General features: G+C 69.6%; 61 protein-coding genes (1 of these 61 running past the window's edge). 36 read left to right on the forward strand and 25 right to left on the reverse strand.

Annotated elements, in window-relative coordinates:
- Positions 1 to 9 precede the first annotated feature (9 nt).
- Complete coding sequence (locus AU195_RS12105) at positions 10 to 657, reverse strand: hypothetical protein (RefSeq protein WP_059159316.1); 648 nt, start codon at positions 655 to 657, stop codon at positions 10 to 12.
- Positions 658 to 871: 214 nt separating this feature from the next.
- On the opposite strand from AU195_RS12105, the gene AU195_RS12110 reads away from it, so the two are divergent.
- The 6 genes from AU195_RS12110 (at position 872) to rraA (ending at position 4,789) form a co-directional block, all read left to right on the forward strand.
- On the forward strand, positions 872 to 1,528 hold the full coding sequence (locus AU195_RS12110) for a DUF6474 family protein (RefSeq protein WP_059159317.1): 657 nt from the start codon (positions 872 to 874) through the stop codon (positions 1,526 to 1,528).
- A gap of 6 nt (positions 1,529 to 1,534) precedes the next feature.
- Entirely contained in the window at positions 1,535 to 2,053 is a 519-nt protein-coding gene (locus AU195_RS12115; RefSeq protein WP_059159318.1) for a copper resistance CopC family protein, read from the forward strand.
- Positions 2,050 to 2,979 (forward strand): CopD family protein, encoded by a 930-nt coding sequence (locus tag AU195_RS12120; protein ID WP_059159319.1) that lies wholly within the window; start codon positions 2,050 to 2,052, stop codon positions 2,977 to 2,979. Before AU195_RS12115 ends, AU195_RS12120 begins: the two co-directional genes overlap by 4 nt.
- Before the next feature lie 68 nt (positions 2,980 to 3,047).
- Positions 3,048 to 3,503, forward strand: coding sequence for an Rv3852 family protein (locus tag AU195_RS12125; protein WP_059159320.1), 456 nt, complete (start codon positions 3,048 to 3,050; stop codon positions 3,501 to 3,503).
- 45 nt (positions 3,504 to 3,548) lie between these two features.
- Positions 3,549 to 4,313 (forward strand): MerR family transcriptional regulator, encoded by a 765-nt coding sequence (locus AU195_RS12130; protein WP_059159321.1) that lies wholly within the window; start codon positions 3,549 to 3,551, stop codon positions 4,311 to 4,313.
- Positions 4,310 to 4,789 carry a ribonuclease E activity regulator RraA gene (gene rraA, locus AU195_RS12135; RefSeq protein WP_059159322.1) on the forward strand — a complete coding sequence of 160 codons (480 nt, stop codon included), beginning with the start codon at positions 4,310 to 4,312 and terminating at the stop codon, positions 4,787 to 4,789. Before AU195_RS12130 ends, rraA begins: the two co-directional genes overlap by 4 nt.
- A 39-nt stretch (positions 4,790 to 4,828) precedes the next feature.
- Here rraA and AU195_RS12140 read toward each other — a convergent pair whose 3' ends face one another.
- Entirely contained in the window at positions 4,829 to 6,304 is a 1,476-nt protein-coding gene (locus AU195_RS12140) for a flavin-containing monooxygenase (RefSeq protein ID WP_059159323.1), read from the reverse strand.
- 75 nt (positions 6,305 to 6,379) lie between these two features.
- Between AU195_RS12140 and AU195_RS12145 the strand changes: the two genes are divergently transcribed.
- Together AU195_RS12145 and dinB are read left to right on the forward strand one after the other, a co-directional pair.
- Positions 6,380 to 7,009 carry a TetR/AcrR family transcriptional regulator gene (locus tag AU195_RS12145; RefSeq protein WP_059159324.1) on the forward strand — a complete coding sequence of 210 codons (630 nt, stop codon included), beginning with the start codon at positions 6,380 to 6,382 and terminating at the stop codon, positions 7,007 to 7,009.
- A 24-nt stretch (positions 7,010 to 7,033) separates the two neighbouring features.
- A complete protein-coding gene (gene dinB / locus AU195_RS12150; protein WP_059159325.1) occupies positions 7,034 to 8,269 on the forward strand; it encodes a DNA polymerase IV in 1,236 nt (411 codons plus the stop codon).
- Between the two features lie 6 nt (positions 8,270 to 8,275).
- Here the strand turns inward: dinB and AU195_RS12155 are convergent, their stop codons facing one another.
- The 3 genes from AU195_RS12155 to AU195_RS12165 form a co-directional block, all read right to left on the reverse strand.
- Entirely contained in the window at positions 8,276 to 10,426 is a 2,151-nt protein-coding gene (locus tag AU195_RS12155; RefSeq protein WP_172800556.1) for a catalase, read from the reverse strand.
- A 204-nt stretch (positions 10,427 to 10,630) separates the two neighbouring features.
- On the reverse strand, positions 10,631 to 11,635 hold the full coding sequence (locus AU195_RS12160; RefSeq protein WP_059159327.1) for a PHP domain-containing protein: 1,005 nt from the start codon (positions 11,633 to 11,635) through the stop codon (positions 10,631 to 10,633).
- Positions 11,636 to 11,650: 15 nt separating this feature from the next.
- Positions 11,651 to 12,217 (reverse strand): TIGR03086 family metal-binding protein, encoded by a 567-nt coding sequence (locus AU195_RS12165; protein ID WP_059159328.1) that lies wholly within the window; start codon positions 12,215 to 12,217, stop codon positions 11,651 to 11,653.
- 72 nt (positions 12,218 to 12,289) lie between these two features.
- On the opposite strand from AU195_RS12165, the gene AU195_RS12170 reads away from it, so the two are divergent.
- On the forward strand, positions 12,290 to 13,147 hold the full coding sequence (locus AU195_RS12170) for an LLM class F420-dependent oxidoreductase (protein ID WP_059159386.1): 858 nt from the start codon (positions 12,290 to 12,292) through the stop codon (positions 13,145 to 13,147).
- Between the two features lie 61 nt (positions 13,148 to 13,208).
- Here AU195_RS12170 and AU195_RS25930 read toward each other — a convergent pair whose 3' ends face one another.
- The 3 genes from AU195_RS25930 to gltB form a co-directional block, all read right to left on the reverse strand.
- A complete protein-coding gene (locus AU195_RS25930; RefSeq protein ID WP_172800552.1) occupies positions 13,209 to 13,358 on the reverse strand; it encodes a hypothetical protein in 150 nt (49 codons plus the stop codon).
- A 172-nt stretch (positions 13,359 to 13,530) separates the two neighbouring features.
- Positions 13,531 to 15,000 carry a glutamate synthase subunit beta gene (locus tag AU195_RS12175; RefSeq protein ID WP_059159329.1) on the reverse strand — a complete coding sequence of 490 codons (1,470 nt, stop codon included), beginning with the start codon at positions 14,998 to 15,000 and terminating at the stop codon, positions 13,531 to 13,533.
- Positions 14,993 to 19,603 (reverse strand): glutamate synthase large subunit, encoded by a 4,611-nt coding sequence (gene gltB / locus AU195_RS12180; RefSeq protein ID WP_059159330.1) that lies wholly within the window; start codon positions 19,601 to 19,603, stop codon positions 14,993 to 14,995. Before gltB ends, AU195_RS12175 begins: the two co-directional genes overlap by 8 nt.
- Before the next feature lie 618 nt (positions 19,604 to 20,221).
- Between gltB and AU195_RS12185 the strand changes: the two genes are divergently transcribed.
- From AU195_RS12185 to AU195_RS12205, 5 genes are all read left to right on the forward strand, one after another.
- On the forward strand, positions 20,222 to 21,007 hold the full coding sequence (locus AU195_RS12185) for a PaaI family thioesterase (protein ID WP_059159331.1): 786 nt from the start codon (positions 20,222 to 20,224) through the stop codon (positions 21,005 to 21,007).
- Positions 21,008 to 21,127: 120 nt separating this feature from the next.
- A complete protein-coding gene (aqpZ, locus tag AU195_RS12190; protein ID WP_059159387.1) occupies positions 21,128 to 21,952 on the forward strand; it encodes an aquaporin Z in 825 nt (274 codons plus the stop codon).
- Between the two features lie 72 nt (positions 21,953 to 22,024).
- A complete protein-coding gene (locus tag AU195_RS12195) occupies positions 22,025 to 22,360 on the forward strand; it encodes a DUF732 domain-containing protein (protein WP_059159332.1) in 336 nt (111 codons plus the stop codon).
- A gap of 23 nt (positions 22,361 to 22,383) precedes the next feature.
- Positions 22,384 to 22,854 (forward strand): DUF5078 domain-containing protein, encoded by a 471-nt coding sequence (locus tag AU195_RS12200; protein ID WP_059159333.1) that lies wholly within the window; start codon positions 22,384 to 22,386, stop codon positions 22,852 to 22,854.
- Positions 22,851 to 23,129, forward strand: a complete 279-nt coding sequence (locus tag AU195_RS12205) for a hypothetical protein (RefSeq protein WP_059159334.1) — start codon at positions 22,851 to 22,853, stop codon at positions 23,127 to 23,129. Before AU195_RS12200 ends, AU195_RS12205 begins: the two co-directional genes overlap by 4 nt.
- A gap of 60 nt (positions 23,130 to 23,189) precedes the next feature.
- Here the strand turns inward: AU195_RS12205 and dps are convergent, their stop codons facing one another.
- Positions 23,190 to 23,729: a DNA starvation/stationary phase protection protein Dps gene (dps, locus tag AU195_RS12210; RefSeq protein ID WP_059095236.1), complete on the reverse strand. Its 540-nt coding sequence runs from the start codon at positions 23,727 to 23,729 to the stop codon at positions 23,190 to 23,192.
- An 88-nt stretch (positions 23,730 to 23,817) separates the two neighbouring features.
- Positions 23,818 to 24,741: a DNA-3-methyladenine glycosylase family protein gene (locus AU195_RS12215; RefSeq protein ID WP_059159335.1), complete on the reverse strand. Its 924-nt coding sequence runs from the start codon at positions 24,739 to 24,741 to the stop codon at positions 23,818 to 23,820.
- A 134-nt stretch (positions 24,742 to 24,875) separates the two neighbouring features.
- Between AU195_RS12215 and AU195_RS12220 the strand changes: the two genes are divergently transcribed.
- Genes AU195_RS12220 through AU195_RS12255 form a run of 8 tightly spaced genes read left to right on the forward strand, consistent with a single transcriptional unit; the run spans position 24,876 to position 32,424 of the window.
- Positions 24,876 to 26,000 (forward strand): polyprenyl synthetase family protein, encoded by a 1,125-nt coding sequence (locus tag AU195_RS12220; protein WP_059159336.1) that lies wholly within the window; start codon positions 24,876 to 24,878, stop codon positions 25,998 to 26,000.
- Between the two features lie 28 nt (positions 26,001 to 26,028).
- Positions 26,029 to 27,558 carry a phytoene desaturase family protein gene (crtI, locus tag AU195_RS12225; protein ID WP_059159337.1) on the forward strand — a complete coding sequence of 510 codons (1,530 nt, stop codon included), beginning with the start codon at positions 26,029 to 26,031 and terminating at the stop codon, positions 27,556 to 27,558.
- Positions 27,555 to 28,505, forward strand: coding sequence for a phytoene/squalene synthase family protein (locus AU195_RS12230; RefSeq protein ID WP_059159338.1), 951 nt, complete (start codon positions 27,555 to 27,557; stop codon positions 28,503 to 28,505). The genes crtI and AU195_RS12230 overlap by 4 nt, the downstream gene beginning before the upstream one ends.
- A gap of 2 nt (positions 28,506 to 28,507) precedes the next feature.
- The gene (locus AU195_RS12235; protein WP_059159339.1) at positions 28,508 to 28,852 is read left to right on the forward strand and encodes a lycopene cyclase domain-containing protein; all 345 of its coding nucleotides are present in this window, start codon (positions 28,508 to 28,510) and stop codon (positions 28,850 to 28,852) included.
- Positions 28,849 to 29,190: a lycopene cyclase domain-containing protein gene (locus AU195_RS12240; protein ID WP_059159340.1), complete on the forward strand. Its 342-nt coding sequence runs from the start codon at positions 28,849 to 28,851 to the stop codon at positions 29,188 to 29,190. The genes AU195_RS12235 and AU195_RS12240 overlap by 4 nt, the downstream gene beginning before the upstream one ends.
- Positions 29,187 to 29,906: a class I SAM-dependent methyltransferase gene (locus AU195_RS12245; protein WP_059159341.1), complete on the forward strand. Its 720-nt coding sequence runs from the start codon at positions 29,187 to 29,189 to the stop codon at positions 29,904 to 29,906. The genes AU195_RS12240 and AU195_RS12245 overlap by 4 nt, the downstream gene beginning before the upstream one ends.
- Entirely contained in the window at positions 29,903 to 31,423 is a 1,521-nt protein-coding gene (locus AU195_RS12250; protein ID WP_059159342.1) for a hydroxysqualene dehydroxylase, read from the forward strand. Before AU195_RS12245 ends, AU195_RS12250 begins: the two co-directional genes overlap by 4 nt.
- Positions 31,420 to 32,424, forward strand: a complete 1,005-nt coding sequence (locus AU195_RS12255; protein WP_059159343.1) for a Rieske (2Fe-2S) protein — start codon at positions 31,420 to 31,422, stop codon at positions 32,422 to 32,424. Before AU195_RS12250 ends, AU195_RS12255 begins: the two co-directional genes overlap by 4 nt.
- Before the next feature lie 82 nt (positions 32,425 to 32,506).
- Here AU195_RS12255 and AU195_RS12260 read toward each other — a convergent pair whose 3' ends face one another.
- The 3 genes from AU195_RS12260 to AU195_RS12270 form a co-directional block, all read right to left on the reverse strand.
- Positions 32,507 to 33,898, reverse strand: coding sequence for a WS/DGAT/MGAT family O-acyltransferase (locus AU195_RS12260; protein WP_059159344.1), 1,392 nt, complete (start codon positions 33,896 to 33,898; stop codon positions 32,507 to 32,509).
- A complete protein-coding gene (locus tag AU195_RS12265) occupies positions 33,895 to 34,767 on the reverse strand; it encodes an alpha/beta fold hydrolase (RefSeq protein ID WP_059159345.1) in 873 nt (290 codons plus the stop codon). Before AU195_RS12265 ends, AU195_RS12260 begins: the two co-directional genes overlap by 4 nt.
- A gap of 94 nt (positions 34,768 to 34,861) precedes the next feature.
- A complete protein-coding gene (locus AU195_RS12270) occupies positions 34,862 to 35,233 on the reverse strand; it encodes a DUF427 domain-containing protein (protein ID WP_059159346.1) in 372 nt (123 codons plus the stop codon).
- Between the two features lie 83 nt (positions 35,234 to 35,316).
- Between AU195_RS12270 and AU195_RS12275 the strand changes: the two genes are divergently transcribed.
- Positions 35,317 to 35,781, forward strand: a complete 465-nt coding sequence (locus AU195_RS12275) for an SRPBCC family protein (RefSeq protein WP_059159347.1) — start codon at positions 35,317 to 35,319, stop codon at positions 35,779 to 35,781.
- On the opposite strand, the gene AU195_RS12280 is transcribed toward AU195_RS12275, so the two are convergent.
- The 5 genes from AU195_RS12280 to AU195_RS12295 all read right to left on the reverse strand — a co-directional run bounded on the left by AU195_RS12280 (position 35,778) and on the right by AU195_RS12295 (position 39,517).
- Entirely contained in the window at positions 35,778 to 37,148 is a 1,371-nt protein-coding gene (locus AU195_RS12280; protein ID WP_059159348.1) for an NAD(P)/FAD-dependent oxidoreductase, read from the reverse strand. The genes AU195_RS12275 and AU195_RS12280 overlap by 4 nt on opposite strands.
- A gap of 55 nt (positions 37,149 to 37,203) precedes the next feature.
- On the reverse strand, positions 37,204 to 37,353 hold the full coding sequence (locus AU195_RS26365) for a hypothetical protein (RefSeq protein ID WP_353612156.1): 150 nt from the start codon (positions 37,351 to 37,353) through the stop codon (positions 37,204 to 37,206).
- Positions 37,354 to 37,603: 250 nt separating this feature from the next.
- Positions 37,604 to 37,987: a PNPOx family protein gene (locus tag AU195_RS12285; protein ID WP_059159349.1), complete on the reverse strand. Its 384-nt coding sequence runs from the start codon at positions 37,985 to 37,987 to the stop codon at positions 37,604 to 37,606.
- A gap of 13 nt (positions 37,988 to 38,000) precedes the next feature.
- Entirely contained in the window at positions 38,001 to 39,011 is a 1,011-nt protein-coding gene (locus AU195_RS12290; protein WP_059159350.1) for an NAD-dependent epimerase/dehydratase family protein, read from the reverse strand.
- Entirely contained in the window at positions 39,008 to 39,517 is a 510-nt protein-coding gene (locus AU195_RS12295) for a nuclear transport factor 2 family protein (protein ID WP_059159351.1), read from the reverse strand. Before AU195_RS12295 ends, AU195_RS12290 begins: the two co-directional genes overlap by 4 nt.
- Positions 39,518 to 39,626: 109 nt before the next feature.
- Between AU195_RS12295 and msrB the strand changes: the two genes are divergently transcribed.
- Positions 39,627 to 40,106, forward strand: a complete 480-nt coding sequence (gene msrB / locus AU195_RS12300) for a peptide-methionine (R)-S-oxide reductase MsrB (protein ID WP_286149225.1) — start codon at positions 39,627 to 39,629, stop codon at positions 40,104 to 40,106.
- Positions 40,103 to 40,612 (forward strand): peptide-methionine (S)-S-oxide reductase MsrA, encoded by a 510-nt coding sequence (gene msrA, locus AU195_RS12305; RefSeq protein ID WP_059159352.1) that lies wholly within the window; start codon positions 40,103 to 40,105, stop codon positions 40,610 to 40,612. The genes msrB and msrA overlap by 4 nt, the downstream gene beginning before the upstream one ends.
- 1 nt (position 40,613) lies before the next feature.
- Here the strand turns inward: msrA and AU195_RS12310 are convergent, their stop codons facing one another.
- A complete protein-coding gene (locus tag AU195_RS12310) occupies positions 40,614 to 41,966 on the reverse strand; it encodes a cytochrome P450 (protein ID WP_059159353.1) in 1,353 nt (450 codons plus the stop codon).
- A 96-nt stretch (positions 41,967 to 42,062) separates the two neighbouring features.
- Here AU195_RS12310 and AU195_RS12315 point away from each other — a divergent pair, with 96 nt between their 5' ends.
- Complete coding sequence (locus AU195_RS12315; RefSeq protein WP_059159354.1) at positions 42,063 to 42,665, forward strand: TetR/AcrR family transcriptional regulator; 603 nt, start codon at positions 42,063 to 42,065, stop codon at positions 42,663 to 42,665.
- On the opposite strand, the gene AU195_RS12320 is transcribed toward AU195_RS12315, so the two are convergent.
- Positions 42,662 to 43,231: a TetR/AcrR family transcriptional regulator gene (locus AU195_RS12320; protein ID WP_059159355.1), complete on the reverse strand. Its 570-nt coding sequence runs from the start codon at positions 43,229 to 43,231 to the stop codon at positions 42,662 to 42,664. The genes AU195_RS12315 and AU195_RS12320 overlap by 4 nt on opposite strands.
- 55 nt (positions 43,232 to 43,286) lie before the next feature.
- Between AU195_RS12320 and AU195_RS12325 the strand changes: the two genes are divergently transcribed.
- From AU195_RS12325 to AU195_RS12340, 4 genes are all read left to right on the forward strand, one after another.
- Positions 43,287 to 43,958 (forward strand): class I SAM-dependent methyltransferase, encoded by a 672-nt coding sequence (locus AU195_RS12325; RefSeq protein WP_059159356.1) that lies wholly within the window; start codon positions 43,287 to 43,289, stop codon positions 43,956 to 43,958.
- 126 nt (positions 43,959 to 44,084) lie between these two features.
- Entirely contained in the window at positions 44,085 to 44,687 is a 603-nt protein-coding gene (locus AU195_RS12330) for a CBS domain-containing protein (RefSeq protein ID WP_059159357.1), read from the forward strand.
- Positions 44,684 to 45,649: a TerC family protein gene (locus AU195_RS12335; RefSeq protein ID WP_059159358.1), complete on the forward strand. Its 966-nt coding sequence runs from the start codon at positions 44,684 to 44,686 to the stop codon at positions 45,647 to 45,649. The genes AU195_RS12330 and AU195_RS12335 overlap by 4 nt, the downstream gene beginning before the upstream one ends.
- A gap of 37 nt (positions 45,650 to 45,686) precedes the next feature.
- Positions 45,687 to 46,010: a helix-turn-helix transcriptional regulator gene (locus AU195_RS12340; protein WP_059159359.1), complete on the forward strand. Its 324-nt coding sequence runs from the start codon at positions 45,687 to 45,689 to the stop codon at positions 46,008 to 46,010.
- Positions 46,011 to 46,025: 15 nt separating this feature from the next.
- Here the strand turns inward: AU195_RS12340 and mmpH are convergent, their stop codons facing one another.
- The 4 genes from mmpH to AU195_RS12360 all read right to left on the reverse strand — a co-directional run bounded on the left by mmpH (position 46,026) and on the right by AU195_RS12360 (position 49,668).
- On the reverse strand, positions 46,026 to 47,096 hold the full coding sequence (mmpH, locus tag AU195_RS12345) for an MMP endo-(1,4)-3-O-methyl-alpha-D-mannosidase (RefSeq protein ID WP_059159360.1): 1,071 nt from the start codon (positions 47,094 to 47,096) through the stop codon (positions 46,026 to 46,028).
- Positions 47,083 to 47,814 (reverse strand): class I SAM-dependent methyltransferase, encoded by a 732-nt coding sequence (locus AU195_RS12350; RefSeq protein WP_059159361.1) that lies wholly within the window; start codon positions 47,812 to 47,814, stop codon positions 47,083 to 47,085. The genes mmpH and AU195_RS12350 overlap by 14 nt, the downstream gene beginning before the upstream one ends.
- On the reverse strand, positions 47,808 to 49,034 hold the full coding sequence (gene manT / locus AU195_RS12355; RefSeq protein WP_059159362.1) for an MMP alpha-(1->4)-mannosyltransferase: 1,227 nt from the start codon (positions 49,032 to 49,034) through the stop codon (positions 47,808 to 47,810). Before manT ends, AU195_RS12350 begins: the two co-directional genes overlap by 7 nt.
- A gap of 169 nt (positions 49,035 to 49,203) precedes the next feature.
- Positions 49,204 to 49,668, reverse strand: coding sequence for a PPOX class F420-dependent oxidoreductase (locus AU195_RS12360; RefSeq protein ID WP_059159363.1), 465 nt, complete (start codon positions 49,666 to 49,668; stop codon positions 49,204 to 49,206).
- A 44-nt stretch (positions 49,669 to 49,712) separates the two neighbouring features.
- Here AU195_RS12360 and AU195_RS12365 point away from each other — a divergent pair, with 44 nt between their 5' ends.
- Complete coding sequence (locus AU195_RS12365) at positions 49,713 to 50,027, forward strand: DUF222 domain-containing protein (protein WP_059159364.1); 315 nt, start codon at positions 49,713 to 49,715, stop codon at positions 50,025 to 50,027.
- Here AU195_RS12365 and AU195_RS12370 read toward each other — a convergent pair.
- Entirely contained in the window at positions 50,002 to 50,316 is a 315-nt protein-coding gene (locus AU195_RS12370; protein WP_059159365.1) for a hypothetical protein, read from the reverse strand. The genes AU195_RS12365 and AU195_RS12370 overlap by 26 nt on opposite strands.
- A 296-nt stretch (positions 50,317 to 50,612) precedes the next feature.
- Here AU195_RS12370 and AU195_RS12375 point away from each other — a divergent pair, with 296 nt between their 5' ends.
- The 5 genes from AU195_RS12375 to AU195_RS12395 form a co-directional block, all read left to right on the forward strand.
- On the forward strand, positions 50,613 to 50,861 hold the full coding sequence (locus tag AU195_RS12375; RefSeq protein WP_059159389.1) for a hypothetical protein: 249 nt from the start codon (positions 50,613 to 50,615) through the stop codon (positions 50,859 to 50,861).
- A gap of 110 nt (positions 50,862 to 50,971) precedes the next feature.
- Positions 50,972 to 52,354: an acyl-CoA dehydrogenase family protein gene (locus AU195_RS12380; protein ID WP_059159366.1), complete on the forward strand. Its 1,383-nt coding sequence runs from the start codon at positions 50,972 to 50,974 to the stop codon at positions 52,352 to 52,354.
- A gap of 12 nt (positions 52,355 to 52,366) precedes the next feature.
- Complete coding sequence (locus tag AU195_RS12385; RefSeq protein ID WP_059159367.1) at positions 52,367 to 53,173, forward strand: DUF427 domain-containing protein; 807 nt, start codon at positions 52,367 to 52,369, stop codon at positions 53,171 to 53,173.
- A 50-nt stretch (positions 53,174 to 53,223) separates the two neighbouring features.
- Entirely contained in the window at positions 53,224 to 54,402 is a 1,179-nt protein-coding gene (locus AU195_RS12390; RefSeq protein WP_059159368.1) for a zinc-dependent alcohol dehydrogenase, read from the forward strand.
- Positions 54,403 to 54,574: 172 nt separating this feature from the next.
- Positions 54,575 to 55,133 carry the 5' portion of a hypothetical protein gene (locus AU195_RS12395; protein ID WP_172800553.1) on the forward strand. Its footprint extends 1,292 nt past the window's final position, so 559 of the gene's 1,851 nt are visible here — the first part of the coding sequence; it begins with the start codon at positions 54,575 to 54,577; its stop codon lies beyond the right edge, outside the window.

Raw genomic sequence — 55,133 nt, forward strand, 5'->3', positions numbered from 1 at the left:
GATTTGTGTTTATGACACAGGCGCCGGGGCGCGGGGTGCGGCCGCACCTGCTCCTGCTCCGGCTCCGGCGCCACCGCCGCCCCCCGGACCCGCGGCGCCCAGCCCCACCACCGGCGGCAGCCCGATGGGGGGGACGACGAGCACCGGGACCGCGATCGGCGCCATCGGCACCACCACCGGCAGACCGGGCGCCGCGTCGACGACGCTCGGCGCCACCGGACCGGGTTCGTCCATCTTCGGCGGCATCCCCTCGGGGCCGTCGTGGTCACTGCCGGTGTCCCCTGGCGCGGAGGCCGGCGAGGAGGACGACGTGGTCGTGGGCGTGGTCGACGACGGGGAGGTGCTTGTCGGGCTCGTCGTCGACTTGGTGGTCGGTGTGCCCGACTGCTCGGTGTCCGTCGGATCCGACGGGCTCTCCGACTGTCCGCCACTCGGCTCGGCGGTCGAACCCGGTTCGGACTCAGGGGCTTCGGTGCCGTCACCGGCGTCCGGTTCCGGATCACGGTCGACGGCCGGATCGGCCACGGTGCCCGCGCCCACCGACACGGGCCCGCCGTCTTCGGGCTCCGCCAGGGCCATCGCCCCGCCCAGGCCCGCGAAAGACAGGCCGGCCGCCACCAGGCAGGCCGACGCGGCGACGCGTACCCGCGATCCCACCTGGTCACCGCCCCTCGAACCCGGTCAGGCCGGAGTTTCCATACCGTTGTGACGATTCTCGCACAATTACGGTCTCGCGTTTGCTACTGAGATGAATCGGCTCACCGTGGCAGGGCGCGGCCGTGGCCGGGGCGCACCCGACCGCTAGGGTTGGACTGCACCGATGCGGCCGCATGTCGCGGCTGGGGTACCGAGGACCGGAGGGCTGCGGGGTATGGGTTTGTTCAAGCGACGCAAAAGCCGCGCTACCCGCCGAGCCGAGGCCCGCGCGATCAAGGCCAAGGCGAAGCTGGAGGCCAGGCTCTCGGCCAAGAACGAGGCCCGTCGCTACAAGTCCCAGGCGAAGGCCGAGACCCGGGCGCTCAAGGCCCAGCTGCGTGCCCAACGGGAAAGTGACCGGACCGCGCTCAAGGTTGCTGAGACGCAACTGCGGGCGGCCAGGGAGGGCAAGCTCCTCTCCCCCGGCCGGATCCGTCGCACGTTGACCGTCGCCCGGCTGCTCGCGCCCATCGCGGTGCCGGTGGTCTACCGGGCGTCGGTGGCGGCCCGCGGCTTCGCCGACGAACGCCGCGCCGAGCGGCTCGGGGTGCCGCTGAGCCAGCTCGGCCAGTTCTCCGGACACGGCGGTGAGCTGTCCGCGCGCATCGCCGGCGCGGAGCAGTCGGTGCGCCTGGTCGCCCAGAAGAAGCCGAAGGACGGCGAGACCAAGCAGTTCGTCACCGCGATCAACGAGCGTCTCGGCGACCTGTCCGCGGCCGTCGCCGCCGCCGAGAACATGCCGACCGCGCGCCGGCGGGCCGCCCACGCCGCGATCGCCGAACAGCTCGACGGGATCGACGCCGATCTGATGGCCCGTCTCGGCGTGGCCTGACGTCGTATGCGAGCCCTTGCGCGCCGGTCGGCCGCCGCGATGGTGGCGGTGGTCCTCGTCGCCCTCTCCCTCGCGGGCGTGGCCTCCGCCCATGCCACCGTCATCGCCACCGATCCCGCCGACGGCGCGGCGCCGGCCCAGGCGCCCGCACGGGTGAGCGCCACGTTCAACGAGCCCATGCAGCCGGCGTTCGCCGCGATGACCGTCGTCGGCCCGGACGGCAACCTCTGGTCGACGGGCGCACCGCAGGTGCAGGACACCGTCGTATCGGTGGACCTGCGGCCGCTTGGCCCCTCGGGCACCTACACCGTCAACTACCGCGCGACCTCCGCCGACGGTCACGTCGTCACGGGGTCGTGGACGTTCGAGCTCACCGTCAGCGGGACCGGGACGCCGGGGCCGTCGGCCGCGGCGCCCACGGCGCCCGCCGCGCCGGCGCAGGATCCGCCGGTGTGGCCCTTCATCGTGGGCGCCTGCGTGGCGGTGGGCGCGGCCGCCCTCTGGGCGGCGCGACGCCGTACGTGAATCCGCCGCACTGGCGCACGGTGGTCGGCGGCGTCGGGGTCGTCGCGGTGGCGTCGGTGGCGGCGTGGGCGCTGGGCCGGCCGCAGAACTCGCTGAGCCTGACCGCCGCCCGCGCCGCGGCGGACTGCGCCGCGACCGTCACGCTCGGACTCGCGGTGGTGCCACTGCTCGACACCGGCCGGTACCGCGACGAGCTGTCCCGGTGGGCGGCGGTACCGCTGGCGGCGAGCGCGGCGGTGTGGCTGTTCACCGAACTCGTGCGGTTGGTCGTGGCGAGCGCGCAGGCCGCGGCCCTGCCGGCCGGGACCGTCGGAGTGCAGACCTACCTCGAGTTCGTCACCCACACCGCGGCCGGACGGTCCGGGTTCATCAGCGCGGTCGCCGCCGCGGCCGTCTGCGCGGTGGCGGTGGCGGCGCCCCGCACGGGCGCCGTGGCCGTCGCGGCGACGGGGATCGCCGCAGCCGGGCTGGCGGCGCGGACCCTGGCCGGGCACCTCGCGGAGAATCCGCTGGGCGGATTGGCCGTCGCGGTGCACACGGTGGCGGCCGGCCTGTGGTGCGGCGCTCTGGTGGGCCTGCTGGTGACGGTGGCCCACCGCGGCCAGTGGGCGCGGGTGCTGCCGCGGTTCTCGGCGCTGGCGTTGGTGTGTGTCGGTGCGCTGGTGCTGGCCGGTGTGGCCGGGGCGCTGGCCGTCGTCGGCTCCCCCGCGGACCTCGTCGCCACCGGCTACGGCCGGATCCTGACGGCGAAGCTCCTGGTGACGGTGGGGCTGACGGCGTTGGCGTGGCGCAACCGGAGCCGCTGGCTCCCGGCCGCGCGGGCCCACCGCGCCAGTGCCGGTCTGTCGCGGACGAGGTCGCTGCTGGAACTGGGCGGCATGACGGTCGCGTTGACCCTGGCGGCCGCGCTGGCCGTCACCGGATGAGCCGGCCGCGCGCCTGGCATGATGGAGCCACTGTCGCCGAACCCGGATACCGCGAAGGAGCAGCGTCGATGGCAGACCGCCAGGATGGGTCCGACGAGCCGGCCGACACTCCCGCCGAGCCCACGCCGCCGGCCGCGGAGACCGCGCCTCCGGTGAAGAAGACACCGGCCAAGAAAGTCCCCGCCAAGAAGGCGGCGGCGAAGAAGGCACCCGCCAAGAAGGCACCCGCGAAGAAGGCGCCTGCCAAGGCGGTCAAGAAGGCTCCTGCCAAGAACACCGCACCTCCCAAGAAGCAGCCGCCCCCGTCGCCCGCGGACCTCGTCAGCACCGACGGCGATCTGACCGCCGCCGCCGAGGAGGCCGCGGCTCAGGCGAAGGCCGCGGTCGCGACCGCCGCCAACCCGGTGACCGGGCCCGCCCCCGTCGCCGTCACCGGACCTGACCAGTCCCGCCTCCCACTGGCCGCGGCGGTGGCCGCGGCCGTCCTCGCCCTGCTCGCCGTCCTCGTCTCCCGGCGCCGCTGATCTCCTCTTGACCCTGACGCCACGTCAGGGTCGATAGTCGTTGTCATGGACGACGCAGCAGCCAGCACGGTCGGTACGGTCGCCGCGCTCACCGGTGTCTCGGTGCGCACCCTGCACCACTACGACCACATCGGCCTCGTGGTCCCCAGCGTCCGCACCGCAGCCGGGTACCGCGGGTACACCGACGCCGACGTCGAGCGACTGCACCTGGTGCTGGTGTACCGGTCGGTGGGCCTGCCACTCGACGAGATCCGCACCCTGCTCGACGATCCGCGCGCCGACGTCCTCGCGCGTCTCGAACACCAACTCGAGCTGCTGCACGAGCACGCCGACCGCATCCGGCACACCATCAAGGCAGTGGAGGAACTGATGAACGCACACCGCGAGGGCGTACAGCTGACCGCGCAGGAACAGGTCGAGATCTTCGGCAGCGTCGTGCACACCGACGAACACGCCGCCGAGGCGCAGCAGCGCTGGGGCGACACCGAGGCCTGGCGCCAGTCGCAGCAGCGCACCGCCCGGATGAGCAGACAGGACTGGATCGAGGTCCGCGACGAGGGTGAGGCGCTGCTGACCGATCTGGTCGCGGCGAAACGCGACGGTGTCGCGCCGGGCAGCCCGGAGGCGGATCGGCTCGCCGCGCGCCACCGCGCCTCGATCGAGCGGTTCTACGACTGCGACGACGCGATGCAGCTGGGCCTGGTGCAGATGTACCTGGCCGACGAGCGCTTCACGCGCCACTACGACGACCGCGAGCCGGGACTGGCCCGGTATCTGCACGACGTGGTCGTCGCTAGCATCGACCGGTGATCATCGAACCGCGCGCCACCGCCGACCTCGTCGACGACATCGGACCCGACGTCCGCAGCTGCGATCTGCAACTGCGCCAGTTCGGCGGGCGGTCCGACTTCGCCGGACGGATCACCACCGTGCGGTGCTTCCAGGACAACGCGCTGCTCAAGTCGGTGCTGTCCGAGCCCGGTGACGGCGGGGTGCTGGTGATCGACGGCGACGGTTCGGTGCACACCGCACTGGTCGGCGACGTGATCGCCGCGTTGGGCCGCGACAACGGGTGGAGCGGGCTGATCATCAACGGCGCCGTGCGGGACGCGTCGACGCTGCGGACCCTCGACATCGGCATCAAGGCGCTGGGCACCAACCCCCGCAAGAGCACGAAAACCGGTGCGGGCGAACGGGATGTGCCCGTCGAATTCGGCGGCGTGACGTTCACGCCGGGCGATGTCGCCTACAGCGACGACGACGGCATCGTGGTGGTCACCCGCTGACGCGGTCTCGGTGTGGTCGGTTGCGGTGAGCGCAACGGACTACACCGAAACCGCCTCGGGCGCACGGTGCTTGGAGAACTGCAGCGTGTCGTCGTCGATCTTGCCGTTGCGGATGACCCGCAGGTCGATCAGGTAGTTCTGCTTCAGCCGCCAGGGCGCCTTGCCGCCCGACTTCGGCAGCCGGTCGAGGGCGCGCTTGATGTAACCCGAGGTCAGGTCGACGAACGGCAGGCGTTCGACGTCGGCGCCGGGATCGCGCGGTTCGACGGTGTTGAAACCCTTGTCGTCCATGTAGGACAGCAGCCGGCTGACGTACTCCGAGGTGAGGTCGGCCTTGAGCGTCCACGAGGCGTTGGTGTAGCCGAAGGTGAACGCCATGTTCGGGATGCCGGAGAGCATCATGCCCTTGTAGGCCACCGTCTCGGCGAGGTCCATCGTCTCGCCGTTGCGCAGCACCTCGGCGCCGCCGAAGAACTGCACGTTCAAACCGGTTGCGGTGATGATGATGTCGGCCTCGATGCGCTCGCCGGACTTCAGCAGGATGCCGTCGGCGGTGAACCGCTCGATCGCGTCGGTGACGACGTCGGCCTTGCCCTTGCGGATCGCCTTGAAGATGTCGCCGTTGGGGGCCAGGCAGACACGCTGATCCCACGGCCGGTAGTCGGGTGCGAAGTGCCTGTCGTAGTCGTAGCCCTCCGGCAGACGCCGTTCGGCCATCTTCCGCAACAGTTTGCGGAAGAAGTTCGGGAAGATGCGGGCCATCTGGTACTGCGACATGGCCTGGAGGATGGCCTTCCACCGCACGGCGGTGTACGCGGGCTTCTCGGGGAGCAATTGGTAGGCGCGCGCGGCGAACGAGTCCTTGTCGGGCAGCGAACCGATGTAGGTCGGCGTGCGCTGCAGCATGGTGACGTGGCCGGCGCCGGTGTCGATCAGCGCCGGGATGAGCGTGATCGCGGTGGCGCCGCTGCCGATCACGACGATGTTCTTGCCCTGGTAGTCGAGGTCTTCCGGCCAGTGCTGCGGGTGCACGATCGTGCCGGCGAAGTCGTCGGCGCCGGGGAAGTCGGGCGAGTAGCCCTCGTCGTAGTTGTAGTAGCCGCTGCACGCCCAGAGGAAGCCGGCGTTGAGTTGGATCCGTTCACCGTCGCGCTCGACGGTGAGCTCCCAGCGGTTGTCCGCGTCGGACCAGTTCGCGGCGACGACCTTGTGGCCGTACCGGATGTGCTTGTCGATGCCGTTCTCGGTGGCGGCATCGTTGAGGTAGTTCCAGATCGAGCGGCCGTCGGCGATGCTCTGGTCGGTCGCCCACGGCTTGAAGTGGAACCCGAGGGTGTACATGTCGGAGTCCGACCGGATGCCCGGGTACTTGAACAGATCCCAGGTGCCGCCGAGCTTGTCGCGACGCTCGAGGATCGCATAGGTCTTGTCGGGATTCTGGCCCTGCAGATGCCATGCGGCGCTGATGCCGGAGATCCCGGCTCCGATGATGACGACGTCGACAAATTCGGTCATGCTGTCAAGCTATCAACACGCCGTCGACATCGTCAACAGTGTGTTGAGAATTTCGACGCGGTGTAAAGTCGCGGTATGACCACCGCCAGCCAGGCCCGCGCACCGCGCGGCCGCCGGTCGGCCCGCCCCTCGGGCGACGACCGTGAACAGGCCATCCTGGCGACCGCCGAACAGCTGCTCGAGGCCCGCCCGTTCGCCGAGATCTCCGTCGACGACCTGGCCAAGGGCGCGGGCATCTCCCGCCCGACCTTCTACTTCTACTTCGGCTCCAAGGAAGCGGTGCTGCTCACGCTGTGGGCGCGGGTCATCAGGGAGGCCGATACCGCGCTCGAGCAGGCCGCCTCGGCCGTGACGTCGGAGGATGTGTGGCGGCCGGGTATCAAGGTGTTCTTCGACACCTTCGGCGCCCACCGCGGCGTGACCGTCGCGGCGTCCGGTTCGGACAACGCCGAGGTGCGCGACGTCTTCGCGAAGTTCATGCAGAAGTGGATCGACTTCACCGCGGCGACCATCGAGGCCGAGCGCAGGCGCGGCGCCGCCCCGGAGACGCTGCCCGCCCACGACCTCGCCACGGCGCTCAACCTGATGAACGAGCGCACCCTGCTCGCGGCGTTCGCGGCCGAGACGCCCGGCATCCCGTCCGACCGGGTGCTCGACTCGCTCGTGCACGTGTGGACGTGCTCGGTGTACGGAGAATGCCGCTGACACGTCGGACCGCCATGCGAACATATGTTCGTGTCGGCTCAGGTTCGCGGTCAGGTGCAGGCGAGCATCCTGCACGCTGACCTGGACTCGTTCTACGCCTCGGTCGAGCAGCGCGACGATCCGGCGCTGCGCGGCAGGCCCGTCATCGTCGGTGGCGGTGTCGTGCTGGCGGCCAGCTACGAGGCCAAGGCCTACGGCGTGCGCACCGCGATGGGCGGCCACCAGGCCCGGCGGCTGTGCCCAGCGGCGATCGTCGTGCCACCGCGCATGGCCGCCTACTCCAAGGCCAGCGCCGACGTGTTCGAGGTCTTCCGCGACACCACCCCGATCGTCGAACCCCTCTCGGTCGACGAGGCGTTCCTCGACGTCTCCGGTCTGGGCCGGGTGTCCGGCACGCCGGTGCAGATCGGCGCGCGGCTGCGGGCCAGGGTCCGCGAGGAGGTCGGTCTGCCGATCACCGTCGGGATCGCGCGGACGAAGTTCCTGGCCAAGGTCGCCAGCCAGGAGGGCAAGCCCGACGGGCTGCTGCTGGTGCCACCGGACCGCGAGCTGGCGTTCCTTCATCCGCTTCCGGTGCGGCGGCTGTGGGGCGTCGGCGAGAAGACCGCCGCGAAACTGCGCGCGCACGGCATCGAGACCGTCGCCGACGTCGCCGAACTCGGCGAGACGACGCTGAGCGCGATGGTCGGCGGCGCGATGGGCCGGCAGCTGTACGCGCTGTCGCACAACATCGACCGCCGCCGCGTGGTCACCGGGGTCCGACGCCGTTCGGTGGGAGCGCAGCGGGCGCTGGGCCGCCGCGGCAACACGATGTCGGACGCGGAGGTGGACGCCGTGGTGGTCAACCTGACCGACCGCATCACCCGCCGGATGCGCAACGCCGGCCGCACCGGCCGCACCGTCGTGCTGCGGCTGCGCTTCGACGACTTCAGCCGGGTCACCCGCTCGCACACCATGCCGCGCGCTACCGCATCGACCGAAGCCGTCCTGGCCGCCGCCCGCGAACTGGTCGCCGCGGCGGCCCCGCTGATCGCCGAGCGCGGCCTGACGCTGATCGGGTTCGCGGTGTCCAACATCGACCGCGACGGCGCCCAGCAACTCGAGTTGCCGTTCGAGCGCGGGGCCGGCTCCCACACTGACACCGGGGCCCTCGACGCCGCCGTCGACGAGGTGCGCACCCGCTACGGCAATCTCGCCGTCACCCGCGGTGTGCTCCTCGGGCGCGACCCCGGCCTGGAGATGCCGCACCTGCCGGACTGACCGCCGTCACGCGGGGACGGCGCGCCCCCACACCCGGTGCTCCCCGAGGCTCTCGATCAGCGATGCCGCCAGCCCGGCGGCGTCCGATGCGCTGAGCACACCCTCGGCGTCGGCGCCGACGCCCGCCGAGGCGAGCAGATCGGTTCCCTGCGGCAGCACGCCCAGCGCCTTGAAGTGCCGGAACGCCTCGTCGACGAGGATCTTCGCCTGCACCGTGGTGGGCGATCCCGCGAGAACGAGGCCGTCGAACTCGATCGACCGCGCCGTCGTGTACGTACGCGAGATCGGAACGCTGCCACCCTCGTGATCGAGGGTGCCGCCGTGCGCGGCGATCACCAGCGGCACCAACTTCGCCGCCCCCAGGGCGTCGACCACCGCCGCCACGTCGCCGATGTCGGAATCCGGCCCGGTGAGGATGCCGACGAGACGCCCGTCCACCGGCCAGCGCTGACCGATCTGCGACACCGCCGGGCTGAGCACCGACGGTTCGACCGGGGCGGCCGTGGGCGCGGGCGGTTCCAGACCCAGGCCAGCGGCGACCGTCGCGCACAAATCGGCGTCGATGTTGGCCAGCACCGCGAGCTGGCGTTCCTTGACCGTCTGCTCGTAGCACTTGCCCAGCTCGAAGGTGTACGCCTCCGCGACGTGGGCCTGCTCCACCGGGCTCAGGCTGCGGTAGAACATCGCCACCTGCGAGAAGTGGTCGTCGTAGGAGGCCGGCGCCGCACGGACTTTCGTCGACTCGGCGACCACGGCGGGCGCCTCGATGAACGCGGCGTTGTCCGCACCCGCGAGGAACGGGCATCCGCCGTCGAGCGAGTTCGGCCGGTACGGCGCGACACCCGGGTGCACGCCGTGCTGGTGGAAGCCGTCACGCAGCATGTCGTTGACCGGGGCGTGCGGACGGTTGATCGGGATCTGACCGAAGTTCGGTCCGCCCAACCGGGTCAGCTGCGTGTCCAGGTAGGAGAACAACCGCGCCTGCAGGAGCGGATCGTCGGTGACGTCGATGCCGGGCGCCAGATGGCCGGGGTGGAACGCCACCTGTTCGGTCTCGGCGAAGAAGTTGGTGGGGTTGCGGTTCAGTTGCATGGTGCCGATCACCTGCACCGGGGCCAGTTCCTCGGGCACGATCTTCGTAGGGTCGAGCAGGTCGATCCCCTCGAACATCTGATCCGGCGTATCGGGCATCACCTGCACGCCGAGATCCCATTCGGGGTACGCGCCCTTCTCGATGGCGTCCGCCAGATCCCGGCGGTGCAGGTCCGGGTCCATTCCCGCGGCGATCTGCGCCTCTTCCCACACCAGGGAGTGCACACCCAGTCGCGGCTTCCAGTGGAACTTCACCAGCGACGTCGACCCGTCCGGCGCGGTCAGCCGGAAGGTGTGGACGCCGAATCCCTCCATCATCCGGTAGGAGCGCGGGATGCCGCGGTCGGACATGTTCCACATGGTGTGCGCGGACGCTTCGGTGTGCAGCGACACGAAGTCCCAGAACGTGTCGTGCGCACTCTGGGCCTGCGGGATCTCCCGGTCCGGATGCGGTTTGGCGGCGTGCACGACGTCGGGGAACTTGATGCCGTCCTGGATGAAGAACACCGGGATGTTGTTGCCGACGAGGTCGAAGGTGCCCTCGTCGGTGTAGAACTTGGTGGCGAATCCGCGGGTGTCGCGGACGGTGTCGGCCGATCCGCGGGAACCGAGCACCGTCGAGAAGCGGACGAACACGTCGGTTTCGGCGCCGGACTTCAGGAAGCCCGCCTTGCAGATCTTCTCGGCGGCGCCGTTACCGCGGAACACGCCGTGGGCCGCGGCGCCGCGGGCGTGCACCGCACGCTCCGGGATGCGCTCGTGGTCGAAATGCATGATCTTCTCGCGCAGGTGGTGATCCTGCAGCAGCGTCGGCCCGCGTTCACCCGCCTTGAGGGAGTGGTCGGTGTCGTACAGCCGGGCGCCCTGCGCGGTGGTCAGGTACTCGCCCTGCTGACCTCGAGCGGTCTGCCCACCGCCGACGGAAAGGCCGGTGGCCGTGCGCAAGTCGGGCCCACCCTGATCGGGTTTCGGGGGCAGCGGTTCCCGCGGCGCGGTCGGCTCGTCGAACGACGGCTTCTCCGGTCCGGGTGCGCCCGGGATGTAGCTCGGGCTGTGCTGCTGCATCCGCTCGGCGGCTTCCTTGACCTTGTCCTTGGCGTCTTTGACGACGCTCTTGATGGTCTCTTTGGCTCCGCGGTCCTGCGACATGGGGTCCCCTTCGTCAGCTTGGTCGGTGACCGGGCGCGCCGAAACGGCCCCTCGTCACGCGTCCCCCCGCCTTTCCCTGCCGCAGCGGTGCCTAAACGCGGCGGACCGCCATGTGAGATTTCAGGACGTCGTCCAGGCCAGCAGTTCGTCGGCCGGCCAGGTGTTGACGATCCGCTCGACCGGCACCCCGGCGTCGAGTGCCCGCTGTGCGCCGTAGCCGAGAAAGTCCAATTGGCCCGGAGCATGGGAATCGGTGTCGATGGCGAAGACGCAACCGATTTCGAGCGCGAGGTTCAGCAACCGGGTGGGCGGATCGCGCCGCTCGGGCCGGGAGTTGATCTCGACGGCGGTGCCGTTGTCACGGCACGCGGTGAACACCTTCTCGGCGTCGAACTTCGACTCCGGCCGGATACCGCGGTTACCGGTGACCAGTCGCCCGGTGCAGTGGCCGAGCACGTCGGTGTGCGGGTTGGCGACGGCCTTGAGCATGCGCCGCGTCATCGCCGGCGCGTCCATGGCCAGCTTCGAGTGCACGCTGGCCACCACCACGTCGAGGCGCTCGAGCAGCTCCTCCTCCTGGTCGAGGGACCCGTCCTCGAGGATGTCCACTTCGATGCCGGTCAGGATGCGCAGGGGCGCAACGGTTTCACGCAGTCCATCGATCACGTCGAGTTGTCTGCGCAACCGGTCCGGGGACAGACCGTTGGCGATGGTCAGCCGCGGCGAGTGGTCGGTCAGCACGCAGTATTCGTGCCCGAGGTCACGGGCGGCAGCCATCATCTCCTCGATCGGCGCCGACCCGTCCGACCAGTTCGAGTGCACATGCAGGTCCCCCTTGAGCGCCGCGCGGATCTCACCGCCGCCGAGATCGACTGCGTTGTCCCGTAATTCGACGAGCACGTCGGGTTCGCGGCCGGCCCACGCCTGCGCGATCACCTTCGCCGTCTTGGGCCCGATACCCGGCAGCGACTGCCACGAGTCGGCGGCGCCGTGGCGGTCGCGTTCGGCTTCGGTGAGCCGCTCCACGACGTCGGCGGCGTTGCGGTAGGCCATCACCCGTCGGGAGTCCTCGCGAGCCCGGTCCTTGTAGTACGCGATCTGGCGCAGCGCGGTCACGGGGTCCATGTCCCCAGTGTGCCCTCAGCGCGGACGCCACCGGGGATCGCGGCCGCTGAGCCCCACAATGCGGTCGATCGCCGGCGCGTCGTCGGGCACCGGCACGGCCGGGCCGAACATGCCTTCCGTACCTGCCGGATCGAATTGGCCGAGGTACTCGAGGCACACCTGCGCGGTGGCCGGGTCGCAGTCGTAGACCTGGCCGCTCGCCGCCGCGACGTCCCAGCCGTGGATGACGACTTCGGTCAGCGCGACGATCCCGGCGACCTCACCGGGCAGGTCGATCCCGCCGGCGCGGGTCATCCCCGTCCACGCGTCGGCCGAGCGCCAGGCGTCGGCGAGTTCGGTCAGGCGCTGCGGGTAGGCGGCGCGCCAGTCGTCGTCGGGCGGTCGGGGCCGGGGCGGGTTGTCGGTCCACTCGCCGAGGTCCTTGCGCGCAGCGGCGGCGAAGGCCGTCGAGAGATCGCCGACGTGCGCGAGGAGCTCACCGAGCCGCATCCCGTCGCACGGCGTGCCGGCATCGAGCAGCCCGTCGGACACGTGGGCGACGACGTCGGCGGTGCGCCGACAGGCGGAGCTGAGGTCGATCATGTCCGTACCGACTCGCGGGGACCGGAAATCTCATCGCACGACTGCCAGAAAACCGGACTAGCGTCGGTGGACGTGCGATTCGCCTTCAAGACCTCACCGCAGAACACCACCTGGGCCGAGATGCTGCCGATCTGGCAGGCAGCCGACGACATCGACGTCTACGAGTCGGGCTGGACGTTCGACCACTTCTATCCGATCTTCTCCGATTCGGCCGGCCCCTGCCTGGAGGGCTGGATCACGCTGACGGCGCTGGCCCAGGCCACCCGGCGGTTGCGGGTCGGCGTGCTGGTCACCGGCATCCACTACCGTCATCCGGCGGTCCTGGCCAACATGGCCTCAGCGCTCGACATCGTCTCGAACGGCCGGCTCGAGCTCGGTATCGGCGCGGGGTGGAACGAGGAGGAGTCCGGCGCCTACGGGATCGAGCTGGGCTCGATCAAGGAGCGGTTCGACCGCTTCGAAGAGGCCTGCGAGGTGCTCACCGGGCTGCTGTCCCAGGAGACCACGAGCTTCGACGGGACGTATTACCAGCTCAAGGACGCCCGTAACGAGCCGAAGGGCCCCCAGCAGCCACACCCGCCGATCTGCATCGGAGGGAGCGGCGAGAAGCGCACGCTGCGCATCACGGCACGCTGGGCGCAGCACTGGAACTTCGTCGGCGGGCCGCCGGAGGAGTTCGCGCGCAAGCGGGACGTCCTGGCCTCGCACTGCGCGGACATCGGACGCGACCCGAAGGAGATCATGCTCTCGGCGCACGTCCGTCTCGGCGCGGACCACGATTACGCGAAGGTGATCGACGAGGCGGCCGCGCTGGGGGCCGAGGGCCTCGACCTGGCGATCGTGTACCTGCCGCCGCCCTATGACACCGCGGTCCTCGAACCCCTCGCCGAGGCGATCAGGGACTCCGGGCTGACGGTCACGAAAGCATAACGATCAGGCAAAATCCGGGGGCGGCACGGGTCGACCGCCTGACCGGCAGGTCACCGCTTAGCTAGACGCCGAAGCGCACCAGTTCGGCAGCGGTGATGAGCCGTTCCTGCTTGGCGGGAAATTCACGGCTCTTGACGGGGTGACGGAACAATGACCAGGCGATTCGACCCACCCGTGACCGGGAAATCGGGTTGATGTACACGTCGATCACTCCTGCGGTAACTCAATTGCTGATCGTGGGCCACGATATCGCAAAACCCACATCAAGTCATTAGAGTTCGCTCCCCCGGCAAACGCTGTGAGGCGCGCCGACGAATCGACGTCGAGTTTCTGGTGTGGCTGGTGGTTCAGGAGTGACGAACGCCGGGTGTCCGGCCGTCGACTCAGCGCTGCGGAACCGCCGTCGGCTTGATCGGGGCCGGCAGCGCGCTCTGGCCCATCAGGTACCGGTCGACGCCCGCGGCGGCCGCGCGCCCCTCGGCGATCGCCCACACGATCAGCGACTGCCCGCGGCCCATGTCGCCGGCCACGAACACGCCGGGCACCGAGGTCGCGTAGTCGTCGTCACGCGACACGTTGCCGCGGTCGGTCAGCTCCACCTTGAGGTCGGTCAGCAGGCCCTGCTTCTCCGGTCCGACGAAGCCCATCGCGAGCAACACCAGGTCGGCCTCCAACTCGAAGTCCGAACCCTCGATCTTCTCGAACTTGCCGGCCCTCATCTCGACCTCGTGCACCTTCAGCGAGGTGACGCGGCCGTTCTCGTCGCCGCAGAACTCCTCGGTGTTCACCGAGTACACCCGCTCGCCGCCCTCTTCGTGGGCCGACGAGACGCGGAACATGAGCGGATAGGTCGGCCACGGCGTGCTGTCGGCGCGCGTCTCCGGCGGGCGCGGCATGATCTCGAACTGGTGCACACTCGCCGCACCCTGCCGGTGCGAGGTGCCGAGGCAGTCCGCGCCGGTGTCGCCGCCGCCGATGATGACGACCTTCTTGCCCTTGGCGGTGATCGGCGGCTCGCCGTCGTCGCCGGTCACCGGGTCGCCCATCTGAACACGGTTGGCCCAGGGCAGGAACTCCATCGCCTGGTGGATGCCGTCGAGTTCGCGGCCGGGGATCGGCAGATCGCGCCATGCGGTCGCACCGCCGGCCAGCACCACCGCGTCGAACTCCGAACGCAGCTGCGCCACCGAGATGTCGACGCCGACGTTCACCCCGGTGCGGAACTGGGTGCCTTCGGCCTCCATCTGCTCCAGCCGGCGGTCGATGTGGCGCTTCTCCATCTTGAACTCGGGGATGCCGTAGCGCAGCAGGCCGCCGATGCGGTCGGCGCGCTCGAACACGGTCACGGTGTGACCGGCCCGGGTCAGCTGCTGGGCGGCGGCCAGCCCGGCCGGGCCGGAGCCGACGACGGCGACCTTCTTGCCGGTCAACCGGTCCGGTGGCAGCGGGACGACCCAGCCCTCGTCGAAGGCGTTGTCGATGATCTCGACCTCGACCTGCTTGATGGTGACGGCGTCCTGGTTGATGCCGAGCACGCACGACGCCTCACACGGCGCCGGGCACAGCCGCCCGGTGAACTCCGGGAAGTTGTTGGTGGCGTGCAGCCGCTCGATCGCGTCGCGCCAGCGGTCCCTGTAGACCAGGTCGTTCCACTCGGGAATCAGGTTTCCCAGCGGACAACCGTTGTGGCAGAACGGGATCCCGCAGTCCATACAGCGGGCAGCCTGCGTCTGCAACGTCTCGTGCGAGAAGTCCTCGTAGACCTCTTTCCAGTCGCGCAGACGCAACGGCACCGGGCGGCGCTGCGGAAGCTCGCGATGGGTGTACTTGAGAAAACCGCGCGGATCAGCCACTTGCGGCCGCCATGATCGCCTCGTTCTTGTCCGCGCCGGTGCGTTCCGCCTCGGCGATTGCGGCCAGCACGCGCTTGAAGTCGCGCGGCATGACCTTGACGAAATGCTTCAACTCTTCTTCCCAGTTGTTCAGGATGCGTTGTCCCACGGCCGAATCGGTGGCGTCGACGTGGGCCTGCAGCATGCCGTGGAGCCATTGGACGTTCTCGTCGTCGAGGACGTCGAGTTCCACCATCTCGGCGTTGAGATTGTCCGGGAGCGCGCCCGTCGGGTCGTAGACGAACGCCATCCCGCCCGACATGCCGGCCGCGAAGTTGCGTCCAGTCGGCCCGAGGATGACGACCTTGCCGCCGGTCATGTACTCACAGCCGTGGTCGCCAACACCCTCGACGACGGCGACGGCGCCGGAGTTGCGGACCGCGAACCGTTCCCCGACCTGCCCGCGCAGGAACATCTCGCCGCTGGTCGCCCCGAACAGGATGACGTTGCCGGCGATGATGTTGTCCTCGGCGACATAGTCGGCCGGCGCGTTGTCGGCCGGGCGGACCACCACGCGGCCACCCGAGAGGCCCTTGCCGACATAGTCGTTGGCGTCGCCATAGACGCGCAGCGTGATGCCCTTGGGTACGAAGGCGCCGAAACTGTTGCCCGCCGAACCATCGAACGTGATGTCGATGGTGCCGTCCGGAAGCCCCTGACCGCCATAGGCTTTGGTCACCTCGTGGCCGAGCATGGTGCCGACCGTGCGGTTGACGTTGGCGATGGTGGTCGAGAACTTGACCGGCGTGCCGGAATCGAGTGCCTCGCGGCACATCACGATGAGCTGCTGGTCGAGCGCCTTGTCCAGGCCGTGGTCCTGACGCGAACTGCAGTACAGATCCTGGTTCATGAACGCCGACTCGGGTTCGTGCAGCACCGGCGACAGGTCCAGCTTGTGGGCCTTCCAGTGCTCGGCCGCCTCGGTCGTGTCCAGCACGCCGACCTGGCCCACCATCTCGTTGACGGTGCGGAAACCCAACTGCGCCATGGTCTCGCGCACTTCCTCGGCGATGAACATGAAGAAGTTCTCGACGAATTCGGGCTTGCCGTTGAACCGTTCGCGCAGCACCGGGTTCTGGGTGGCCACACCGACGGGGCACGTGTCGAGGTGGCAGACCCGCATCATGATGCAGCCGGACACCACCAGCGGTGCGGTGGCGAAGCCGAACTCCTCGGCGCCGAGCAGTGCGGCGACCACCACGTCGCGGCCGGTCTTGAGCTGACCGTCGACCTGCACCACGATGCGATCGCGAAGACCGTTGAGCAGCAACGTCTGCTGCGTCTCGGCCAGGCCCAGCTCCCACGGCGCGCCGGCGTGCTTCATCGACGTCAGCGGCGTGGCGCCGGTGCCGCCGTCGTGGCCGGAGATCAGCACCACGTCCGCGTGCGCCTTGGACACGCCCGCGGCGACGGTGCCGACGCCGTTCTCGCTGACCAGCTTGACGTGGACGCGGGCCTGCGGGTTGGCGTTCTTCAGGTCGTGGATCAGCTGGGCGAGATCCTCGATGGAGTAGATGTCGTGGTGCGGCGGCGGCGAGATCAGCCCGACGCCGGGTGTGGAGTGCCGCACCTCGGCGACCCACGGGTACACCTTGTGACCCGGAAGCTGGCCACCCTCACCGGGTTTGGCGCCCTGGGCCATCTTGATCTGAATGTCGGTGCAGTTGCTCAGGTAGTGGCTGGTCACACCGAAGCGGCCCGACGCCACCTGCTTGATCGCACTGCGCCGCCAGTCGCCGTTGTCGTCGCGGTCGAAGCGGGTGACGGCCTCGCCACCCTCGCCCGAGTTGGACCGGCCGCCGAGGCGGTTCATCGCGATCGCGAGCGTCTCGTGAGCCTCGGCCGAGATCGAGCCGTAGCTCATCGCGCCGGTGGAGAACCGTTTGACGATCTCGCTCGCCGGTTCGACGTCCTCGATCGGGATCGGCTGTCGCACACCGTCTTTGAACTTCAGCAGGCCGCGCAGCGACGCCATCCGCTCGGACTGGTCGTCGATGAGCTTGGTGTACTCCTTGAAGATCGAGTACTGGCCGGTCCGGGTGGAGTGCTGCAGCTTGAACACCGTGTCGGGATTGAAGAGGTGGTACTCCCCCTCACGCCGCCACTGGTACTCGCCGCCGACCTCGAGTTCGCGGTGCGCGCGCTCGTCCGGGCGGTCCAGGTAGGCCAGCGCGTGGCGGGCGGCGACCTCGGCCGCGATGTCGTCGAGGTCGATGCCGCCGACCGGGCAGCTCAAGCCGGTGAAGTACTCGTCGAGCACCTTCTGGTCGATGCCGATGGCCTGGAACAGCTGCGCGCCGGTGTAGGAGGCGAGCGTCGAGATGCCCATCTTGGACATCACCTTGAGCACACCCTTGCCCGCGGCCTTGACGTAGTTGGCCTTGGCCTGGTCGCTGCTGATCCCGGTGATCACACCGCGGTCGACCATGTCCTCGATGGACTCGAACGCCATGTACGGGTTGATGGCCGCGGCCCCGAAACCGCACAGGGCGGCCATGTGGTGCACCTCGCGGGCATCGCCGGCCTCGACGACGAGGCCGACCTGGGTGCGGGTGCGCTCCCGGACCAGGTGGTGGTGCACCGCGGCGACACTCAGCAGCGACGGGATCGGCGCCATCTGCTCGTCGGACTCCCGGTCGGAGAGCACGATGATGCGCGCCCCGTCGCGGATCGCCGCCGACACCTTGGCGCGTACGTTGTTCAGCGCCTCACGCAGACCCTGTCCGCCCCGGTTGACCGGGTACAGGCAGCGGATCACCGCGGCGCGCATCCCGTGCTTGTGTCCGCGGATCTCGTGGTCGGGGTCGACGCACATCAGCTTCGACAACTCGGCGTTACGCAGGATCGGCTGCGGCAGCACGATCTGGCGGCACGATTCTGCGGTCGGGTTGAGCAGATCGCCCTCCGGGCCGATGACGCCCTGCAGGCTGGTCACCACCTCTTCGCGGATGGCGTCCAGCGGCGGGTTGGTCACCTGCGCGAACAACTGCTGGAAGTAGTCGAACAGCATGCGCGGGCGCTGCGAGAGCACGGCGACCGGCGTGTCGGTGCCCATCGACCCGATCGGCTCGGCACCCGTGCGGGCCATCGGCGCGACGAGCAGGTTGAGCTCTTCGTAGGTGTAGCCGAAGGCCTGCTGGCGCAGGACGACGCGGTGGTGCGGCATCCGCACGTAGTCACCCGGCGGCAGTTCCTCGAGGTGGAACAGGCCGGCGTCGAGCCACTCGGCGTACGGCTGCTCGGCGGCGAGGTCGGCCTTGATCTCCTCGTCGGAGACGATGCGGCCCTGCGCGGTGTCGACCAGGAACATCCGGCCGGGCTGCAGGCGCATCTTCTGCACGACGGTCGCCGGGTCGAGGTCGAGCACCCCGGCCTCCGACGCCATCACCACGAGGCCGTCCTCGGTGACCCAGATCCGCGACGGGCGCAGGCCGTTGCGGTCGAGCACGGCGCCGATCACGGTGCCGTCGGTGAAGCAGACCGCCGCGGGGCCGTCCCAGGGCTCCATCAGCGACGCGTGGTACCGGTAGAACGCCCGCAGGGCGGGGTCCATCGACTCGTGGCGCTCCCACGCCTCGGGGATCATCATCAGCACCGCATGCGGCAGGCTGCGGCCACCGAGGTGGAGCAGTTCGAGCACCTCGTCGAAACGTGCGGTGTCCGAGGCGCCCGGGGTGCAGACCGGCACGATCTTGTCGAGGTCGGCCTCGGTCCCGAACACGTCGGTGCGGATCAGCGCCTCGCGCGCTCGCATCCAGTTCTCGTTGCCGGTGACGGTGTTGATCTCACCGTTGTGCGCGACCCGGCGGAACGGGTGCGCCAGCGGCCACGACGGGAAGGTGTTGGTGGAGAAGCGGGAGTGCACGATGCCCAGCGCGCTGGTCAGCCGCCCGTCCTGCAGGTCGAGGTAGAACGCCCGCAGCTGCGGGGTGGTCAGCATGCCCTTGTAGACGAAGGTCTGGCCGCTCAGGCTCGGGAAGTAGACCGTCTCCCGCCCCGGGCCGTCCTGTCCCGGGCCCTTGGTGCCCAGCTCGTGCTCGGCGCGTTTGCGGATGACGTAGGCGCGGCGTTCGAGTTCCATGCCGCGGACGCGGGGAGCACCGTCGGTTCCCGCAGCCCCGGACAGGAAGACCTGGCGGAACGTCGGCATCGCGTCGCGGGCGAGCGCGCCCAGCGACGAGTCGTCGGTCGGCACGTCGCGCCAGCCGAGCACCGTCAGGCCCTCGGCCTCGGCGATCTTCTCCACCTGCTCACAGGCCGTCGCGGCGTCCTTCGACGACTGCGGCAGGAAGGCGATGCCGGTGGCGTAGCTGCCCGGCTCGGGCAGGTCGAAGTCCACCACGGCGCGGAAGAACTCGTCGGGAACCTGCAGCAGGATGCCCGCACCGTCGCCGGTGTTCGGTTCGGCGCCCTGGGCACCGCGGTGCTCCAGGTTCAGCAGGGCCGTGATGGCCTTGTCGACGATGTCGCGGCTGCGGCGCCCGTGCATGTCGGCCACCATCGCCACGCCACACGAGTCGTGCTCGTACGCGGGGTTGTACAGCCCTTGAATCCTGGGCGCCATTCCCACCTGACCCTTACTCTCGAACCTTCGGCGAAGCTTCAGCTGGCTGCCGTCTGCGACGGCATGAGCCGACGGGGCGGAGGCGGTCCTCTGTGCAGCATTGAACAGCGGCCTTTTTTTCCACTCGCCACAAGTGAGGAAACGATAAGTCAAACACCGGCTGACATGCCAACTTAGTCAGACCTAACTATACTCGCCCGACATGTTGCCGACGCCGGCGCGCGGCGGTCGCCGGTCGACCGAAATACATTGCGACACAGGGGTTTCGAACATTCCTCCACGGGTAGGCTTCGAAGGTCCCGTCCGGCCGCGAGATTGCTGCCCCGGCCGAAAAGTTTGCTGATACCGCTCCTTCGTGTCATTTTGCTGGCATTGTTGACTGTGTGGCGTTTGCAGAAAGCCTAGTCAGATTCTTAGACAACGCTGATGGGCGCCTGAGCGGGCATACCGGCGTGCGTCTCGGGCCGAGGGTGGGCCGGATGACCGGTCCCGCAACCCATCTCGCGCCCCGCGGCCTGCGATATGTGGGCATCCGGCGCGGTCGCGGCGGGCTCCGACGCCTGCGCCGATACCCCCAAGGGGTAGGGCATCCGGGCCGCTGACGCATGCTGAAGCGCGATGTCACACCCGCTCAACACCCCGATCGGCCGGTTCGGCATCGAGACCTTCGAGGGCACCGGCGACCACAGCATCGCCACCGTCCCCACCCGCGGTCTGGTCAATCCGCTCACCGGCCTGCCCACCGCGGCGCCTCTGGCAATGCTGCTCGACCATGTCGGCGGCCTGGCCAACCATCTGCGGCGCGGCGAGGACGAATGGACCGTCTCCACCGAATTGTCCCTGGAACTGATCCCCGAGGCCGCCGACCTGATCACCGCCGACGACGCCGGCGTGGTGGGGCGGGCATGGCCGGTCGCCGTCAAAGGCCCCACCGCGATGGCCCTGTGCGAGTTCAGCCACCGCGACGATGTCATCGGCACCGGCAGTGTGCGGTCCTTCTACATCACCGGGGCCCGGTTCACCGACTTCCCCCAGCAATCCGAGCACCACACGCGCAAGGTCGGCCTGGCCGCGATGCTGGCCGTGGAAGCGGACGGCGACACCGCCCTGACCCAGCACGCCGATCCGGTGATCAACAACATGCTCGGCGTCGTCCACGGCGGGGTGGCCGCCACCGGCCTGGAACTCGTCGCGTCCGCCGCGGTGAACGCCGGCCGCACCGACCTGCCCCTGCGCACGGGATCCCTGCGGGTGAATTTCCTGCGGAGGCTGGTCGCCGGCGGCGAATGCCGGTACAGCGCAACACCGTTGCGTGTCGGTCGGTCCACCGGGGTGGCCGACGCGCGGGCCGTCGGGGCCGACGGGCAGCTGGCGCTCACCGCGCGCTTCACCGGGTATCGCTGACCGCACCACGTCTTTCGACGTTGCCGTCCGGCCACGATTCGGCCGCAGCGCCCCCATCCCGCAGTGATCCGTGTCACGCTCGAGTCCGTAGGGCTCGCGACAGCGCGGAAGGAGTTCGGCATGCGGGAACCGACCATGATGCATCGGGTGGCCGCCGAGTTCGTCGGGACGTTCTGGCTGGTCTTCGGCGGCTGCGGCAGCGCGGTCTTCGCCGCCAAGTACACCTCCGCGGACGGCTACGCGTTCGGCATCGGATTCCTCGGCGTCTCGCTCGCCTTCGGTCTGACGGTGCTCACCGGTGTGTACGCGTTCGGCACCATCTCCGGTGGTCACTTCAACCCCGCGGTGACGCTGGGCGCCGCACTGGCCAGGCGCGTCGAGTGGCGGGTGCTGCCGGCGTACTGGATCACCCAGGTGATCGCCGGCGTGGCGGCCGGGCTCGTCATCTACGTCATCGCCAAGGGGCGTGAGGGTTGGACCGCCACCGGAAACATGGCCGCGAACGGATACGCCAACCACTCGCCCGCCGGATACTCGCTGCTGGCCGTCGTCATCGCAGAGATCCTGCTGACCGGCATCTTCCTGCTGGTGATCCTGGGCGCCACCGACGATCGCGCGCCGAAGGGGTTCGCCGGGCTGGCCATCGGGCTGACGCTGACCCTGATTCACCTGATCTCGATCCCGATCTCGAACACCTCGGTGAACCCGGCCCGCTCGACGGGCGTCGCCTTCTTCAACGGCAACGAGGCTCCCGCACAGCTGTGGGTGTTCTGGCTCGCCCCACTGCTCGGCGCCGCCATCGCCGGGGTGGCCTACCCGTACCTGTTCGGACGGTACGACGCGCTGGCCGACCGGCCGGTGCGCGACGTCGCGGTGCTCGCCGAGGTCCTCGACGACGTATCGGGCAGGCACACCGCGCGGGGGCCCGACCCAGACGTCCGGTAGCCCACCCGCGCGCCCTCCCGGGCCGGGTGGGTGGCCGTGACAAGCAGAATTAGGCCAGCTAACATCCTCGCCATGAAGAGAGCGATCCTGGCGGTTGCCTTCGCTGGCCTGGCGCTCGCCACGCCTGCCGTCGCGCACGCGGACCCTGACACCGACTTCGCGAACGCACTGCACACGCTCGGCATCTACGGGCAGAAGGACTACAACGCCTGGATCGGCAAGATCGCCTGTGAGCGCATCGACCGCGGTGTCGACAAGACCGCTTTCGACTCGGCGAAATTCGTCGCCAGGCAGCTTCCGAAGGGCAGCACCACGGAGCAGGCCTGGAAGTTCATCGGCCTGGCGTACCCCACCTACTGCCCGGCCCATCAGGCGCTGCTGCACCACGCCGCGGAGAGGCCCGCGTGAGCGCCCCCGATCGAAGGAGCGTCATGGCCGACCGTCTCAAAGTGCTCTGGACGGGCGCGATCAGCGCCGCCGTCGCCATGGGCGTGCTGAGCGCTCCGGCGATCGCCTCGGCCGACGCCACCGACGACTATCCGATCCCGAACCGGATCCTCAAGACCACCTGCACGGTCGATCAGTACATGGCTGCGGCGCGCGACACCTCGCCGGTCTACTACGAGCGGTACATGATCGACTACAACAACCGGCCCTTCGACGTCCAGCAGGGCGCCAGGGACCGGATCTACTGGTTCTTCTCGCTGGACTACACCGCCCGCAGGCAGTACTCCGAGAACACGGCGACCAACGTCTTCTACGAGCAGATGGCCACCCGCTGGGGTAACTGGGCGAAGCTGTTCTTCAACAACAAGGGCGTCGTCGCCCACGCCACGGACGTCTGCATGACCTACCCGCCGTCGGATCCGTCGGTGTGGAACTGGGGATACAACCAACGATGACGACGCTGAAGACGACGCTGTCCGCTGCCGCCGTCGCGGCCGGCCTCACCGCAGCGGCCCTCGGGCTCGGCGCTTCCGTCGCGGCCGCCCAACCGGCTCCCCCGCCTGCGCCCGCGCTGGGGGAACCGGTACCGGCGTGGGCTCCGCCCAAGCCGGCGGAGTTCTGGGCCGGCCAGCCCGTCGTGTGGACGTCGGCCTGGGGCGGTCGCTGGGGTGTGTGGATCAACGGGGGCTTCATCACCCTGTCGTCGAACCCCGTCACGAACGGGGGCTGACCCAGGCGCGAAGAAGGCCCGCGTCCTCGGGACGCGGGCCTTCTTCGTGTAGGGGCCCGGCTAGCTCTTGGCCGCCTTGGCTGCGCTCTTCTCGGTGGACGTACCGCCGTGCTTGAGCTCGCCGCCCGCGTTCTCCAGGTGGGCGCGCACGAACCACTGGAACTTCTCCAGTTCCGCGGCGTGCCCGATCAGCATGTCGTTGGTGACGGGGTCGGGTTCCTCGGTCTCCTCGATGTTCTTGCGGGTGTCCTCGATGATCCCGTCGTAGACGAGATCGAGGGCGGCCAGGTGCGCCTGCACGGTGTCGCGCTCCAGCGAGTAGTCGTCCCACGTGCGGTCGCTGATGATGGCCCCGGGCGTGCCCTTCGGTGAGCCGCCCAGCGTCGCGATGCGTTCGGCCACCTCGTCGGCGTAGCCGCGGACGAGTTCGACCTGCGGATCGATCATCTCGTGCACACCGATGAAGTTCGGGCCGACCACGTTCCAGTGGATGTGCTTGAGCGTCAGGTGAAGATCGTTGTACCGGCTGAGCTGCTTCTGCAGCAGCTCCGCGACCTGTGCGCCCTCTTTGTCTGTCATGCCGGGAACGGTGTACGCCATGGAATGTCTCCTTCTTCCGTGCGTGATCAAGTCTTCGATGCCTCGACTACCCCTCACCGGTGTGGCGTAATCGCAGCCCCGACCCACGTCACAGTTCGGCAAGCTTCGGGATCGCCAGGCGGGCGCCGAACCGCGGGTTGTGGGCCAATCCGCTGGCCAGCAGCAGCCGCACCGCGCGGTGGCGGTGCGGGCGCATCGGCTCGAGCAGCTCGACCATCGCGGGGTCGTCGATCGGGTGGCCGAGCAGGCTCCACCCGACGGTCTTCGCGAGGTGGTAGTCGCCGACCGAGAGCGCGTCGGGGTCACCCCACGCCCGCTGCGCGGTCTCCGCGGCGGTCCACTCCCCGACCCCGGGCAGCGACATCATCGCCGCGCGCGCCTGCTCCACGGGCCGGCCGGACAGCCGCTCGAGTGAGTCGGCCCGCTGTGCGCACAGCACCACGGTCCGCGCCCGGCGCGGATCGACGTTGGCGCGGTGGAACTCCCACGACGGGATGCGCCGCCACACCTGCGCGCTCGGCGGCACCCGCATCTGCGCCGGCGCGGGCCCGGGCGCGGGCGTGCCGAACCTCGTGACCAGCAGCCGCCAGGCGCGGAACGCGTCCATGCCCGACACCCGCTGTTCGAGCACCGCGGGGATCAGCGCCTCGAGCACCCGGCCGGTGCTGCCCAGCCTCAGGTGCGGCACCCGCCGGCGCGCCAGGGCGATCGTCGGCTCCCGCGGGTCGAATCCCGTGTCGTCGTCGGCGGCGCCGAGCAGCGCGGGCACACCGTCGAGGAACTCGGCCGCGCCGGGGCCCCACGCCTCGACGTCGACGGCGTTCGCCGCGGACCGGGTGATCCGGGCGGTCACCGGGCCGGTCGGCGGCAGGCTCGTCCGCCACATCGCCCCGTCGGCGGCGACGTGGAAGCAGGGGTCGCCGCGGCCGCGCCGCAGCGGCGTGAGCGTGAGCGCCGGGCTGACCGGGCCGCCGAACACCACGGTGCGACGAAAGGCCTGGTCAGCCCCCATGAGCGGCCTCCCGACGGATGAGTGAAGTGATGACGCAATCGTGACATCGAATCCCGATTGGTTTCCACGATCACGGGTACGGACATCTAAACCCTAGTTTGGTGGTCTCAGCTGGGTGACGAGGAAGGCTTCGGGTGAGCGGTGTCGACGATCGGCTGCTCGCCGCTCCTCTGCGTCCGGCCCGGGCCGGGCTCACCGCCGACTCCTTCGACATCTGGCGTGAGGACGTGCGCCGCGCGGCGATCGACGCGGTGACGGAGTTCGTCGCCGACCGTTGCGCCGACGACCTGCGCCTCACCGGTGTGGACGTCACCCTCGACGTGCTCTCCGATTTCGTCGGCGACGGCAAGTGCCTGCGTTCGACGTTCGCCTACCTCGGCTGGCTGGCCGGTGCCGCACCCGACGACGCCGCCCTGCGCGCCGCGGCGAGTTTCGACCTGCTGCACATCTTCGCGCTGCTCCAGGACGACGTGATGGACGATTCGCCGCTGCGCCGGGGCCGGCCGGCGGCTCATGTGCGGTTCGCGCAGTGGCACCGGGACAACGGCCTCAATGGGTCGGCGGAGCGGTTCGGCGCCTCGGCGGCGGTGCTGCTCGGCGACCTCTGCCTGGTGTGGGCGGGGCAGATGATGCGGGAGAGCGGTCTGGGTGCCGCCGCGCTGGGCCGGGCCTGGCCGCGGTACGACGCGATGCGCACGGAATTGGCCGTGGGCCAGTTCGCCGATCTGGTCAACGACGCGGGCGGACGGCCGACACTGGAGGACGTGCTCGACGTCGCACGTCGCAAGTCCGGGAACTACACGGTGCGCCGCCCCCTGGAGATCGGTGGTGCGCTGGCGGGTTGCCCGGAGCCGACACTGCGGTTGCTCGGGCGCTACGGCGCGGCGGTCGGCGAGGCGTTCCAGCTGCGCGACGATCTGCTCGGCATCTTCGGAACCCCGACGGTGACCGGTAAGCCGGCAGGTGGGGACCTCTCGGAGCACAAGGCCACCAGCGTGGTGGTCGCGGCGCACCGGCTCGCCGAACCATCGGTGCGCACTCAACTCACCGAACTCATGTCGCGGCGAGACCTCGACGCCGACGACATCACCCGCTGGCAGCACCTGATCGCCGCGACCGGCGCGGTGCAGTGGATCGAGCAGCTGATCGACCGGCGGCTCTCGCATGCGCTCGAGCGCATCCACACCAGCCCACTCGACGACACCGTGCGAACCGCACTGGTCAACATGGCAGCGGTCTGCACTCGGCGCGCCGCGTGACCGGAACACAGGTAGGAGAAACGAACTGATGCGCACCGTCGGGGGGCGAACAGACCGTGTGGTGGTCGTCGGCGCCGGATTGTCCGGCCTGTCTGCGGCGCTGCAGCTGGCCGGGCGAGGCCGCACCGTCACGGTGCTCGAACGCGAGACGTTCCCGGGCGGCCGGATGGGCCGGCTGGACATCGGGGGTTACCGGCTCGACACCGGGCCGACCGTGCTCACCATGCCCGACATCATCGAGGACGCCTTCGCCGCCGTGGGCGATTCGATGGACGGACGCCTGGAGCTCGACCGCGTCGACCCCGCCTACCGCGCGTCGTTCGCCGACGGCAGCGGCCTGCACGTGCACACCGACGCCACCGCGATGGCGGCGGAGATCGAACGCTTCGCCGGCTCCGACGCCGCCGACGGCTATCTGCGGCTGCGCACCTGGCTGACCCGGCTCTATGAGGCCGAGTTCAACGGCTTCATCGCCTCGAACTTCGATTCACCGCTGTCGCTCGTGACGCCGCAGCTGGCCCGGCTCGCCGCGATGGGCGGGTTCCGGCGGTGGGATCGGGTGGTGCGCAAATACATCACCGACGAACGGCTGCGCCGCATCTTCACCTTCCAGGCCCTCTACGCCGGGGTGCCGCCGCACAAGGCGCTGGCCGCCTACGCGGTGATCGCCTACATGGACACCGTGGCGGGGGTGTACTTCCCCCGTGGCGGCATGCGGGCCGTGCCGGACGCCATGGCCGCCGCCGCCTCCGACGCCGGCGTCGAATTCCGTTACGGGTCGGCGGTTTCGGTGCTCGAACGGAGTGCCGACGGCCGCGTGACGGCGGTGCGCACCGATGGCGGTGACCGCATCCCGGCCGACGCCGTGGTGCTCACCACGGAGCTGCCGACGACCTACCGACTGCTCGGCCGAACCCCGCGGCGCCTGCTGCCGCTGCGCCCGGCGCCGTCGGCGGTGGTCGCACACGTGGGCTGCGCGGCCGTGGATCCCGCTGTGGCGCACCACAACATCCTGTTCGGCGGCGCGTGGGAGCAGACCTTCCGCGACATCATCGACGAGGGCCGCGTGATGAGCGATCCGTCGCTGCTGGTCACCCGGCCCACCGCAGGCGACCCGAGCCTGGCACCACCGGGTCGTGACCTCCTCTACGTGCTGGCGCCCGCGCCGAACAAGGCTGTGGGACAAGTCGATTGGACCCGCACCAGCGACGCCTACGTCGAGGGCATGCTGGCCACCGTGCGCAGGCGGATGCCCGCGGTCGGCGACGACCTCGAGCTGCTGCACGTCGTGGACCCCGACGGCTGGGCCCGCCAGGACATGGCGGCGGGCACCCCGTTCGCGCTCGCACACACCTTCGGCCAGACCGGACCGTTCCGGCCCGCGAACACCATCCGCGGTGCGGACAACGTGGTGCTGGCCGGTTCGTCCACGGTCCCCGGCGTCGGGGTGCCGACCGCGTTGCTGTCCGGCCGGTTGGCCGCAGATCGAATCACGGGGGCCGTCCCGTCATCCACCCCCACGGCGGCCCCGACCAGAGCGAGGAGCGGGCTGTCATGATCGGATCCGAACTCGACGCAGCCGGTGTCCGCGACCCCGCGCTGCGCAACGCCTACCGCTGCTGCCGGGTGCTCAACGCCGAACACGGCCGGACCTTCTACCTCGCGACCCGGCTGCTGGCGCCGGAACAGCGCCCGGCCGTGCACGCCCTGTACGGATTCGCCCGCCGCGCCGACGACATCCTCGACGATCTGGAGTCGACGGCCACCACCGCCGAGCGGGCCGACCGCCTGCACCGCCTGGCCACCCAGCTGTTCGACGGTCTCGTCCAGGGCAACGCCACCGGCGGCGACCCGGCGCTGGCCGCCGTGGTGCACACCGCGCGCCGCTACGGGATCCCCTGGGAGCTGTTCGACGACTTCCTGGCGTCGATGCGGATGGATCTGACGATCACCGACTATCCGGACCGGCCGTCGATCGACCGCTACATGTACGGCTCCGCGGAGGTCATCGGGCTGCAGCTGCTGCCGGTCCTCGGCACGGTCGTCCCGCGCGAGGAGGCCGCGCCGTACGCGGCGGCACTCGGCAAGGCGTTCCAGCTGACGAACTTCCTGCGCGACGTCGACGAAGACCTCGCCCGGGGGCGGGTGTACCTGCCCGCCGACGAACTGGCCGCCCACGGCGTCGACCGCGATCTGCTGATGTGGTGCCACACCACCAAGCGCACGGACACCCGGGTGCGGAACGCGCTGGCCGAACAGCATGCCGTCACCCGGCGCGTCTACGACTACGCCCGGCACGGGGTCGATCTGCTGCACCCCCGCTCACGGGCGTGCGTCGGCGCGGCGGCCGTGCTGTATTCGGAGATACTGGACCGCATCGAGGACATCGACTTCGACATCTTCAACCAGCGCGCCACCGTGGGGAACGGACGCCGGCTCCAGGTCGCGGGCATCGGGTTGCTGCGTGCCTGGCGCGCCAGGATCGCCCACCCTGCGAAGGTCTAGGTATGGATCGCTTCCAATACCTGATCGTGCTTGGCGCCTGCCTGCTGGTCACCCTGCCGCTCGAGGCTTTCGGGGCCGGCGTGTACCGGCAGGCCCGGCGGGCCGCGGCGGCCATCCTGCCCGTCGCCGCGGTGTTCGTCGTGTGGGATCTGATCGCGATCTTCGCCGACGTCTGGGGCTACAACGCGCAGTACGTCACCGGCATCGGGTTCCCGCAGGTGCCGATCGAGGAACTGATGTTCTTCATCGTGATCCCGTTGTGCGGACTGTTCACCTACAACGCCGTCGACACCGTCCTGGCGTACCTCAGGCGGCGGCTGCGCGCCCGATCGGCGCAGTCGTCATGATCGGTCTCGGCTACACCCTGCCCGCGATCCTCGCGGTGGTCGTGGTGGTGGCGTGGGAACTGCGGTTCCTGCGCACCGGGCTCTTCCGGCGTCCCGCGTACTGGATCTCGATGGTCATCGTGATCGGCTTCCAGATCCCGGTCGACGGCTGGCTGACCAAACTCAGCGCCCCCATCGTCATCTACAACGAGGAGCACACCAGTGGCATCCGGTTCCCGTGGGACATCCCGGTCGAGGACTTCCTGTTCGGGTTCGCGCTCGTGACGGCCGTGCTGCTGCTCTGGGAGCGCCAGCGCACCAGGACCGCGAACATCGACGGCGAGACGGTGCCGCGATGAGCGACGCGCTCCCCCACGCCAAGGTGCCCGCCGCATTCGACGCAGGCGCGGCCGCCTACGACAAGCTCGTCGGCGCCAATCCCGGCTACCACGAGCATCTTCGGCTGTCCGCCCGGCGGATGGGGCTGCCCGACGGTGGGCGCGGTCTGCGCCTGCTCGACGCCGGCTGCGGCACCGGCGCATCGACGGCCGCGCTGCTCGCCGTGGCCCCGCACGCCGAGATCGTCGCAGTCGACGCATCGGCCGGGATGCTCGCCGAGGCGCGGGCGAAGACGTGGCCCGGTTCGGTGCGCTTCGTGCACAGCCGGATCGAGGACATCGCCGACGCAGGCGTGACCGGCCCGTTCGACGGGATCTTCGCCGCGTACCTGCTGCGCAACCTCGCCGACCGGGACACCCAGCTGCGGACCTTCCGTGACATGCTGACCCCCGGCGCACCGCTGACCGTGCACGAGTACTCCGTACGCGACTCCCCCGTCGCGACCGCGGTGTGGAATGCGGTGTGCTGGGCGATCATCATCCCGGCCGGCCGCCTGCGCACCGGCGACGCGTCGCTGTACACGTACCTGCGGCGCAGCGTTCTCGACTTCGACGGCGCATCGGAGTTCCGGAACAGGTTGCAGCGCAACGGGTTCACCGACGTGCGCAGCGAGACGATGTCCGGATGGCAGCGCAATGTGGTGCATACGTTCACCGCGAAGGCGCCGACGCGATGAAGGATCCCCGGCGCGTCGTGCATCCGGCGCCCGCAGGCGCGGCCGACACCGCCGCGCTGGGCGCGCGTCCGCGCGCGGTGGTGGTCGGTGGCGGCATCGCCGGGCTGACCGCGGCGACCGGACTGGCCGAACGCGGCGTCGAGGTCGACGTCGTCGAGCGCGAGAGGTACCTGGGTGGCCGGGTCGGTGGCTGGACCGACGAGGTCGACGGGGTCGGGGCGGCGGCGATGAACCGCGGCTTCCACGCGTTCTTCCGCCAGTACTACAACCTGCGCGACCTGTTGCGCCGCGTCGATCCGGACCTGTCGATGTTGATTCCGGTCGAGGACTATCCGCTCATCGACGGGCACGGTCGCCGCGACACGTTCCGCGGGCTGCCGCAGACACCGCCGTTCAACGCCGTCGCGTTCGCGCTGCGCAGCCCCACGTTCAGGTTGCGGGATCTGGCCCGGCTCAACGCACGGGCGGCCGCGCCGCTGGCGACGGTGTCGGTGCCCGACATCTACGACCGGCTCGACCACGTCGACGCCGACACGTTCCTGCGCGACATCAACTTCCCCGACGCCGCACGGCACCTGGCGTTCGAGGTGTTCTCGCGCAGCTTCTTCGCCCAGCCGCCGGACCTGTCGGCGGCCGAGTTGGCGACGATGTTCCACATCTACTTCCTCGGCTCCAGCGAAGGGCTGGTGTTCGACGTCGCCGACGACAACTTCGACGTGGCGTTGTGGGAGCCGTTGCGGCGCTACCTCGAGGGCCGCGGTGTCCGGTTCCACACCGGCGTGTCGGTGACGGCGGTGGAGCCGGGTTTCACCGTGCACTGCGATTCGGGGCAGTCGCTACCCGCCGACGGCGTGGTGCTGGCCACCGATGTCGCCGGACTGCGCGCAATCGTGGGCGGGTCGACCGAACTCGGTGACGAGGCGTGGCGGGCGGCGGTCGACGGGCTGGGTACCGCACCGCCGTTCCTGGTACAGCGGATCTGGCTGGACCGCCCGGTGGCACCGGACCGACCCGCGTTCCTCGGCACCGGCGGCCTGACGCCGTTGGACAATGTGAGTGTGCTCGAACGCTACGAACGTCAGGCCGCCGACTGGGCGCGGCGCACAGGCGGATCGGTCGTCGAACTGCACTCGTATGCGGTGACCGACACCTCCGACGAGTTGCCGCGCCACCTGCTGGCCCGGTTGCACGCGATCTTCCCCGAGACTGCACAGGCGAACATCGTCGGCGAACGGCTGCTGTTGCGCGGTGACTGCCCGCGCTTCGCCCCGGGTGACTTCGCCGTCCGCCCCACCGTGCGGACCCCGGTCGAGGGTCTGGCGCTGGCCGGCGACGGTATCCGCATCGACCTGCCGGTGGCCCTGATGGAGCGCGCCGCGACGACGGGATGGTCGGCCGCCAACCGCCTGCTCGCGCATTTCGGCGTCGCGGGGCACGCCCTCACGACCGTGCCGACCACGGGCCGGTCCGCAATGCTGCGGCGACTGGCCGGGCGAGGAAGGCAACTGCAGTCATGAGCGCGCTCGCCGACATCAGGGCCAGGTGGGCGAAATCCTCACCGTTCAAGGTGCTTCCGCGTATCGACTGGGCCGAGCAGAAGCCCACCTACCAGGATGCCCAGCCGGCCCTGATCGACGCTGCGCTGGCCCGCGCGAAATCCCGCCCGAGCGGGAACTGGTTCGCGTTCGCGGCCAGCGACACCATCCGGCGCGCACCGGTGGGTACCTCGGTGGGCGGTGTCGAACTCGTCGCATGGCGCGGCGCCGGCGGCGAACTCCGGGTCGGACCCGCGAGTTGTCCGCACCTCGGCGCCGACCTGTCCACCGGGACCGTCGACTGCGGCACGCTGATCTGCCCGTGGCACGGCCTGCGGCTGTCCGGGGAACGCCGCGAGTTCGGCTGGAAACCGTTGCCCGCCTTCGACGACGGCGTGCTGGCCTGGGTGCGCCTGGACCGTGTCGGTGGCGAAGAGCCGACGGCGCGGCCGTTCGTCCCAGTGCGTCCCGATGGCCCTACGCTGCACGCCGTGACCCGCCTGGTCGGGGTCTGCGAACCGGACGACGTGATCGCCAACCGGCTCGACCCGTGGCACGGTGCCTGGTTCCACCCGTATTCGTTCACCCGTCTCGAGGTGCTCAGCGCGCCGGCGGCGGACGAGGTGCCCGAGCGCGAGGACCGGTTCCTGGTGGCGGTCACGTTCCGCATCGGCCGGCTGGGGGTGCCGGTGGTCGCGGAGTTCGTCGCACCCGAACCACGCACGATCGTCATGCGGATCGTCGACGGCGAGGGCGCGGGCAGCGTCGTCGAAACCCACGCCACACCCGTCGGGCCGGGGCCGGACGGACGGCCGCGCACCGCGGTCATCGAAGCCGTTGTCGCGCATTCGGATCGCCCCCGGTTCGGCTACGGGCAGAAGGTCGCGCCGTTGATCACCCCCCTCATGCGGCACGCGGCGACGAAGCTGTGGGTAGACGACCTCGCCTACGCGGAGCGCCGCTACGCGGTCCGCACCCGCTGACGCGCCTCACCTCATCTGCGCGAGCGCGCGTGTCTGCACGCGGCACGCCCCGCAGAAGCGGTGCATTCGCGCACCCTCGCGCTCAGCCGACGGGGAAGCCCGCTGCGCTGCGGATCCGGGTGAAGGCCCGGACCATCGCGTCGGTGGCCTCGTGGGTGTCCGCGAGCGTCTCGCCGTCGCTGAGCACCGAGACGTTCAGCTGGTCGACGTAACTCCACACCGTCACGTTCATCGCGCTGCCCGCGGCCAGCGGACCCACCGAGTAGATCTCGCTCACCACCGCCCCGGCGATGCGGCCACGGCGCCGCGGCCCGGGCACGTTCGAGACGATGAGGTTGAACAGCGCATTGGGCGCCCGCCGCCTCGACGTCCAGCCGAAGACGGTGCGCAGGGCCGTCGGGGGGACGTACTCCAGCCAGCGCCCGACGGTGCCGGGGCCGAGCAGGTCGTGGTTCTCCTTGGCGATCCGGGCGGCGAGGCTGCTCAGCCGCACCTGCTCGAGCGGATCGTCGACGTGCACCGGCAGTGAGACCAGCATCGTGCTCAAGGCGTTCCCGGTGATCCGGTCCCTCGAGGTGTCGGTGGCGGCCGGCACCGACGCGATGATCGGTGCGTCGGCCCGGCCGTCGTAGGCCAGCAGCAGGTCGCGCAGCGTGCCCGCCGCTGTCGCCAACACCAGATCGTTGAGCGTGACCCCGAGGTGCTTGCTCGTCTCCTTGGCCTCGGCCAGCGACAGGGTGGCGCTCGCGAAGCTCCGGTTCGGCGACAGCTTGTGGTTCAGAAACGTCGGCGGCGGGTTGAACTGGCGGGCGAGGTCGGGGTGCTCGCGGCGCTGCCGCGAGCGTCGCCGCAGCCGGTGGATCCCCAGGACGCCCTCCCTGACGACGCCGGGGAGTTCGGTCAGCTTGCGCGCGTGGTCGCGGGCCGCGCCGACGATCAGTTCCCGCCGCGCCGGTTCGGCGCGCCCGACCTCCGGCCCGTCCGCGTCGGGCTCGGCATCCGGCCATTCCATGGCCCGCGCCATCAGGTTCGCCGAGGCCACCCCGTCGGCGAGCGCGTGGTGCACCTTCCCGATCACCGCGACACGGCGCTGCGCGAGCCCCTCGGCGTAGTAGAGCTCCCACAGGGGTCGCGTGCGATCCAGCGCCGTACCGGCGATCCGACCGATGAGATCGTCGAGCTCCCGCCGCCCACCGGGAGCGGGCACCCGGACCTGCCGCACGTGGTAGCCGAAGTCGATCTCGGCGTTCTCCCGCCACACCGGGCGGTGCAAATGCAGCGGGACGTCGGCGAGCTGGTAGCGCAGGGGTTCCAGCAGATGCATGCGGCGGCGAAGCGTCTCGCAGAAGACCTCGAAGCTGGGCTCCCCCTCGAATTCCGAGGTGTCGACCACCGCGATCTTCAGCGTGTGCTGGTGGACGTTGGGCGTCTCACTGTTCAGCAGCAGGGCATCCCAGCCGCTGAGCCGCTTCACGATGCGGCGTCGGCGAGCACCCGGTCGTGCACCACACTGATCGCCTCGCTCAGCGCCGGCACGAATTTGGCGGCCTGCAACGTGCAACTGGCGTGCCCGGCATCGACCGGCACCGCGTGGGCACCGGGTATCCGGTCGGCCAGCCACCGCTGGCGCCCCGTCCCGAAGGCGCGGTCGCGCATCGTGATCACCACCGACGTCGGGACGTCGATCTCCCCCACCCACGGTCGCGAGTCGAACCGGGTGATCTCGGCGAGGGCGCGGGTGATCGCCCAGGGGCTGGTGGTCCGGAACTGGTCGAGCAACCACTGCGGCACACCGAAGACGCTGTCGGCCGCCGTGGAAACCGGGGTGAGCGACGGGCCCCGCAGCGGCGGGCTGAACGCGTCGAGGACCGCCGCGAAGATGCCGGTGGCCAGCCGCTCGTAGCTCGCGCGCGAAACGGCCGCCGCGCCGGCGCACAACACGAGCCCGTCGACGCGCTCGCGGTGACGCCGCCACACCAGTTGGGCGACCAGCGAACCCATCGAATAGCCGACCGGCACGAACGTGCGAATGCCCAGTGCCTCGGCCAACGCCGCGACGTCGTCGGCGCAGTCCTCGAGCAGGAAGCGCGGCGAGCTGATGCCGTGCCCGTGACACCGCTGGTCGAACACCACCACCCGGCCGTACCGCCTGACCACGTCCAGCGCCGGATACCAGGTCATCAGCCCGGTACACGCGACCGAGTGCAGCAGGAGATAGGTGGGGCCGTCCTGCGGCCCGGAGTCGATGACGTAGGTGCTGCCCCGCCCGGGCAGGTCCACGGTCCGCCCCGGAGGGATGTCGCCGACGGCGGCGAGCGCCGGGAGTCCGGGAAGTATCGGCATGGTCAGCCCCCATCGGCGCCGATGGTCGTCGTGCGGCCCATTACAGCACGCCGATCAAGACCAAACAGCGTTTCGCGCACGCCTGCGGCGGGGCTCAGCCGACCGTCACGTCGGCCTTGTCCGGGTAGAACGCGACATGGCCGGCGATCGCGCCGACCGCCGGGTACGGCTGCCCGTACGTCCAGATGGCGTCCTCGACGGTCTGTCCCGCGGCGTTCACGTGGTAGTAGGCGGCGTCACCCTTGAACGGGCAGTAGGTGGTGGTGTCGCTGCAGACCAACGCCGATTCGGCGACGTCTCGCATCGGGATGTACTGCACCGCAGGATAATCCGCCTCCTGCAAGGTGAGGGCGTCGTCGGTCTCGGCAATCACGGCGCCGTTCACCGTCACCGTGACGTGGCGGCCGGTCGGCGCGACCGTGATGGGGTGCTCCGCGGTGGGTTCGAGGACTGGGCGTCCGGACATGACGGACCTCCTGAGGTTGAGTCGCTTCCACCAGCCCAACAACGCGGCCACCGCCGTTCTTCCGATCACTACCATCGACCGTCATGACGAACCCCGACGCCGCCACGGCGCAGGCCACGGTCGACATCGACGCCGACCCGGACACGGTGTACCGCCTCATCACCGATCTTCCCACCCTCGCCGACCTCGCCGAAGAGACTTCGGCGATGGAGTGGAAGAAGGGCGACGCCGCCCGGCCGGGTGCGGTGTTCGTCGGCCGCAACCGCAACGGGTCGCGCTCCTGGAGCACCACCTGCACCGTCACCGACGCGACGCCGGGCCAGGTGTTCGCGTTCGACGTGCGCGTGGTCATCCCGGTCGCCCACTGGCGCTACGAGATCGCGCCGACCGGGTCCGGGTGCCGGGTCACCGAGAGCACCTGGGACCGGCGGCCGGGGTGGTTCCGGAAGCCGGCCGGTTGGGCCACCGGCGTCAGCGACCGCGCCGGCGCCAACGCCGAGAACATCGCCGCGACGCTGCAGCGGCTCAAGGCCCGCGCCGAGCGTTAGGGCCGGCCGGTGATGCGGTCGGCGAGCGTGGCGATCGGCGACGTGGCCGACCGGCCCCGCGCCTCGTGGCGGTCGGCCAGGCGGTAGGCGAGGTAGAGGCCCCGCACGCCGAGCCAGCGCAGCGGTTCGGGCTCCCAGCCGCGCGAATGGTGGCCCACCCAGGGCAGTTCGGTCAACGGGGTGGATCGGTCGAGCACGAGGTCGGCCAGCGTGCGGCCGGCCAGGTTCGTGGCCGTGACCCCGTGCCCGACGTAGCCGCCCGCCCAGCCCAGGCCGCTCGCCCGGTCGAACGTGACGGTCGATTCCCAGTCCCTCGGCACCGCGAGCACACCGCACCAGCCGTGGGCGATCGGCACGTCCCGGATCTGGGGCAGCAGCGCGTGCAGCACGCCGGACAGCCGGGCGATGGTCCGCTGCGGCACCCGCCCGTCGTCGTCGATCCGCGACGCGTACCGGTACGGCACGCTGCGCCCGCCGATCGCGATCCGGTTGTCGACGGTGCGCTGGGCGTAGAAGAACCCGTGCGCGGTGTCCCCGACGGTCTCGCAGCCGTCCCATCCGATCGACGCCCACCGCTCGGCGGGGATGGGGGCAGTGGCGATCATCGAGCTGTTCATCGGCAGCCAGCGGCGGCGCAGGCCGGGCAACGCCCCGGTGAACCCCTCGGTGGCGCGCAGCACGATCGGGGCGCGCACGGTGCCGTGGGGGGTGACGGCCCGGCCCGCGCTGATCGCGGTCACCGGGGACTGCTCGTGGATCGGCACACCGAGGCGCTCGACGGCGTCCGCCAGCCCTCGCGCGAGGCGGGCCGGCTGGATGCGGGCGCAGTGCGGGGTGTGGTACGCCGACACCAGTCCGTCGAATCGGATGCGTTCGGCGGCTTCGTCTTTCGTCAACGGTGCGATGCCGTCGACCTGCCAGCGCCGCTCCTCCTCGAGTCCGTCGGCCAGGCGCTTGGCCTGAGCGGGGTTGCGGGCGATCTCCATGGTCCCGCCCTTGACGACGCCGGCGTCGATCCCTTCGGCGGCGGCGACGGCCGCGACCTCGTCGACCGTCTCGTTGAGCGCCCGCTGCCACGCCACGACGGCGTCGCGGCCGTACCGTGCGGCCATCGCGTTGCGGTCGCCCGGAACCAGGCCCGACAGCCACCCACCGTTGCGCCCCGACGCGCCGAACCCGGCGAACCGGGCCTCGAGGATCGCGATGCGCAGCGACGGGTCGGCGCGCTTGAGGTAGTAGGCGGTCCACAGGCCGGTGTAGCCGGCGCCGACGATGCAGACGTCGGCCTCGCGATCTCCGGGCAGGGCCGCACGGTGGGCCGGCAGTTCGTCGAACCAGTGGGACACCTGACCGTTGACCGTGGGCACCGGACGATTCTGGCACTCACCGAGCGCAGAGCGACCGCAACGGATCCGAGCGAACTCAGAATGCGTAGCGGTGGAACTGCGCCATCGTGCGCAGGCCCGGTACGCGGTTCATGACGGCCGCCATCACTTGGTATCCGGCAGGCAGATCCGAGAACGCATCGGATTCGAAGACGGGCACCCACGCCAGCACGCGGGTCCCGGGCACCGCGTCGAGGATGTCGGCGGGGCCGTTGATCGCCCAGTGCAGCGTCGCCCCCGACCGGCGTACCGTGGTGTTGGTCCACTGCAGGCCGATACCCAGCCCACATCGGTGACCGACGCCGCCACGACGTGACAGTGCTCGCCCCGCGGATAGAACTGCTTCGTGGAGCGTGGAGCGCGGTGCATCGGCGTCGAGCGCCTTGGCGTACAGCGTCGCGAGATCGTCTCGGGTGCGCCGCGGAGATCCACTCGGGTCACGGGACGATCCGCAGGTGAAGGAATTCCGAGACGCCGACCAGCGCGAGGATGGGGCGGACCGGGAATGCCGGCATGTCGGAACGGGTCTCGTCCACGTACAGCTGCGGATCGATCAGCGAGTAGCGCCGTCGCCGCGTGACGACCTCACAGCCCCCGGCCGCGAGCGCGTTCTTCACCCAGTCGGCGTCCGAACCGTACGTCAGCGCGAAGACGAACCCGCCGCGCCGACGGAACAGGTTGACCGGTGTCCGGAACTCCCGCCCAGAGGTGCGGCCGCGGTGGACGATCATCCCGAACCCGGGCATCCATGGGGCGATGAACTTCACCACCCGGTCGAGGCCGACGCGATTGGCCCGCGCGAGCCACCTGGGAGCCGGCATCGGACACCTCCAACTACGTCGTGGTCTTGCTCTCCCGCTTGGCATCACGCAGATTCACCCAGAACCGCGCGGCCTCGCGGATCGACTCCTCGACCGGCCCCGGCTGCCAGCCCAGCTCCCGCACGGCCTTGCCGTGGTCGAGTTCGGCTTCGGCCCGCATCAGCCGCAGCGACTCCAGCGACAGCCGTTCGTCGGTGCCCCGCACCCGTGACTTGGCGCTGCCCAGCGCCGCGAGCGCATACGACACCGGCAGCGGAAGCGACTTCGCCGGCGGCGCCACGCCCGCCGCCTCCGCGGCGATGCGCGCGACGTCGGCGTTGCTGATCATCTTCTCCGAGACCAGGTACCGCTCACCGACGCGGCCGTTGTCGGCGGCCAGGATCATCGCCCGGGCCGCGTCGTCGACGCCGACCGCCTCCAGTTCGATACCGCTCATCACGAACGGCAGCTTGCCGAAGGCGGCTCCGGCGATGATCGCCCCGTGCGGGGTGCGCCCCCAGTCGCCGCTGCCGTAGGTCGTCGACACGCACATCGCGACGGCGGGCAGCCCACGCTGCCTGGCGTACTGCAGCACCAGCTCCTCGCCCTGCACCCTCGACCGGACGTACGGGGTCACCCGGCGCACGTCGACGACGTCGTCTTCGGTGGACCGCCGTCCGCGACGGCGCCCGACGGTGACGTAGCTGCTCGTGAACACGAATCGGCGCAACGGCAGTTCCACCGCGACGTCGAGCACATTGCGGGTGCCGTCCACGTTCGTGCGGAACAGCGGCGCGGGATCACGCAACCACCCGCGGGCGTCGACCACGCAGTAGTACACGTCGTCGCACCCCGACATCGCCTCGCGCAACGTGGCGTCGTCCCAGATGTCCCCGACGAAGCGCGTCACGTCGAGGTCGTCGATGCCGATGGTCTTCGCGTTCGGGCGCACCATCGCCCGGACGTCGTGGCCCGCGGCGACGAGTCGGCGGGTGACGTGGGAGCCGAGGAAGCCGTTGGCCCCGATCACCAGTGCGGTGCTCATCTCGCGTACTTCTCCATCCACGCCGCCGCCTCGTCGGTCAGCGTGCCCAACTCAGCCGCCTTGCGGCACCACTTCACCGTCGCCGAGACGAACCGCAGCGGGTTGTAGACGTCCTCCTGCCTGGACCACTGACCGTTCCCGGCGTAGGTGACGATCGAGAGGTTCGTGGCGCTGATGATCGTGCCGTCGCCGGGGTCGCGCATCGGGTTGTCCAGCTCGCAGATGATCCGCCCGGTGGCTTCGTCGGCGACCGACCACAGCGCCGGGAACGCGGTCATGTAGCTGCCGGGGAAACTGGTCATGGTCTTCCAGATCCACGACCGGACCTCCTCGCGCCCGCGCATCGTGCCCGCGGCGTGTTCGATGTAGAGGACGTCGGGGGTGTACTGCTCGACCCACGGATCCCAGTCACGGGTCTGCGCCGCGTGCGCGACGGTCTCCTCGAACGTCGCGAACGCCGCCGTCAGCTCGGCGCGCGTGAACTGGGCGGGGGCCGTGTCCGTCACACCAGAACTGAAACACGTTCTAGCCGGTTTTGTCGAGGGTGTCCGCACGGCGAGCAGGGATGATCGCAGGGCGGCCTACGGTTGTAGAGGGTGCACACAAGGAGGTCATGTGGCACAGGAGCATGTGAAGAACACGAGCTACAACAGGAATCCCGCCGCGGTGAACGCGCTGTCCCCCGAGCAGTACCACGTCACCCAGGAGAACGGCACCGAGCGGCCGTTCACCGGCGAGTACTGGGACAACCACGAGCCGGGCATCTACGTCGACGTGGTCTCGGGCGAGCCGCTGTTCGCCTCGGTCGACAAGTTCGAGAGCGGCAGCGGGTGGCCCAGCTTCACCCGGCCGATCGAACCGGCCAACGTGAGAGAGAAAAAGGACTTCAGCCATCTGATGCTGCGCACCGAGGTGCGCTCCGCGCACGGCGACAGCCACCTCGGCCACGTCTTCACCGACGGTCCCCGCACCGAGGGCGGGCTGCGGTACTGCATCAATTCCGCGGCGCTGCGGTTCATCCACCTCGACGAGCTCGAGGCGCAAGGATATGGCGAGTACACGACGCTGTTCGACACCGAGGAGGAAGCGCGATGACCGATTTCAAGAAGGCGATCCTGGCCGGCGGCTGCTTCTGGGGCATGCAGGACCTGATCCGCAAGCAATCGGGTGTGGTGTCGACGCGGGTCGGCTACACCGGCGGACAGAACGCCAACCCCACCTACCGCAACCACCCGGGTCACGCCGAGTCGATCGAGATCACCTACGACCCGACGCAGACCGACTACCGGGCGCTGCTCGAGTTCTTCTTCCAGATCCACGATCCGACGACGAAGAACCGTCAGGGCAACGACGTCGGGACGAGTTACCGCTCGGCGATCTTCTACGTCGATGACGAGCAGAAGCGCGTCGCGCTCGACACCATCGCCGACGTCGACGCGTCCGGGCTGTGGCCGGGCAAGGTGGTCACCGAGGTGACGCCGGCCGCCGAGTTCTGGGAGGCCGAACCCGAACACCAGGACTACCTGGAGCGGATGCCCTGGGGTTACACCTGCCACTTCCCGCGGCCGGACTGGAAGCTTCCGAAGCGGGCGCAGGTCTGAGCTAGGACCCGAGCGGTCGGGGTCGGCGGCGCAGGGTGACCTGCCCGCCGGCCTTCGGCGTATAGGCGACCCCGCGGGAGTGCACCTTCTCCCCCGGTGCCGTGGTGGTCTCGATCTCGAAGTGCCGCAACACCGTTCGCAGGACGACGTCCATCTCGACGTTCGCGAACACCGCGCCGATACAGCGGCGGGTGCCGCCGCCGAACGGGACATGGACCAGCGGCGACGGGCGCGAGCCGACGAACCGTTCGGGTGAGAACCGCTCCGGATCGTCGTACTCGTCGGCCTGCTCGTGGATCTCGGCCAGTGCCACCACGATCGAGTGGCCGCGCGGGATCACCCACTCGCCGAGCTCGAACGTCGGCGCGTAGACGTGGCGGCCGGCGAAGTCGATCACCGTGCGGTTGCGCTGCACCTCGTAGATCGTCGCCTGACGGTACTCGTTGTCGTCGGTCGCGGCCTCGGCGACGAGCTTCTCCAGCACCTCGGGGTGGCGGCTGATGCGCTCGAAGGCCCAGCCGAGGGTCGAGGCGGTCGTCTCGTGGCCGGCCGCGAGCAGGGTGAGCAGTTCGTCGGCGATCTCGCTGCGCGACATCTCCGTACCGTCCTCGTATGTGCTGCGCAGCAACAGCGCGAGCACGTCGTCGCGTTCGTCGAAGCGCGGGTCCGACCGGATCTCGTCGATCAGGCGGTCGATCACCGCGTCGTAGCGCCTGCGGTAGTCCGCGAGCCGGCCCCACGGCGTCCAGCGGCCGAAGGTGCGCGACGGGCTGGGGACGACCGCGAGCCGCGAACCGAGCGTGACCCACGGCGGGATGATGCGGCGCAGTTCGTCGAGCTTCTCCCCGTCCGCGCCGAACACCGCCCGCAGGATCACGTTGAGCGTGATCCGCATCATCGGCTCGAGCGTCTCGAACGGCCGGCCCTCCGGCCAGTCCACCGATTCGCGCAGCGTCTCCTCTTCGAAGAGCTTCTCGTAGTTCTTGACGCTCTTGCCGTGCAGAGGTGGGGTGAGCAGCCGGCGCCGCCGCTTGTGTTCGGCACCGTCGAGCGCGAACACCGATCCGGGCCCGAGAATCCGGCTGAGGTTGGGCTGGATGTTGCCGACGTCGTCGGTGGGGGCCATGAACAGCTGCTTGGCCAGCTGCGGGTCGGCGACGATCACCGTCCGGCCGAACATCGGGATGTTGATGCAGAACGCGGGTCCGTGCCGGCGCGCCATCCAGGACACCAGCTGGCGGCGGGCGAACGCATACGCGGCCCCCTGCACCGGCATCGGGAGTCGCAGGGCGGGCGGCAGGTGCACCGCGCGGGGGCTCGGGGTGGGGACGTCGGCAACGGTCGCTTCGCTCATGGCACTCCAGCCGGTCGTGGTACTGCGATGTACCGGAAACGTATCCGGTACGGTACCGGCTAGTACCACCCGATGCAAGGGTGAGCGGGAGGTGACATGACGAGGGCGACGGCGCAATCCGGGTGCGTGACCCTCGACGACCCGTTCCGCAACAGGCTGCTCGACGGTCTCGCGTCGTCGATCGCCGAACGCGGTTACCTCGACACCACCGTCGCCGACATCGTCCGGCACGCGCACACCTCGAAACGCACGTTCTACGGCCGGTTCGAGAGCAAGGAGGAGTGCTTCGTCGAACTGTTGCGCCGGAACAACGATGCGCTGATCGCCCGTGTCCGGTCGGCGGTGGATGAGCACGCGGACTGGGACGAGCAGATCCGCCAGGCGGTCGGAGCGTACGTCGACCACATCGCCGCGCGGCCGGCGATCACCCTGAGCTGGATCCGCGAACTTCCCGCCCTCGGCGTCCAGGCGACGCCGCTGCACCGCTGGGCGATCGACCGGCTCACCGACATGCTGGTCGGCCTCACGAGCAGTCCCGGCTTCCGCCGGGCGGGCAAGGCGCCGCTGAGCCGTCCGCTGGCGGTCGTCCTGCTCGGCGGTCTGCGGGAACTGACCGCACTGTTCTTCGAGGACGGGCGCGACGTGCACGGGATCCTCGAACCGGCGGTCACCGCGTCGACCGCGCTGCTGGGCGGTTAACGCAGCAGCAGGCGGGCCGACCGCTCCAACCGCTGTGTCATGTCGTCATAGGACGAGTAGCCCATCCCGGCCCACACCAGCGCGCCGACGTAGAGCAGTTCGAGCGCCTCGATCGCGTCGAAGTCGACCGGCGCACCCAGCGCGTCCACCAGCCGGTCGCGCACGTCGCGTCCGATGCGCTGCCGCAGCACCTCGACATCGGGGTCCTTGCCGAGCAGAGCATTGGTTACGGCGCCCGCGAACTCCGGTTCGTCGGCGACCAGCAGCGCGATGTCGCGTAACACCTCGACGACACGGGTGGCGGGATCGTCGGAGACGTGCGCGGCCGGGGGCGCCGCGGACAGCCTGCGCCAGAACACCTCCGCGACGAGGTGCTCCTTCGACGAGAAATACGTATAGGCGGTCGCGGCGCCGACGCCGGCCACGGCGGCGACGCGCCGCACGGTCAGACCGGAGAAGCCGTCACGGTTGAGAATGTCGACCGCAGCGCGTCCCAGCCGGTCGACGGTGTCGGCCTGCTTCGCGGTCAGACGGCGCCGAGTCGACTCCAGGGTCGGATCGGACACATGTCCGGACGCTACTACAACGGCACAGGAGCAGCAACGGCTAGGTTGGGTAGCCATGAGCGTCACCGACACCGATCTCCCCCCGCACGCCGCGCGGCTGTTCGCACTCGCCGAACAGGCCGTCGGGTTCATGCCGGCCGATGAGGGCCGCACTCTCTACGACACCGCGGTGCGCTACCTCGGAGACGGTATCGGCGTCGAAATCGGTACGTACTGCGGCAAGTCCACGCTGATGCTCGGCGCGGCGGCCCAGGAGACCGGCGGTGTGGTGTACACGGTCGACCACCACCACGGCTCCGAGGAACACCAGCCCGGCTGGGAGTACCACGACACCACCATGGTGGACCCGGTGACGGGGCGGTTCGACACGCTGCCGACGATGCGGCACACCCTCGACGCGGCCGACCTCGACGATCATGTCGTCGCGGTGGTCGGGCGCTCTCCGGTGGTGGCCCGCGGATGGCGAACACCGTTGCGGCTGTTGTTCATCGACGGCGGACACACCGAGGAGGCCGCCCAGCGCGACTTCGACGGCTGGGCCAGATGGGTGGAGCCCGGCGGTGCGCTGATCATCCACGACGTGTTCCCCGACCCCGACGACGGCGGGCAGGCGCCGTTCCACATCTACCAGCGCGCGCTGGCCACCGGCGCGTTCCGCGAGGTGGGCGCGACGGGTTCGATGCGGGTGCTCGAACGCACTGCGGGCAGCGCAGGAACTCTCGACTGACCTACCTGGTCCACCGGTCGCCGAGTCGCTGACCGGGCGCCTCTCTCCGCACCCTATATACGAACTATGTTTCATACTTTTTTCTTCGTATACGATGGGGTGACCGTCGACGAGAGGTGAGCCGCCATGTTCCGCGCACACGAAGTCATGACCCGGCCGGTGGTGTCGGTGCAGGACTCGACGCCACTGCACGAGGCGGGCACGCTGCTCGCCGAATACGGCTACGCCGGACTTCCCGTGACGGACCATTCGGGCGTCCTGGTGGGCGTGCTCACCTCCGGGGACGTGTTGCGGGCCCGGCCCGCGGACCACCACACGGCCGGGGCGGTCATGTCGGCACCCGCCCTGGCCGCCGAGGTGTTCGCCGATCTCGACGACATCGGCCGACTGTTGTTGCGGCGCGGGGTCCGCAGTGTGCCGGTGGTCGACGACCAGAGCCGGGTCGTTGGGATCGTCAGCCGTGGAGATCTGTTGCGCCTGAACACAACCAGCGATGACGGCATCGCCGTGGGTGTACAGAAACTGCTCGATGACCACACCGGCAAGCGACGCTGGATCGCGCAGGTGCGCGACGGTGTCGTCACCGTCGCCGGCCACTTCGACGACGACTCGGAACGGCGCATCGCCACGGCGCTGGCCCGCATGGTGCCGGGCGCGCGGGAGGTGCGCATCGGCGCCGGAACGTCGACCGGCGACGGGAGCGGGACCCCGGAAGGAGCGCGCCGATGACCGAACCGTTGACCGGTCCCCTCTGGGGCTGGGTGGTGCTGATGGCGGCCATCGCGCTGATGCTGGCCGTCGACCTCTTCCTGCACCGGGACAACCACGTGATCGAGTTCCGGGAAGCGGCGGTCTGGTCGGTGATCTGGATCGCGGCCGGGCTCGGGTTCGGTGCGCTCCTGTGGTGGATCTACGGCGGTGAGGTCGCCGGGACGTACTACGCCGGATACCTGATCGAGAAGGCCCTGTCCGTCGACAACGTCTTCGTATTCGCGTTGATCTTCAGCTATTTCGCCGTCCCGGACCGATACCAACACCGGGTGCTGTTCCTCGGAGTCGTCGGCGCGCTGCTGTTCCGCCTGGTGTTCATCTTCGTCGGGGCCGAAATGCTCGAGCGGTTCTTCTGGACGGCCTACCTGTTCGGCGCCTTCCTCATCTACACCGCGTACAAGATGGCGTTCCAGCACGACGAGGAACTCCAACCCGATGAAAACCTCCTGGTCAGGCTCGTGCGCCGGGTGATACCCACCGATCCCCACTATCACGGCGAGCGGCTGTTCACGCGGATCAACGGCAAGCGGGTGGCCACGCTGCTGTTCGTCGTGCTCGTCGCGGTGGAGGCCACCGACCTCGTTTTCGCCATCGATTCCGTCGCGGCCGTGCTGGCCATCACGACCAGCACGTTCCTCGTGTGGACGGCCAACGCCTTTGCCGTACTGGGGCTGCGGAGTCTATACTTCTGCCTCGCCGGTCTGCTGCGACGCTTCACCCATCTGCACTACGGGCTGGCCGTCCTGTTGGCGTTCGCGGGTGTGAAACTGATCCTGTCGGAGACACCGATCGGCAAACTCCCCATCCCGCTGACGCTTTCGGTCATCGTGGTGACCCTGACGATCTCCATCGTGTGGAGCCTGGTCGCCACCCGCACACCACGGTCTCGCGACACAGATCACCAGCCCGCCGATTCCTGAAATGCACTACGCGAATCACGCAGTATCATCGTCGGCCATGGCGACTTCCCGACGCACGGCGAAGAAGGTGGTTGCGCCCGCCGCGGGCACCGGCCGCGGTTGGACGTTCCTGACCAACCATGCGCATGTTCTGCTGTGCCTGGCCCAGGGGGAGTCGTTGACCGCCCGGGAACTGAGCCTGCGCATCGGCATCACCGAGCGCGCGGTACAGGCGATCCTGGCGGATCTCATCGCCGACGGGTACCTCGAGAAGTCGAAGGTCGGCAGGCGCAACAGCTACACCGTCAACCCGAAGGGCAGGCTGCGCCATCCGCTCGAATCCGCGCACACCGTGGGCGAATTGATCGATGCGCTGACCTGACCGCGGCGCTGGTGCCTAGCGGTCGCTGACGGCGCAGGCGCAGTCGAACTCGTCCTCGAGGCCGCGCGGCAGGTCCGCGCCGCGGAAGATGCCACTACCGGGCGTGGCGCTCGTCAGGGCGTCCGCGGCCAGGATGACGGCCGCGCCGGTCCACGTGGTCCGCTCTTCGGGCCAGCGCTTCCCGTCGGCGAAAACCAGTCCGGTCCAATAGGATCCGTCCTCTTCACGCAGATGGTGCATGGCCGCGAACTGCTGGTGTGCGCGTGCCGGGTCGCCGATCGCGTCGAGCGCCATCACCAGCTCGCACGTCTCCGCTCCGGTGACCCAGGGGCGGTCGTCGACGCACCGGATGCCCAGGCCGGGCACCACGAAGTCGTCCCACCGGTCGTCGATCCGGGCGCGGGCGGCCGGGCCGCGCAAGGCACCGCACAGCACCGGGTAGTACCACTCCATGGCGTGCCGGTCCTTGGGCACGAATGAACCGGGATGCTCGACGATCGCGTGCCCCAGCCGCCCGACGGCCACCTCCCACTCGGGCTGCGGGTCGCCGATGTAGTCGGCCAGGGCGAGCGCGCACCGGATGCTGTGGTGGATGCTGGCGCATCCGGTCAGCAGCGCCTCCGGGATCGGTCCCGCTTTGCTCTGCGCCCAGGAGATCTCGCCGTTGGGCCGTTGCAGGCCGAGCACGAAGTCGATCGCCCTGGCGACCACGGGCCACATCGTCTCCGCGAAGGAACGGTCGCCGGTGATGAGCAGATGATGCCAGACACCGGTGGCGATGTAGGCGCAGAAGTTGCTGTCGCTGTTGGCGTCCTCGATGACACCGTTGCGGAACTGCAGCGGCCACGACCCGTCGGGGCGCTGGGTGAGCCGGCACCATTCGTACGCCGCACGCGCCGGTTCGAGCAGACCGGCGACGGTCAGCGCCATCGCCGATTCGACGTGATCCCAGGGGTCGGTGTGCCCGCCGGTGAACCACGGGATCGCCCCCGACGACTCCTGTTCGGCGGCAATCGATTCCGCGGTCTGTCTGCACTGAGCGGGCGTGAACACGCCGGGGATCCCGGGCAGGTCAGGCGCGAGCATTCACGACCGCCGGTTTCTCGAAGTAGAGCGCGACGCTCTTGCCGATCAACGGGTCGAGCAGCTTCTCACCGCGTCGGGTCAGCCAGGGCGCCGAGATCATGTCCCACACCAGCAGCTTGTGGTACGCCGCGACGGCGGGGTGGTCGTTCTTCGACGTCCCCACAGCGCATTTGAGCCACCAGAACGGCGAGTGCAGCGCGTGGGCGTGGTGGCTGTGGGTGAACCGCAACCCGTGCGCGGTCACCTTGCCGCGCAGTTCGTCGGCCCTGTAGATGCGGACGTGGCCGCCCTCGTTGGCGTGGTACTCGTCGGACAGCAGCCAGCAGATCCTTTCCGGCAGCCAGCGGGGCACCGTGATCGCCAGCTTGCCGCCGGGTTTGAGCACCCGCACCAACTCCGCGATGGCCTCCGTGTCCTGCGGGACGTGTTCGAGGATCTCCGAGGCGATCACGCAGTCGAAGGTGCCGTCGGCGTAGGGCAGGTCGAGCGCATCGCCCTTGACCACTTCGGCTTTCGCCGACGGCGGCACCTCGCCCTGCTCCTTCATCGCCTGCAGGATCTCGTCGACGTCGTTGAGGTCCTGGGCGTTCTGGTCGAAGCCGATGACGTCGGCGCCGCGCCGGTACGCCTCGAACGTATGCCGTCCCGCGCCGCAGCCGACGTCGATCACCTTGGTGCCCGGCCCGATACCCAGCCGGTCGAAGTCGACGGTCAGCATGTCGCCATCGCCCGCTGGTAGACTGAGACGGTCTGCGCCGCAACGGATTCCCAGCTGAACACGTCGAGAGCACGGCGGCGGCCCGCCGCACCCAGACGGTGCCGCTGGGCGGGCGAGTCGAGCAGTTGGCCCAGTGCGCGGGTGAGTTCGTCGACGTCACCGGGCGCGACGAGGCGCGCACAGTCGTCGTCGGCGCCGACCACCTCGGGCAGCGCACCGGCCCGGCTGGCCACGATCGGCGTCCCGCTGGCCATCGCCTCGACCGCGGGCAGCGAGAAGCCCTCGTACAGCGACGGGATGCAGGCGACCTCCGCCGAGGCGAGCAGCGCGGCGAGATCGTCGTCGGACAGCCCACTGGAGCTGTGCACGATGTCGGAGATGCCGAGTTCGGCGATCAATTTCTCGGTGGGCCCGTTGGGTTCCAGCTTGGACACCAGCTGGACATCGAGATTGCGTTCCACCCGCAACCGCGCGACCGCGTGCAGCAGGTGGCTGACGCCCTTGAGCGGCACGTCCGCGCTGGCGATCGCGATGATGCGACCGCTCACCCGGTTCTCGGCGGGCCGGAACAACTCGGTGTCCACCCCGAGCGGCACGACCTGCAGCTGCTCGGGCGAGACGCCGAAGTCCTCGGCGATGTCGGTGGCCGACGAGGACGACACGGTGAGCAGTTCCGGGATCTGGCGCGCGACCTGCTTCTGCATCTCGGCGAAGCCGTACCAGCGCCGGACCAGCGGTTTGCGCCACCACCGGGCCGCCGCGACGTCGACGACCTTGTCGCGGGTGATCGGGTGGTGGACGGTGGCCACGACCGGCAGCCCCATCCGCGCGATGTCCAGCAGACCCGTGCCGAGGCTCTGGTTGTCGTGGACGACGTCGAAGTCACCGAGGCGGCCGGCGAGGATCCGCGCCACCCGCATCGTGAAGGTCTTGGGCTCGGGGAACCCCGCGGTCCACGTCGTCAACAGCTCCTGCAGGTCGATCCGGTCGCGGATCTCGCTGGGCCGGGGCACGCGGAACGGGTCCGGCTCACGGTAGAGGTCCAGGCTGGGCACCTTGGTCAGCCGGACCCGCGGGTCGAGTCCCTCGGGATACGGCTGACCGGAGAACACCTCGACGTCGTGGCCGAGTTCGACCAGTCCCCGGCTGAGATGGCGGACGTAGACACCTTGGCCGCCGCAGTGCGTCTTGCTGCGGTACGACAACAACGCGATACGCATACTCAGATGGATCCGGGGCCGACGGGCCGGGCCGCGATGAACTGGTCGAATCGTGTCACGCAGAGACTCCGAACCTTCTGGACATGTGTCCAGACTATAGTTTGACGTGCTAGGCGACGCAACGCGTCCGCATCTGCCTGACTATCACAGCGCCGCGGGGCTGTCCTGTTCAGGCTCCCCGCGGCGGCGGGAATCCGCCGGTGGCCACCGGCCCCCACCGCGTCGGGACGAGGCGGATCAGGCACTTGCCCTGGTCGGCCATCGCCTGCCGGTATTCGTCCCAGTCCGGGTGCTCGCCGGCGATCGCCCGGTAGTAGTCGACCAGCGCGTCGACCGCCTCCGGCATGTCGACCACCTCCGCGTTGCCGTCGACCTGCACGTACGGCCCGTTGAAGTCGTCGGAGAGCACGGTCACGCTGGCCCGGCCGGCGCGGCGGACGTTCACCGTCTTCGCCCGCTGGGGGTAGCTGGCGATCACGATGCGCCCCTGACCGTCCACCCCGCCGGTGACCGGCGAACTCTGCAGCGATCCGTCGGCGCGGTGGGTGGTGAGCACCATCTTGTGGCGCGACCGCACGAAGTCGAGCATCTCGTCGCGCCCGACGCTGTCCGCGGTCGCGTATCTGGGGGACATGGGGGCCACAGTAGTTGTCACACCCCGTCGCTAACGTCTCGAACATGAGTTCGACACGAGATCAGGTCATGGATGCGATGGACACCGTCGAGGCACTGTCCGCCCGGCTCACCGCCCTCCCGGTCACCGGGATGAGCCGCGCGGAGGCCCAGGCGGCGCTGATCCGGCTCGGCCGGCTGCGCGGGCAACTACAGGAGGTGGAGCGCCGGCTGACCGGACGGCTCGTCGCCTCGGGCAGCCCCTCGCAGTTCGGCGCCCGAACGTGGGCGGAGGTGCTGGCGCAGCGGCTGCGCATCTCCCCCGGCGAGGCACAACGCCGCATCGCCGAGGCGGTCAGCGAGGGTCCGTCTGCCGCTTGAGTACCCACGCCGGCACCCAGTGGGTGACGGATTTCCGGTGGGCGCCGTAGGCGATGTCATAGGTGACAAGGCCCCACCAGTAGCCCTGCTCGCACATCCCCCAGCACGTCAGGCGGCCCTCGACGACGGCGTGCATCTGCAGCCCGGCCGGGTTGTAACCGCCGTGCCGGTGCGGCTCCCGGGGGAACAGCACCGCAAGGTCGACGAGCACCGCAACCGGGGGATCCACCCGCCGGAACGCGGGCGGCACCGGCTGCCCGTTGTAGCCGATCGCCTGCAAATCGCCCACCGTTCGATCATACGTTCGATGGCGCGCGGCGAGTAACGCGGCCGCACACCCACCCGCGGCCCAGTTTGCCCGCGCAGATCACGAAATGTCCGTCAGACGAAGCTGCGTTATCCGTTCCATCGATCAGATCCTGCCAAAATGTCCATTGTTCGCCGCTGCCGGAATGAAAAGGTTGACCAGCGTGTTCACAGGTGCAGACCGGATCGGAGCCCTCCGGACCGGTCGGGCAGAAAAGTTCGAACCGCGACGACGGCCACGGCTCGCACACCCATCAGAGGGAAGAAAGAAGCACGGACATGAACAAGATCGGATTCGCCACGATCGTCGCCGGCGGGCTGGCCACCGCCTTCTTCGGGCTGGCCGCCCCCGCCCAGGCCGCCCCGGCAGGGCCGGGCAACGCCCAGAACGCCATCGAGCACCTCGACGACCGCGGCTACACCGTGCGCGTCACCCATCAGGGCATGGTGAAACCGCTCGACCAGTCCAGCATCGTCGCGGTGCGCTACGACAACCAGGACCGCATCGTCTACGTCACCGTTCGCTGATTCCCGGCGTCCGGACGCGAGGGGCATCCCACCAGGGATGCCCCTCGTACTGTGTCATGGACCACAATTCGTGGTTTCACGCCGCTGATTACCGGTTATCCCAGCGCACGATGACCTTCGACCTCACCCCGACGATCGCGCAGCACGATCTCGCGCGACGCACCCACGAGTTCGCCGAACAGTGCATCCGGCCGGTGGCGCTCGAATACGACCAGCGCCAGGAATTCCCGTGGCCGGTCCTCGAGGAGGCGTCTCGTCGCGGGTTCTACAGTCCGCTGTTCTATCGCGACCTGATCGGCGACCCGACGGGGCTCTCGCTGCCGATGTTCATGGAAGAGCTGTTCTGGGGGTGCGCAGGCATCGGGTTGGCCATCGTCATGCCCGCGCTGGCGCTGTCGGCGATCGGACAGGCCGCCTCCCCCGAGCAGATGCTGCAGTGGGCCCCCGAGTGCTTCGGCACCCCGGGCGACCTCAAACTCGCCGCGCTGGCCATCTCCGAACCCGAAGGCGGCAGCGACGTGCGCAATCTGCGCACCACTGCCCGGCGCGACGGTGACGACTGGATCATCGACGGCCACAAGATGTGGATCGGCAACGGCGGGATCGCGAACGTCCACGTCGTCAACGCGGTCGTCGACCAGGACCTCGGCCACAAAGGGCAGGCGCTGTTCATCGTGCCCGGCGGCACCCCGGGCCTGGAGTTGGTGCGCAAACTCGACAAGATGGGCTGCCGCGCGTCGCACACCGCGGAGTTGAGGTTCGACGGCGTGCGGATCCCCGGTGACCACCTGCTCGGCGGCGAGGAGAAGCTCGAGCACAAACTCGCCAAGGCGCGTGAGGCGGTCGAAGGCGCGCGCAAGTCGGGATCCGCGGCGCTCGGCACCTTCGAACAGACACGGCCCATGGTCGCCGCCCAGGCGCTCGGAATCGCCCGCGCCGCACTGGAATACATGACCGAATACGCCAACCGCCGGGAGGCGTTTGGCGCCCCGATCATCGACAACCAGGGCATCTCGTTTCCGCTGGCCGATCTGGCCACCCAGATCGACGCCGCCCGCCTGCTCACCTGGCGCGCGTCCTGGATGGCGGCCACCGGCGTGCCGTTCGACCGCGGCGAGGGGTCGATGTCGAAACTCGCGGCCAGCGAGGTCGCGGTCAAGGCCACCGAGCGGGCGATCCAGACCATGGGCGGATGGGGATACATCACCGACCATCCGGTCGAGAAGTGGTATCGCGACGCCAAGCTCTACACGATCTTCGAGGGCACCAGCGAGATCCAGCGCATGGTGATCTCCCGTGCGCTGGGCGCCGCCGACGGTGCGCCGCCACTGCATGTCGACCTCGAACCGACCGGCGGACCGCTCAACCGCTACTTCGGGCGCGGCACAGTCCTGCGCGGCCGTGCCGCCGACACCGCGCTGAACGCCAAGGACCGCGTGCCGCAATCGGTCATGCGGTTGGCGATGAAGGTGCTCAAGCCACCCCGTAAGTGACCGGGAGGCCGGATGGCCCAGCAGATGAGCGGCGTCATCGGCGCCGCGTTCGACACCTTGCGCTACGAGCCGACACCCAAGCGGATCCGCGTGACGCTCGCCGGCGAACCGGTCGCCGAGACCGACCGGGCCCGGTTGGTGTGGGAGCCGCGCCGCATCGTGCCGACCTACGCCGTGCCGCTCGACGCGCTGAGCGCCCACCTGGTTCCGGCAGGCGCCGAATCCGGCGCCGAGGAGGCCACCCGCAGCCTGCTCGACCCGACCGTGCCGTTCACCAGCCACACGTGCGAGGGCACCGAGTACGACGTGGTGGCCGGTGAGGAGACCGGCGCGGCCGCCGCGTTCCGTCCCGACGACCCCGACCTCGCCGACTACGCGGTGCTGGACTTCGCCGCCTTCCACTGGCACGAGGAATCCGAACCCGTCGTCAGCCATCCCCACGACCCGTTCCACCGCATCGACGTCCTGCGCAGTACGCGCCATGTGCGGGTCGAGTACGAGGGCCGGTTGCTGGCGGAGTCCACGCGGCCCCTGCTGCTGTTCGAGACGAACCTGCCGATGCGCTGCTACCTGCCACCCGACGACGTCGGCGAGTTGGCGCCGAGCGACACCGTGTCCTACTGCGCCTATAAGGGCCGCGCCTCGTACCACTCGGTCCCCGACGGGCCGCGCGACGTCGCCTGGACCTACCCGAATCCGCTGCACGACGGGGAACCGGTCCGCGGCCACATCTGCTTCTTCGACGAACGCGTCGACGTGATCGTCGACGGCACCCGGGCCGACCGGCCCGTCACCCCGTGGAGTGAACAAGGCGTTTGACCCCGCACAGTGCGGGCACGCTCCCCGGACACCGATCTGGAGGAGGACGCATGCGCGCAGTGACCTGGCAGGGACGTCGGAAGGTCTCCGTCGACAACGTTCCGGATCCGGTGATCAAAGAGCCGACGGACGCCATCATCCGGGTCACCAGCACCAACATCTGCGGGTCCGACCTGCACCTTTACGAAGTGCTGACCGCGTTCATGAACCCCGGGGACATCATCGGCCACGAGGCCATGGGCGTGGTCGAGGAGGTCGGCGCCGAAACCGGCGACCTGAAGGTCGGCGACCGCGTGGTGATCCCGTTCAACATCTCCTGCGGGACGTGCTGGATGTGCGACCGCGGTCTGCAGAGTCAGTGCGAGACGACGCAGAACCGCGACCAGGGCACCGGCGCGGCGCTGTTCGGATACTCCACGCTCTACGGGGAAGTGGCCGGCGGGCAGGCCGAGTACCTACGCGTGCCGCAGGCGCAGTACACCCACATCAAGGTGCCCGACGACGGACCCGACGAGCGGTACGTCTACCTGTCCGACGTGCTGCCCACCGCATGGCAGGCCGTCGAGTACGCCCAGATCCCGGACGGCGGAACGGTGGTCGTGCTCGGGCTCGGGCCGATCGGCTCGATGGCGTGCCGGATCGCCGCGCATCACAACAACTGCCGGGTCATCGGCGTGGACCTCGTCGCGGAGCGGCTCGACCGGGCCCGGCCGTACTGCGCCGAGGTGGTCGACCTGCGCAACCAGAAACTCGACGACGTCATCGCCGACCTCACCCAGGGCCGTGGCGCCGACTCGGTGATCGACGCCGTCGGCATGGAGGCCCACGGATCGCCGATCGCCGAGGCCGCCCACACCGCGAGCACCTTCCTGCCGTCGGCCATCGGGCGGGTCGTCATGAAGAACGCCGGCGTCGACCGTCTCGCCGCGCTGAACTCGGCGATCTCGCTGGTGCGCCGCGGCGGGACGATCTCGCTCTCGGGCGTGTACGGCGGCGCCGCCGATCCGATCAACATGATGACGTTGTTCGACAAGCAGCTGACGCTGCGGATGGGCCAGGCCAACGTCAAGCGCTGGGTGCCCGACATCCTGCCGCTCCTCAACGCCGACGACCCGTTGGGCGTCGAGAACTTCGCCACCCACCGGCTCCCGCTGGCCGAGGCGCCCGGTGCCTACGAGACCTTCCAGAAGAAGCAGGACGGCATGGTCAAAGTGGTGCTCACCCCGTAGCGCCACCGGGTTGGTTGACGCGCGGCGCTGTGGGGTACCTCACGGGCGTGGTTCAGTCGTGCCGCACGGCGGATTGCCGGTCGGGAGAAAAAGTACCCGGTACCCCTGGTTTCACTTTGGGTATTCTGGCAATATTACCGAGCGGTAAGTTCGGTCCGTCCAAACCCGGGAGATGACAGTGGAGTTCTTCGGCGAGGTTTCCGGCGTATCGGTGTTGGCGCAGGGTGACGAGGGCGGTGGCGCCGCGATCAACGAGATCATCGGCCTGTCCGTCGCGGCCGCCGTCATCACGGCGGTGCTCCTGTACATCGGCTACCTGCACCGCAATCACAAGATCAGCTGGCTGACGAAGCTGGCCGACTGGTCGGGGCGCCGGTTCAAACGGCCGCCGTGGGTGGCGCTGCCGGTTGCGATGTTCACCGCCTCGATCATCTGCGCGCTGTTCGGCTTCATCTGGGACGTCAGCCTGCACATCGGCAACGGCCGTGACGACGGCGCGCTGGCGAACCCCGCGCACTACTTCATCCTCATCGGCCTCTTCGGCATCTTCGTCGCGGGCTGCACGGCGATGGTGCTGCCATTCGACCGCCCGGGCCCAGCAGCAGTCCGCATCACCGACCACTGGCACGCGCCTGTCGGTGGGCTCGTCATGGCCGGCTGCGGGCTCTATGCATTGATGGGATTCCCGCTCGACGACATCTGGCACCGCATCTTCGGCCAGGACGTGACGC

Origin of the sequence: Mycobacterium sp. IS-1496 (assembly GCF_001499995.1) — a bacterium.
Taxonomy (GTDB): domain Bacteria; phylum Actinomycetota; class Actinomycetes; order Mycobacteriales; family Mycobacteriaceae; genus Mycobacterium.

Bases quoted from the DNA above. Each gene is read 5' to 3' on its own strand.
- AU195_RS12110 (WP_059159317.1), top strand. From the start codon at position 872: ATGGGTTTGTTCAAGCGACGCAAAAGCCGCGCTACCCGCCGAGCCGAG.
- AU195_RS12115 (WP_059159318.1), top strand. From the start codon at position 1,535: ATGCGAGCCCTTGCGCGCCGGTCGGCCGCCGCGATGGTGGCGGTGGTC.
- AU195_RS12125 (WP_059159320.1), top strand. From the start codon at position 3,048: ATGGCAGACCGCCAGGATGGGTCCGACGAGCCGGCCGACACTCCCGCC.
- AU195_RS12130 (WP_059159321.1), top strand. From the start codon at position 3,549: ATGGACGACGCAGCAGCCAGCACGGTCGGTACGGTCGCCGCGCTCACC.
- AU195_RS12140 (WP_059159323.1), bottom strand. From the start codon at position 6,304: ATGACCGAATTTGTCGACGTCGTCATCATCGGAGCCGGGATCTCCGGC.
- AU195_RS12145 (WP_059159324.1), top strand. From the start codon at position 6,380: ATGACCACCGCCAGCCAGGCCCGCGCACCGCGCGGCCGCCGGTCGGCC.
- dinB (WP_059159325.1), top strand. From the start codon at position 7,034: ATGTTCGTGTCGGCTCAGGTTCGCGGTCAGGTGCAGGCGAGCATCCTG.
- AU195_RS12155 (WP_172800556.1), bottom strand. From the start codon at position 10,426: ATGCAGCAGCACAGCCCGAGCTACATCCCGGGCGCACCCGGACCGGAG.
- AU195_RS12160 (WP_059159327.1), bottom strand. From the start codon at position 11,635: ATGGACCCCGTGACCGCGCTGCGCCAGATCGCGTACTACAAGGACCGG.
- AU195_RS12165 (WP_059159328.1), bottom strand. From the start codon at position 12,217: ATGATCGACCTCAGCTCCGCCTGTCGGCGCACCGCCGACGTCGTCGCC.
- gltB (WP_059159330.1), bottom strand. From the start codon at position 19,603: ATGGCGCCCAGGATTCAAGGGCTGTACAACCCCGCGTACGAGCACGAC.
- AU195_RS12185 (WP_059159331.1), top strand. From the start codon at position 20,222: ATGTCACACCCGCTCAACACCCCGATCGGCCGGTTCGGCATCGAGACC.
- aqpZ (WP_059159387.1), top strand. From the start codon at position 21,128: ATGCGGGAACCGACCATGATGCATCGGGTGGCCGCCGAGTTCGTCGGG.
- AU195_RS12195 (WP_059159332.1), top strand. From the start codon at position 22,025: ATGAAGAGAGCGATCCTGGCGGTTGCCTTCGCTGGCCTGGCGCTCGCC.
- AU195_RS12200 (WP_059159333.1), top strand. From the start codon at position 22,384: ATGGCCGACCGTCTCAAAGTGCTCTGGACGGGCGCGATCAGCGCCGCC.
- AU195_RS12205 (WP_059159334.1), top strand. From the start codon at position 22,851: ATGACGACGCTGAAGACGACGCTGTCCGCTGCCGCCGTCGCGGCCGGC.
- dps (WP_059095236.1), bottom strand. From the start codon at position 23,729: ATGGCGTACACCGTTCCCGGCATGACAGACAAAGAGGGCGCACAGGTC.
- AU195_RS12215 (WP_059159335.1), bottom strand. From the start codon at position 24,741: ATGGGGGCTGACCAGGCCTTTCGTCGCACCGTGGTGTTCGGCGGCCCG.
- crtI (WP_059159337.1), top strand. From the start codon at position 26,029: ATGCGCACCGTCGGGGGGCGAACAGACCGTGTGGTGGTCGTCGGCGCC.
- AU195_RS12230 (WP_059159338.1), top strand. From the start codon at position 27,555: ATGATCGGATCCGAACTCGACGCAGCCGGTGTCCGCGACCCCGCGCTG.
- AU195_RS12235 (WP_059159339.1), top strand. From the start codon at position 28,508: ATGGATCGCTTCCAATACCTGATCGTGCTTGGCGCCTGCCTGCTGGTC.
- AU195_RS12240 (WP_059159340.1), top strand. From the start codon at position 28,849: ATGATCGGTCTCGGCTACACCCTGCCCGCGATCCTCGCGGTGGTCGTG.
- AU195_RS12245 (WP_059159341.1), top strand. From the start codon at position 29,187: ATGAGCGACGCGCTCCCCCACGCCAAGGTGCCCGCCGCATTCGACGCA.
- AU195_RS12250 (WP_059159342.1), top strand. From the start codon at position 29,903: ATGAAGGATCCCCGGCGCGTCGTGCATCCGGCGCCCGCAGGCGCGGCC.
- AU195_RS12255 (WP_059159343.1), top strand. From the start codon at position 31,420: ATGAGCGCGCTCGCCGACATCAGGGCCAGGTGGGCGAAATCCTCACCG.
- AU195_RS12265 (WP_059159345.1), bottom strand. From the start codon at position 34,767: ATGCCGATACTTCCCGGACTCCCGGCGCTCGCCGCCGTCGGCGACATC.
- AU195_RS12270 (WP_059159346.1), bottom strand. From the start codon at position 35,233: ATGTCCGGACGCCCAGTCCTCGAACCCACCGCGGAGCACCCCATCACG.
- AU195_RS12275 (WP_059159347.1), top strand. From the start codon at position 35,317: ATGACGAACCCCGACGCCGCCACGGCGCAGGCCACGGTCGACATCGAC.
- AU195_RS12285 (WP_059159349.1), bottom strand. From the start codon at position 37,987: ATGCCGGCTCCCAGGTGGCTCGCGCGGGCCAATCGCGTCGGCCTCGAC.
- AU195_RS12290 (WP_059159350.1), bottom strand. From the start codon at position 39,011: ATGAGCACCGCACTGGTGATCGGGGCCAACGGCTTCCTCGGCTCCCAC.
- msrA (WP_059159352.1), top strand. From the start codon at position 40,103: ATGACCGATTTCAAGAAGGCGATCCTGGCCGGCGGCTGCTTCTGGGGC.
- AU195_RS12310 (WP_059159353.1), bottom strand. From the start codon at position 41,966: ATGAGCGAAGCGACCGTTGCCGACGTCCCCACCCCGAGCCCCCGCGCG.
- AU195_RS12315 (WP_059159354.1), top strand. From the start codon at position 42,063: ATGACGAGGGCGACGGCGCAATCCGGGTGCGTGACCCTCGACGACCCG.
- AU195_RS12325 (WP_059159356.1), top strand. From the start codon at position 43,287: ATGAGCGTCACCGACACCGATCTCCCCCCGCACGCCGCGCGGCTGTTC.
- AU195_RS12330 (WP_059159357.1), top strand. From the start codon at position 44,085: ATGTTCCGCGCACACGAAGTCATGACCCGGCCGGTGGTGTCGGTGCAG.
- AU195_RS12335 (WP_059159358.1), top strand. From the start codon at position 44,684: ATGACCGAACCGTTGACCGGTCCCCTCTGGGGCTGGGTGGTGCTGATG.
- AU195_RS12340 (WP_059159359.1), top strand. From the start codon at position 45,687: ATGGCGACTTCCCGACGCACGGCGAAGAAGGTGGTTGCGCCCGCCGCG.
- mmpH (WP_059159360.1), bottom strand. From the start codon at position 47,096: ATGCTCGCGCCTGACCTGCCCGGGATCCCCGGCGTGTTCACGCCCGCT.
- AU195_RS12350 (WP_059159361.1), bottom strand. From the start codon at position 47,814: ATGCTGACCGTCGACTTCGACCGGCTGGGTATCGGGCCGGGCACCAAG.
- manT (WP_059159362.1), bottom strand. From the start codon at position 49,034: ATGCGTATCGCGTTGTTGTCGTACCGCAGCAAGACGCACTGCGGCGGC.
- AU195_RS12360 (WP_059159363.1), bottom strand. From the start codon at position 49,668: ATGTCCCCCAGATACGCGACCGCGGACAGCGTCGGGCGCGACGAGATG.
- AU195_RS12365 (WP_059159364.1), top strand. From the start codon at position 49,713: ATGAGTTCGACACGAGATCAGGTCATGGATGCGATGGACACCGTCGAG.
- AU195_RS12375 (WP_059159389.1), top strand. From the start codon at position 50,613: ATGAACAAGATCGGATTCGCCACGATCGTCGCCGGCGGGCTGGCCACC.
- AU195_RS12380 (WP_059159366.1), top strand. From the start codon at position 50,972: ATGACCTTCGACCTCACCCCGACGATCGCGCAGCACGATCTCGCGCGA.
- AU195_RS12385 (WP_059159367.1), top strand. From the start codon at position 52,367: ATGGCCCAGCAGATGAGCGGCGTCATCGGCGCCGCGTTCGACACCTTG.
- AU195_RS12390 (WP_059159368.1), top strand. From the start codon at position 53,224: ATGCGCGCAGTGACCTGGCAGGGACGTCGGAAGGTCTCCGTCGACAAC.